Origin of the sequence: Nostoc sp. DedSLP03 (assembly GCF_034530815.1) — a bacterium.
Taxonomy (GTDB): Bacteria; Cyanobacteriota; Cyanobacteriia; order Cyanobacteriales; family Nostocaceae; genus Nostoc.
Genome location: NZ_JAVRCK010000023.1, coordinates 1,656 through 48,337 on the forward strand (window position 1 = coordinate 1,656; position 46,682 = coordinate 48,337).

At 41.3% G+C, this 46,682-nt stretch carries 33 protein-coding genes and 1 pseudogene; 21 read left to right on the top strand and 13 right to left on the bottom strand.

The features are described 5' to 3' along the window. On the top strand, positions 1-254 hold a 254-nt coding region (locus RM368_RS13365; RefSeq protein WP_322694496.1), incomplete at its 5' end, for a DUF4351 domain-containing protein. A gap of 52 nt (positions 255-306) precedes the next feature. After that, a pseudogene (locus RM368_RS13370) lies at positions 307-573 on the top strand (DUF4351 domain-containing protein); the annotation flags it as partial. Here the strand turns inward: RM368_RS13370 and RM368_RS13375 are convergent. The 5 genes from RM368_RS13375 to RM368_RS13395 all read right to left on the bottom strand — a co-directional run bounded on the left by RM368_RS13375 (position 559) and on the right by RM368_RS13395 (position 5,996). Continuing rightward, positions 559-897 carry a hypothetical protein gene (locus RM368_RS13375; RefSeq protein WP_322694497.1) on the bottom strand — a complete coding sequence of 113 codons (339 nt, stop codon included), beginning with the start codon at positions 895-897 and terminating at the stop codon, positions 559-561. The pseudogene RM368_RS13370 and the gene RM368_RS13375 overlap by 15 nt on opposite strands. 250 nt (positions 898-1,147) lie before the next feature. Beyond that, positions 1,148-3,673, bottom strand: a complete 2,526-nt coding sequence (locus tag RM368_RS13380; protein ID WP_322694498.1) for a cyclic nucleotide-binding domain-containing protein — start codon at positions 3,671-3,673, stop codon at positions 1,148-1,150. 114 nt (positions 3,674-3,787) lie between these two features. Next, positions 3,788-4,042: a hypothetical protein gene (locus RM368_RS13385; RefSeq protein WP_322694499.1), complete on the bottom strand. Its 255-nt coding sequence runs from the start codon at positions 4,040-4,042 to the stop codon at positions 3,788-3,790. 43 nt (positions 4,043-4,085) lie between these two features. Then, positions 4,086-4,733 carry a response regulator transcription factor gene (locus tag RM368_RS13390; RefSeq protein WP_322694500.1) on the bottom strand — a complete coding sequence of 216 codons (648 nt, stop codon included), beginning with the start codon at positions 4,731-4,733 and terminating at the stop codon, positions 4,086-4,088. A gap of 3 nt (positions 4,734-4,736) precedes the next feature. Beyond that, on the bottom strand, positions 4,737-5,996 hold the full coding sequence (locus RM368_RS13395; protein WP_322694501.1) for a sensor histidine kinase: 1,260 nt from the start codon (positions 5,994-5,996) through the stop codon (positions 4,737-4,739). Between the two features lie 343 nt (positions 5,997-6,339). Between RM368_RS13395 and RM368_RS13400 the strand changes: the two genes are divergently transcribed. From RM368_RS13400 to RM368_RS13435, 8 genes are all read left to right on the top strand, one after another. Beyond that, on the top strand, positions 6,340-6,723 hold the full coding sequence (locus RM368_RS13400) for a hypothetical protein (protein ID WP_322694502.1): 384 nt from the start codon (positions 6,340-6,342) through the stop codon (positions 6,721-6,723). Between the two features lie 226 nt (positions 6,724-6,949). Beyond that, the gene (locus RM368_RS13405) at positions 6,950-8,230 is read left to right on the top strand and encodes a S41 family peptidase (RefSeq protein ID WP_322694503.1); all 1,281 of its coding nucleotides are present in this window, start codon (positions 6,950-6,952) and stop codon (positions 8,228-8,230) included. Between the two features lie 125 nt (positions 8,231-8,355). Further along, complete coding sequence (locus RM368_RS13410) at positions 8,356-9,264, top strand: hypothetical protein (protein WP_322694504.1); 909 nt, start codon at positions 8,356-8,358, stop codon at positions 9,262-9,264. Positions 9,265-9,284: 20 nt separating this feature from the next. After that, on the top strand, positions 9,285-10,271 hold the full coding sequence (locus RM368_RS13415) for an RNA polymerase sigma factor, RpoD/SigA family (protein ID WP_322694505.1): 987 nt from the start codon (positions 9,285-9,287) through the stop codon (positions 10,269-10,271). 250 nt (positions 10,272-10,521) lie between these two features. Continuing rightward, the gene (locus tag RM368_RS13420; RefSeq protein WP_322694506.1) at positions 10,522-12,057 is read left to right on the top strand and encodes an efflux RND transporter periplasmic adaptor subunit; all 1,536 of its coding nucleotides are present in this window, start codon (positions 10,522-10,524) and stop codon (positions 12,055-12,057) included. Continuing rightward, positions 12,054-15,176 (top strand): efflux RND transporter permease subunit, encoded by a 3,123-nt coding sequence (locus RM368_RS13425; RefSeq protein WP_322694507.1) that lies wholly within the window; start codon positions 12,054-12,056, stop codon positions 15,174-15,176. The genes RM368_RS13420 and RM368_RS13425 overlap by 4 nt, the downstream gene beginning before the upstream one ends. A 93-nt stretch (positions 15,177-15,269) precedes the next feature. Continuing rightward, positions 15,270-15,593, top strand: coding sequence for a DUF433 domain-containing protein (locus tag RM368_RS13430; RefSeq protein WP_322694508.1), 324 nt, complete (start codon positions 15,270-15,272; stop codon positions 15,591-15,593). Positions 15,594-15,977: 384 nt separating this feature from the next. Beyond that, on the top strand, positions 15,978-19,094 hold the full coding sequence (locus RM368_RS13435) for an efflux RND transporter permease subunit (protein ID WP_322694509.1): 3,117 nt from the start codon (positions 15,978-15,980) through the stop codon (positions 19,092-19,094). Positions 19,095-19,304: 210 nt separating this feature from the next. On the opposite strand, the gene RM368_RS13440 is transcribed toward RM368_RS13435, so the two are convergent. The 3 genes from RM368_RS13440 to RM368_RS13450 form a co-directional block, all read right to left on the bottom strand. Next, positions 19,305-19,511, bottom strand: a complete 207-nt coding sequence (locus RM368_RS13440) for a hypothetical protein (RefSeq protein WP_322694510.1) — start codon at positions 19,509-19,511, stop codon at positions 19,305-19,307. Next, on the bottom strand, positions 19,490-20,563 hold the full coding sequence (gene speB / locus RM368_RS13445; RefSeq protein WP_322694511.1) for an agmatinase SpeB: 1,074 nt from the start codon (positions 20,561-20,563) through the stop codon (positions 19,490-19,492). The genes RM368_RS13440 and speB overlap by 22 nt, the downstream gene beginning before the upstream one ends. Positions 20,564-20,966: 403 nt before the next feature. Next, complete coding sequence (locus RM368_RS13450; protein ID WP_322694512.1) at positions 20,967-21,269, bottom strand: acylphosphatase; 303 nt, start codon at positions 21,267-21,269, stop codon at positions 20,967-20,969. Between the two features lie 240 nt (positions 21,270-21,509). On the opposite strand from RM368_RS13450, the gene RM368_RS13455 reads away from it, so the two are divergent. The 4 genes from RM368_RS13455 to RM368_RS13470 all read left to right on the top strand — a co-directional run bounded on the left by RM368_RS13455 (position 21,510) and on the right by RM368_RS13470 (position 28,077). After that, the gene (locus RM368_RS13455; protein WP_322694513.1) at positions 21,510-21,887 is read left to right on the top strand and encodes a DUF1823 family protein; all 378 of its coding nucleotides are present in this window, start codon (positions 21,510-21,512) and stop codon (positions 21,885-21,887) included. A 484-nt stretch (positions 21,888-22,371) separates the two neighbouring features. Further along, positions 22,372-24,030, top strand: coding sequence for an alpha-amylase family glycosyl hydrolase (locus RM368_RS13460; protein ID WP_322694514.1), 1,659 nt, complete (start codon positions 22,372-22,374; stop codon positions 24,028-24,030). Between the two features lie 198 nt (positions 24,031-24,228). Continuing rightward, positions 24,229-25,287: a 3-deoxy-7-phosphoheptulonate synthase gene (locus RM368_RS13465; protein WP_322694515.1), complete on the top strand. Its 1,059-nt coding sequence runs from the start codon at positions 24,229-24,231 to the stop codon at positions 25,285-25,287. Positions 25,288-25,881: 594 nt separating this feature from the next. After that, on the top strand, positions 25,882-28,077 hold the full coding sequence (locus RM368_RS13470; RefSeq protein WP_322694516.1) for a transglycosylase SLT domain-containing protein: 2,196 nt from the start codon (positions 25,882-25,884) through the stop codon (positions 28,075-28,077). Between the two features lie 457 nt (positions 28,078-28,534). On the opposite strand, the gene RM368_RS13475 is transcribed toward RM368_RS13470, so the two are convergent. The 4 genes from RM368_RS13475 to RM368_RS13490 form a co-directional block, all read right to left on the bottom strand. After that, complete coding sequence (locus tag RM368_RS13475; RefSeq protein WP_322694517.1) at positions 28,535-31,012, bottom strand: C1 family peptidase; 2,478 nt, start codon at positions 31,010-31,012, stop codon at positions 28,535-28,537. Positions 31,013-31,095: 83 nt separating this feature from the next. After that, positions 31,096-34,626: an AAA-like domain-containing protein gene (locus RM368_RS13480; RefSeq protein ID WP_322694518.1), complete on the bottom strand. Its 3,531-nt coding sequence runs from the start codon at positions 34,624-34,626 to the stop codon at positions 31,096-31,098. Positions 34,627-34,655: 29 nt separating this feature from the next. Beyond that, the gene (locus RM368_RS13485; protein ID WP_322694519.1) at positions 34,656-36,866 is read right to left on the bottom strand and encodes an AAA-like domain-containing protein; all 2,211 of its coding nucleotides are present in this window, start codon (positions 36,864-36,866) and stop codon (positions 34,656-34,658) included. A gap of 1 nt (position 36,867) precedes the next feature. Further along, complete coding sequence (locus RM368_RS13490) at positions 36,868-37,188, bottom strand: CU044_2847 family protein (RefSeq protein ID WP_322674678.1); 321 nt, start codon at positions 37,186-37,188, stop codon at positions 36,868-36,870. Positions 37,189-37,596: 408 nt separating this feature from the next. On the opposite strand from RM368_RS13490, the gene RM368_RS13495 reads away from it, so the two are divergent. Further along, positions 37,597-38,973: an MATE family efflux transporter gene (locus tag RM368_RS13495; RefSeq protein ID WP_322694520.1), complete on the top strand. Its 1,377-nt coding sequence runs from the start codon at positions 37,597-37,599 to the stop codon at positions 38,971-38,973. A gap of 36 nt (positions 38,974-39,009) precedes the next feature. Here the strand turns inward: RM368_RS13495 and RM368_RS13500 are convergent, their stop codons facing one another. Beyond that, positions 39,010-41,397 carry a penicillin-binding protein 1A gene (locus RM368_RS13500; RefSeq protein WP_322694561.1) on the bottom strand — a complete coding sequence of 796 codons (2,388 nt, stop codon included), beginning with the start codon at positions 41,395-41,397 and terminating at the stop codon, positions 39,010-39,012. A gap of 251 nt (positions 41,398-41,648) precedes the next feature. On the opposite strand from RM368_RS13500, the gene folK reads away from it, so the two are divergent. The 6 genes from folK to RM368_RS13530 form a co-directional block, all read left to right on the top strand. Next, complete coding sequence (gene folK, locus RM368_RS13505; protein ID WP_322694521.1) at positions 41,649-42,164, top strand: 2-amino-4-hydroxy-6-hydroxymethyldihydropteridine diphosphokinase; 516 nt, start codon at positions 41,649-41,651, stop codon at positions 42,162-42,164. Between the two features lie 68 nt (positions 42,165-42,232). Next, the gene (locus tag RM368_RS13510) at positions 42,233-42,781 is read left to right on the top strand and encodes an NUDIX hydrolase (RefSeq protein ID WP_322674675.1); all 549 of its coding nucleotides are present in this window, start codon (positions 42,233-42,235) and stop codon (positions 42,779-42,781) included. Between the two features lie 7 nt (positions 42,782-42,788). Beyond that, positions 42,789-43,634 (top strand): ADP-ribosylglycohydrolase family protein, encoded by an 846-nt coding sequence (locus RM368_RS13515; protein ID WP_322694522.1) that lies wholly within the window; start codon positions 42,789-42,791, stop codon positions 43,632-43,634. Between the two features lie 237 nt (positions 43,635-43,871). Then, complete coding sequence (locus RM368_RS13520; RefSeq protein WP_322694523.1) at positions 43,872-44,066, top strand: hypothetical protein; 195 nt, start codon at positions 43,872-43,874, stop codon at positions 44,064-44,066. Positions 44,067-44,593: 527 nt separating this feature from the next. Continuing rightward, positions 44,594-46,339, top strand: coding sequence for a potassium-transporting ATPase subunit KdpA (gene kdpA / locus RM368_RS13525; protein WP_322694524.1), 1,746 nt, complete (start codon positions 44,594-44,596; stop codon positions 46,337-46,339). A gap of 89 nt (positions 46,340-46,428) precedes the next feature. Further along, a partial coding sequence (locus tag RM368_RS13530) for a hypothetical protein (RefSeq protein WP_322694525.1) occupies positions 46,429-46,682 on the top strand: 254 nt, incomplete at its 3' end.

Here is a 46,682-nt window from a genome sequence, read left to right on the forward strand (position 1 = left end):
AGTCAGTGATTTATCAAGAAATTCTCGCTGAAGGCGAACAACGCGGCGAACAACGCGGACGGGAACAAGGACGAAAAGCAGAAGGGCAATTGCTCATTCTCCGTCAGCTGACTCGACGGGTGGGAGAATTACCCCAAGAGGTGCTAGACCGAATTGAAACTCTCTCTTTAGAACAATTAGAAAATCTCGGTGAAGCATTATTGGATTTTCAGGCGATCGCGGATTTAGAAATCTGGTTTAGTACATTAGAGTAGCAACTAATTAAATCTAGTCTCTATGTCGCTCGTCAATGTCTTTTGATAACCTCTGCAAACTACATTTCGGGAGGGTATGATGCGCGAGTCAGTGATTTATCAAGAAATTCTCGCTGAAGGCGAACAACGCGGCGAACAACGAGAACGAGCGCTGATTCTCCGTCTGCTGACTCGACGGGTGGGAGAATTACCCCAAGAGGTACTAAACCGAATTGAAACTCTCTCCTTAGAACAATTAGAAAATCTCGGTGAAGCATTGTTGGATTTTCAGGCGATTGCGGATTTAGAAGCCTGGTTTGCTACATTAGAGTTCAATTAACTTGAAGCCCCAAGGTTTGAGAGCCGCTAAAGCTATTTCTTCACTTACACCTTCATAAGCCTCCCATTCCAACGGATGCTCTTTAGGATGTCCGTCGCCAACATTACCTGCAACTTTAATTATTGGACAATTGGCGATGCGATCGCGCTCTAGCCCTTTTGGAACTACTAGTTGGATTTTGTGCCCGATAAACTTCGATGTACTCTCATTAGCTACAGATTCACGGATTAAACAAATATCACCAGCAGTCCCCCAAGTCGTTTGGTAAATGTGGAGGAATGATATATAAGTTGCTGGTTTGATGGCTTTTTTTAGAACGTGCATTATCTGTAATCCTTACACTATGAGTCAAAAATCATAAATCATATAAGTATTTTCTATCACGTTCGTAGGGAAGAATGTTCTTAACTCACATTTTCCACCTAGTAGTTCGCCAAGTGAACTTGGCGGGGTAAAGGGTTTAAATCCCTTACCCTTTTCCCTTTCCCCTTTCCCCAGTCCTCACAAGCGCATTTTTGGGTTGGCAGACTACTAGCCCAGGCGATTAAAAACCGCCTGGTGGAAGATGTAAAGCTCAAAAGACAATAATTGCCCACATACTAACGCCCAAAGCGATCGCTGTTAGGTGTTGCAGTATGAGCGATCGCACTGGTTGTTTGGCAATTTTTTGTGTTAACACCATAGTCATTAACACGGAGAAAATTATTGTTGCACCTTGCAAAAAAGCAATCACAGCAGGGTGAGCAACCAATATTGGCAATTGTTCGCCACTCAAACCAAGTGTTGCAAAGGTTACGGGTAAAATCCGTCCGCCTTCGCTTAAGCCCAAACGCAGATAGTGAGCTAAATTTCCCCCTAAAACTAATGGGAGATAGCTATATGCAAGCTCTACAAATTTTCGAGGCTTACGGTTAGCGTTGAATACTTGGAACAAGCTATAAGCCCCAAAGGTAAAAGCTGCTGGGATAATTAACGCTAGCAGCGATAATCCTAAGTGCTGCCAAAAATCAGTTAAATCCAGTTGTAAGCCTAACCAAGATTGCAATTCTGGCAAGCGATGTAAATATATACCACCCAAGAGCAAAAACAATAATGCTACTTCATAAGTACGGGGTACATGAGTTGTCCACAGTTCAATTCCAGGGGGACGCAAGTTGAATTCAACAGAACGATGGGGACAAGCTTTCAGGCAAGTCATGCACAGTACACAATCTCGGTTATCTTCTAATTGGGCTGGATGTGAGTATAAAGGACATCCATTGGTTTCCATACCTTCGCCCTTTTGCGGCCCGCCTTTATAACACTGATAAGTGGTGCAACTGGCAGAACATATCCCTTGCTGTGCCCGGAGTTCCGTCATTGAAAGTTTGGCAAATAAACCATTCATCCCGCCGATGGGACAGAGATAGCGACACCAAAACCGCCGCTCAAAAAGAGCCGAGAAAATCATCGCCCCAGCAGTAATTAATAGCAGCAAACAAGCGCTGAGGTAAGCTGTATTTTCTAAATGCCAGAGTTCTTCCCATAAGAAAATGAGGGTAAATAAACCAAAGAGGAACCATCCGCCCCATTTTTCAGCTTGTTCTCTCGGCCAGCGCTTGAGTTTTCGAGGCCACAGCCATAAAGAGAGCTTTTGGGTGATTTCTCCATAAATCATGAAGGGACAAACAGAACACCAAATACGACCCAAAAAGGGAAAGAGAAATAAGAAGAAAGGCCACCACCAAGCCCAAAATAGATTTAAGACGAAATTGCGATCGCGGGTTTGCGGCCCAATAAATAATATTGCCACAATAATCGCAAAAGCCGTTGCAGTAAAACCATAATTAATGCGATCGGGCCACCAATCACTACGTAAAAATCGCCGCAAATTAGGATAGGCATTTAACAAATTTACCCGAAATCGTTTTTTCTTAGTTTCGGCTTGCCAGAAAATTTCTTCTGTTAATTCATTTGCACCCTCAGCTTGGGCAATCGCTCTTTCTACCAGATTTTTCAATTCCCTGAGATTACCAGGAAAATCATAAGACTGGAGGCGACGCAAAGCTTCTGGGGTAATGTGCGGTTTAGAAATCCCTCTAGAGCGTGTATAAAGACTGGTATAATATTCGACCTGTGTCTGAATATCAGCTTTCCGCACCCGTAGCGGTGGCACTTTAATAATGTGACCAACAAAACGTTCAACTGTTGGCTGAGTTTTTTCTGAAACAATCAGAATTCTGGCTTGACTGGGACGAGGTTCGGGTGTTGAATCTCCAGAACGACTGACGGGGGTATATTTACCAGTTTTGAGCAACTCCGTCACCGCAGGTAATAATTCTTCGGGCAATTCTTGGATATTGTTGAGAACTAAAGTACCTTCTCCCAACCATTCCAACAGCCCTGGTTTGCCGCCAGCACGACCAAATAAATCTGCACCGCTAGTTTGGAGAATACCACAATTTACTTTAATAATTGGTTCTCGCCGTTTGGGAGAACCAAAGTGGATGAGAGCTGCTATATTGTCTTTTTCTAACCCTGGTTCTCCGAAAATATCTACTGATTTGCGATCGCCAGCTGCTTCTCGAATTTGCTCTCGCAACCGCACAGCATAGCGACTTGTACCGACAATTCCGCGTTGTGCTTTGGTAACTAAATATGGGCGCAAGGCAATAGAACGTTCTTGTTCATAGCCAAGTGCAGATGTTACCTGAGCTAATTCTTGAGCCAATTGACGCGAAAAAGCTTTAGCAATTTCGGGGTATTGAGTGACTAATTCCCGAAATTTAGCAGCAGGTACAACCCACAAGTGACATTCGGTTACTGTCGTAATTGTGAATGGAGTTGATTCATCCAACAGCAATTCTTTGAGTTCAATCACTGCACCGGGGAGAAATCCACAAGCTAAAGCTGGGTTGTTTTGATTGGTGGTATTGCTTTCGAGTTGACCTTCTACAAGAATATAAAGGGCTTCTGGAGAATTGCCTTCACTAACTAAGTCAGTTTCGGCACTTACAACTCGTTCTTCAATTACTTGAGCGATCGCATTTAATACTTCAGGCGAGAGAATTCCTAAACTTGTACGTTCTTGTAGCCATGTAACCGTTTCTGGAGATGTCATATTTAGTTCTCCCTGTAGGCTGCTGTATAACAAGAATTATCCCTGAAAGGGTATGTAAAAATATCTATATTCAGTGGTTGTGCATTAATCCACAATGTGCACTGACTTCTTGCATCAAATCTTGACCTGCAATGCCAATACATCGACCTGCAATGCCAATACATCGACTTGTAATGCCAATACATCGACTTGTAATGCTAATACATCGACTTGTAATGCCAATACATCGACTTGTAATGCCAATACATCGACTTGTAATGCCAATACATCAACTTGTAATGCCAATACATCGACTTGTAATGCCAATACATCGACTTGTAATGCCAATACATCGACCTGCAATGCCAATACATCGACCTGCAATGCCAATACATTGTCTTTTTAGCGAACCATAACCTTACCCAAGTAGAATTTACTTAAGTCCACTAAACAACGAATGGGCAAACAAAGCGGCTTGAGTGCGATCGCGTAAACTCAAGCGACTGAGAATATTAGTAACATAGTTCTTAACAGTGTTTTCTGAAAGAAACAGCGATTCGGCAATTTCTCGGTTATTGGCTCCACAAGCAATTAACCGCAATACATCTAATTCTCTGGCTGTGAGTTGCGCTAATTCTGGAGGGGGTTGCAAAGACTGGACAGGTGCAGTAAGCGGCGTGAGTGCTTTCTCAAACAATCCCGGGCCGAGTAGGGTTTGTCCTTTGTAGACGGATCGAATTGCCAACATTAATTCATCTGGTTCGGTGTCTTTGAGCAAATAGCCCTTTGCACCCAGCCGCATCGCCTGGAAAACATACTCATCATCATCGAAGGTGGTGAGGACGAGAACCTTAATTTCAGGATATTGTTGAGCGATCGCTTTTGTGGTAGCAACTCCATCCATTACGGGCATCCGAATATCCATTAGTACAATATCGGGTTTGAGTGCGGCAATAATATCGAGTGCCCGTTGTCCATTCTCCGCCTCACCGATTACCTGCATCTCTGCATTGGACTCAAGCATACTCTTAAGTCCCTGGCGAATAAGATGCTGATCGTCAACTAATAAAATCCGAATCATAAGCTAAAACACCAATAGCTTTGAGAGTGGCAAAGAAACAGAAATACAGCAACCTGTTCCTAGTTGACTGTGGAGATTTAACTGGCCGCCTAGTGCAACCGACCGTTCTCGCATCCCTTGTAATCCAAACCCGGTTGTATTTTGAGTGGGGTTAAAACCTTTTCCATTGTCTTCGATTGACAGATGAATCATCCCAGTGTGAGCCAGAAGTTTAACGGTGACACTCGTCGCCTCGGCGTGTTTGCAAATATTTGTCAGTGATTCTTGCACAATGCGGAATAAAGCCGTGTTTACTTCTGTTGGTAGGGTATGCGGGAGATCGATTTTACAAGATGGTTGAATACCTGTAGTTTGCTGAAAATCTGTCAGCAGCTTTTCAATGGCTGATTTGAGAGATTGCCCTTGCAAAGGATTTGAACGCAAAACCGAAAGCGATCGCCGAATTTCTAACAGCGCCTCAGCCCCCAGTTCTTTTGCCTGTTTGAGAAATGTTAATGCTTTGTCATTATTTGATTGCCAAAACAACAGAGTATTATTAATTTGAATGGTTTGGGCGGCGAGAGTGTGTCCCAACCCATCATGAATTTCGCGGGCAATTCGGTTGCGTTCCTGCAAGGTTGCTTGATCTTCAATCCGCAGAGCATACTGGCACAGTTGTTGATTGATGATCTCTAATTGCTGATGGGCAATTTCTAACTGCTCTCGACTTTGGCGCTCTGCAAGCAGAGCATTAATTAACAATAAAGCGAATACTAACGTTAAGCTAAACAATAATATATTACTTAATCGCCAATCCCAGGACATGAGGATCAGCTTATCTGGCAGAAAATTCTCAGGTACAATCGGTCTTGATAAAAGTAGTGTTCCATAAGCAAGCAGAGATAAAATCAAGACAGCCAACTGTCCCGATCGCTTAAATATGAGACAACTCCGCATTACCAATACCAGACACAGCAGAAAAACGGAGCGAGTCGATAAAGTATGTTGAGTTGCTGGTAGCAAAATTAAACCGAATTCCAGGGCTGTATAAATTAGTTTGCTTTCCGGCTTCACCATTGGTAGCCTCAAACCCATCAAGCTGAAAGTTGCGATCGCCATCACTCCTAGCGGTAAAGACCAAGACAACTGAAACGGCAGCAGAACTTCCATGAACACTGCCGTGGCTAATAACAGCCACTCTAGGTAAAGCAACAGACGAAAAGATGGGTAGGTCAAGCTAACCATAGAACTGTTCCAACTCAATGGTCTTTGTAACAAAACCATAGGTATTTTCACTATTTTAGAGGGAAATAGGTGCAGAAGACAGGAAGCTGAGAGATAGGTGCTGTTGAAATTAAACTCTCTTTCTATATAACGAATCTGTCTCTAGTATGGGTAGAACCGTTCCGACTAATTAATAATTTCTAAATTAGGAAAAAAGTCACAAGAATTTGAGTACTTTTTTACTGGTCAGGTTAGGAATTATAGCTCATGTGCAAACTCGTTCCAAATTTTAAGATTAGCTGGTGTAAGTAAATTAGCAACTTTTTAAACATCTGCTAAACAGTCATAAACCGAAATTGAATCAGCACAGTTCTATTACACACAACAAAAATCAGAAAAATAAATGATTAAAAAACAGATAATTTTACCAACCCTGCTACTTGCAACTATCCTAATTGCAGGAATGACAGGTTGCACCAGTTCTAAATCTCCAGATGTGTCTCAAGGGAATGATTCTGGCACAAAGGTATCTGATACTTCTACGACAAACTCTCCGGCAGCGAATACACCAGAACGCGCTCACAAACGCGAAGAAATTCGCAAGCAAGTTGAGGCAGTTCTGACCCCAGATCAGGTAAAGGAATTGTCAACGAAATTACAAAAAGGCGAAAAAATGCGTAAAGCAGTGTTTAGCCTGAATCTTACTGCTGAACAAAAGACTAAAATTCAGGATATTTTTAAGACTGCCTATCCCCACCGCAAAGGAAAATCTCAAGATAATTCGTAATTTGTCATTAGTCATTTGTCATTGGTAATTATGATTACATAATGCTTATGGACTTCTCAAATGAATGGTTTTTTTGGTGTTTTGTACAGTTTTATCAAAACATAATTCAGGAGTCATCTGTGAGAATTCAGAAGAAATTATCTGCAACTATGGGTATTCGTCCCTTGATTGATTACATTCTGAATTCTGGATTCTGAATTCTCGATTATTCTTCAAGAATTAAAGTATGTTTAAACAAAAATTGCTCGTCAAGATAGAACTGGCTGTTATAGCCACAATCTTTGTCGGAACTAGTCTCTACACTTCCAAAGCTCTAGGTAAACCGCAACCTAGCTCTCAAAAAATGGTGGATGAAGTGTGGCAAATCCTAGATAAAAATTATGTTGATGGCAGTTTTAACCATCAAGATTGGCAAGCAATTCGCCAGCAGTATCTTAGCCGTTCTTATAGTTCTAAGAAAGAGGCTTATGGGGCGATTCAAGAAATGGTGGCGAAATTAGGCGATCGCTACACCGAGTTTTTCGATCCACAAGAATTTAAAGCCCTAAATAACGATATTTCTGGCAACCTCACTGGCGTAGGGCTGGAACTGGCACAGAATGAAAAAACTAAAGCCTTAACCGTTGTCGCCCCAATTCAAGGAACCCCTGCTTTTAAAGCGGGTATTTTACCGGACGATGTAATTGTCCAAATTAACGGTCAAAAAACTCAGGGCATGAAAATTGACGATGCCGTGAAGCGGATTCTCGGCCCGGTGGGAACCAAGGTAGTACTCATGATTCAACGGGGCAATCAATCGCAAACTTTCCAACTTACCCGCGCCAATATTGCTATCCATCCTGTAACTTACAACACGCAAACAACGCCGACGGGTAAGATTGGTTACATTCGTTTGCCAGAGTTTACGCAAACTGCTCCCGCCCAGATGCATCAGGCAATTGAAGCATTAGAAAAACAACAGGTACAGGGCTACGTTTTGGATCTGCGTTCCGATCCGGGTGGACTGTTGGATGCGAGTTTGCAAATTGCCAGTATGTGGTTGAAGCAAGGAGCGATCGTGTCTTTGGTAAATCGAGACCAAGTGAAAGAGAGCTACAATGCATCGGGACATCCTCTCACAGACAAACCCTTAGTGATACTGGTTGATAAGGGATCTGCCAGCGCCAGCGAAATTCTTTCGGGAGCGCTACAAGACGACAATCGCGCCACCTTAGTAGGAACTCGTACCTTCGGGAAAGGTTTAGTTCAAGCCGTAGAGCCACTAGAGGATGGTTCGGGGCTGAAACTAACGATCGCTAAATACTACACACCAAAAGGTCGAGATATCAATCATGTCGGCATTGCTCCAGATATTAACGTGGCATTAACCGAGGCACAACAAAAAGCCTTAGTGCAAAACCAAACCTTAGCGACATTAGCCGATCCTCAGTATGCTAGCGCTGTTGCTGATCTGAGCAAATTGATTCAGTCTGGGGCCAATCATCTGAGTTTGCAGCGTGGGAAATGAAGCCGACATGGTAGGTGGTCACTGAGCGTAGTCGAAGTGACCACCTACCTACTTGCAGACTCGTTAACGCTGCACTATTTGCCTCCTGCCTTACTTTAACAAGCTAGGAACTGTATCTTTCTATCATGTCAACCCGCAAAGCTCAACGACTTCAAATTTGTGAACCAGTACCAGGTTTGCAAATCTTGGTTCAACTCAGCAACACTCCTTTAGTGCGGACAATCATAGCTATTGTTACCCGCCATCAGCTAGCGATCGTTGGGCTTGTATTTGTTGCCACCTTAATTTTTGCTATGCGGGAAAACGCCCCTTGGCTGACAGTACCTAAACAGGTAGCGATTGAATTTTTTTCTGCTGTATCCCAGTCCCTAGCTGCTTTATTGGGGGTGTTAATTGTTTTTCTTACTTTTACTAGTCAGTTGATCGCTCAAAGAAGATATGAAGATTACTATACACTTCAGATTCAAATTGACCAACTGATTCGTCTAACTCAATCTCTTCCCCCCGAACTCAGTAATTTTGATAAAACTCTGATCGCACTGATTAACTATTTAGTTCCCTTACATTTAAAAGATTTCCCAACTTGGTCAAATAGCTCTCAGGTATTATCTTGGGACAAGCTTTTAGATAATTTCAAGAATGAACATGAATTGACGCAAGTGCAGCAACAATGCTCTTTAGCTACCCATTTGCACCAACAACAAATTTTACTTGTCATCAATAATATGGAAGAAATCCTGGAAAGATTTTCTCGGCTTTATAATCGCATATTAGAGATGAGTCGGTTCATTCTCGCAATTGTCAAGCTGTCATTTCTTCTAGGAGTTTCCCTTGTATTTTTACTGCTATTTGGCATTATCGATTTGCAAAGGAAATTTCCCGATCTCAGCCTACCTGTAATTGTTTCATTAGCAATTTGGGTATTGATTGCTCTTTTGGAACTAGTACTTGATACCTGGTTTTTTTATAAAACCCTTTATGGGCCATCAAGTCACTATTTGCACTTTTTTCCCAATAAAAAATACCCCAATTAATCGGTAGAGGCTAACTCAACATGAGTAACTTAACATCATTGCCAGATACTAAAGCTACTAACACAAGCCAAGCATCTCAATATACAACTGATACGGTACGTGCTTATCTTCAAGAAATTGGGCGGATACCTCTGTTAACCCAAGAGCAAGAAGTTTTTTTTGCCCAACAAGTTCAACAAATGATAAAAATACTTGCTGAATCCGAAAAACTGACTGTTAAATTAAATCGTACCCCCACACTGTCAGAATGGGCTAATCAGATGCAGTTAAGCGAACAAGAACTACTTCAAAAGCTAAATCAAGGGAAAAAAGCCAAGCAGAAAATGATGGCGTCTAATCTTCGGCTCGTGGTGTCAATTGCCAAGCAATATCAGAGACGGAACTTAGAACTGATGGACTTAATTCAAGAAGGTACTTTGGGTTTGGAAAGAGGAATTGAAAAATTCAATCCGGCTTTAGGATACAGATTTTCAACCTACGTTTACTGGTGGATTCGTCAAGGAATTACCAGAGCGATCGCTCAACAAGGACGCGCAATTAGATTACCGATTCACATCAATGATAAGTTAAACAAAATTAAGCGCGTTCAGCGAGAGTTATCTCAAAAACTAGGTCGCGTTCCTACCACTACGGAAATTGCTTATGCACTTGCTTTGGAGCCTAATCAGATTCGACAATATCTAACTTTGGCTCGTCAAACTATCTCTCTCGATCTGCAAGTTGGTTCAGAAAAAGATGTCAAGTTAGAAGATTTAATCGAAGATTATAGATATTCTCAAAATGGTTATACTACTGAGCAATTTCTCAATCAGGAACTTGAAGACTTATTGTCAAGTTTATCTAGACAACAACAAGAAATCTTAAACTTACACTTTGGTTTACTAGATGGAAATGAACTTTCTCTAGAACAAATTGGTCAGCGTATGGGTATTAGTCGGGAACGAGTTAGACAGATAGAAAAACAAGCTCTCCACCTTCTATATCGGCAGCTAAAAAATAATAAGTAAACGCAGGTAAAAAAGTATCCCTTAAGATAATGAGATATTTTAAATATGATTACTTAAGACGTATTTATAAATATTATTTGTTTGATTTATAATAAACAAAATCATCATGATTTGACAAGGCACATCAAGCAAACCGGAAAAAACGAATTATTTAGATGTGCCGCCTCAAATGAAATTAGGATCGGCGGCAGTTGAGGTAGTAAAGGATTTCACGGTTTTTAATATTAATTAAAATGCATTGGAGGTTCTGATGAACCATGAAATTTCTAACGATTTGACTGAGAACAGCATAGAACCAGAGCTACCGCGATCGCCAAAAAAGAAAAAGATTACTTTGATAATTTTGGGCGTGCTATTACTGGCTGGACTAGGTTTTTTTAGCATTTATGCAGGTGCAGCCAAGTCAGACAAAAGTGAAAAATCTGGGCGTAATAAGCAACAAGTTACACCTGTAACTGTGGCGATGGTGACACAAAAAACGGTTCCTTTACAATTGCAGGCGATCGGTAACGTGCAAGCGGGGTCTACAGTATCGATTACGCCCCAAGCTAGCGGACGGATCGTTGGCGTTTATTTCAAGAAAGGTCAAGATGTGAAAAAGGGACAACTTTTGTTTACCCTAGATGACCGATCGCAAGCTGCTGCAATTCAGCAAGCTCAAGGTGTTGTAGCAAAAGACCAAGCCTCGGTACAACAAGCTAGAGATGCGTTAACCAGAGATTTGGGTCAGATAGACCAAGCCAGAGCCACTTTAGTCAAAGACCAAGCCTTAGTCCGACAAGCCGAAGCGAATTTAGCTAAAGATCGAGCGCAAGCAGAATTTGCTCAGGGACAGAGCGATCGCTATAGTGCGTTGTATAAGAAAGGCGCGATTAGTTTAGATCAAGCACAGCAATACGTTTCCAATAGCAAATCGGCGACAGCAACCCTACAAGCAGATCGAGAAGCGATCGCTAATGCTGAGGCAGTTTTGAAAAGCGATCGCGTGGCGTTGACTAATGCTCAGGCTGTTGTCCAAGGCGATCGAGCGGCGATCGCTAATGCTCAAGCTGTTGTCGTTTCAGACCAAGGAGCATTAGAAAATACCAAAGTGCAATTATCTTACGCCAAAATTTATGCGCCGATTGATGGTCGCGCTGGCAATATTCTCGTGACTCAGGGGAATGTGGTACAAGCCAACAGCACGACTCCACTTGTTACCATCACCCAAATTCGCCCGATTCAAGTTGCTTTTTCCATTCCTGAAACAAATCTGCCCCAAGTACAAAAGTATATGCAGAATGGCAAGCTGAAGGTAGATGTAACGTTCCCCGATAATCCATCTCATCCAATACCAGGTGCTTTGACGTTTGTCAATAATACGGTCGATAACACTACGGGGACAATTCAACTAATTGGCGACTTTGATAACACTCAGGGACACTTATTTCCCGGTCAATTTGTCAACGCAACCTTAACGCTGACTGAACAACCAAATGCAACGGTTGTTCCCTCCCAAGCCGTGCAGAATGGCCCCGATGGACAATTTGTCTTTGTAGTTAAGCCAGACATGACAGTAGAAAACGTTCCAGTTACAGTTAGCAGCACCATTCAGGGGCTAGATGTGATTCAGAAAGGGCCGCAACCAGGCGATAAAATTGTTACCGATGGTCAAGCGAACCTTGTTTCTGGCAGCAAAATCCGCATCAAAACAGCTGGCAATGACTCAAATACAGGTGGAAATTCCCCAAGAAGAGGAAGGGGAACAGGGGGAGAATCTCCTAAGTCTGGTGGAGGTGAATCATGAACCTTTCAGAACCATTTATCCGTCGCCCGATCATGACGACTCTGGTGATGGCGGCGATTTTGATCTTCGGTTTTATGAGTTATCGCTTGCTACCAATCAGCGATTTACCAAGTGTAGATTATCCCACAATTCAGGTCAGCGCTTCCCGACCGGGAGCCAGCCCCGAAACAATGGCAGCATCGGTTGCCCGTCCCCTAGAGAAGCAATTTTCTAGTATTGCTGGACTCGATTCGCTTAACTCAACTAGCACTCTGGGACAGACTCAAATTACCCTGCAATTTAACCTGAGTCGGAACATTGATGATGCAGCGCAGGATGTACAAGCTGCGATATCGGGAGCATCGGGGCAAATTGCTAACGATTTACCCAATCCTCCCACCTACAGCAAAGTTAACCCCGCAGATCAACCGATTCTCTACCTTTACTTAGACTCTCCTACTCTGCCGCTTTCCCAGGTAGACAATTATGCCGAGACTTATTTAGCGCAAAAGCTATCTACAATCAATGGGGTAGCACAGGTAGCTGTCTACGGTTCCCAAAAGTATGCGGCTCGTATTCAACTCGATCCGCAGCAATTGGCAGCGCGACAAATTGGGCTAGATCAGGTAGCGACGGCGATTCAACAAGGTAACGTTAATTTGCCTACCGGCAGTCTTTCAGGAAATCACAAGAATTTTACAGTCCAAACTAACGGTCAACTTGAGGATGCGGCTGCTTATCGTCAGTTAATAGTATCTTATAAAGATGGAATGCCCATCTATCTCAATCAACTGGGTCGGATTGTTGACAGCGTAGAAAATGACAAGGTAGCAAGCTGGTATAACAATACTCGCGCCATTATTCTCACCATTCAAAGGCAGCCCGGAACCAATACGGTGCAAGTTGTAGACACGATTAAGAAATTGCTCCCGGATTTGCGATCGCAGATTCCGGCATCAGTAGAAATTGGGATTCTCTATGATGCGTCTCAATCGATTCGAGATTCAGTAGATGATGTCAGATTCACGTTGATTTTGACGATCGCTCTAGTTATCTTAGTAATTTTCATCTTTTTACGGAACCTCTCAGCCACGGTGATTCCCAGTTTGGCATTACCCGTTTCGCTGATTGGTACTTTTGCAGTGATGTATTTGCTGCACTACTCACTAGATAACCTGTCATTGATGGCGTTGACCCTTTCAGTGGGTTTCGTTGTGGATGATGCGATCGTCATGCTAGAAAATATCGTCCGCCACATGGAAATGGGGGAACGTCCCTTAGAAGCGGCGTTGAATGGGTCGAGAGAAATTGGTTTCACAATTTTATCGATGACCCTTTCTTTGGTTGCAGTCTTCATTCCCATGTTGTTCATGAGTGAAGTACTGGGGCGATTATTTCATGAATTTGCTGTGACGATCGCAGTGGCAATTCTCGTCTCTGGTTTCGTGTCTTTGACCTTGACTCCGATGTTGTGCAGCCGTTTTCTGCGTCCTGTAGACCATGCTAATCAAAGTCGGTTATATCAAGCTTCCGAATATGTCTTCGATCGCTTCCTCGGTTTGTACGATTGGAGTCTGAAAAAAGTCTTAAAATATCACCGCACCACGATGATTTTATCTGTCGTTCTCTTGGCAGTGACAGTTGGGTTGTTGCTGGTAGTTCCCAAAGGCTTTATTCCTAGCGAAGATACCGGACAAATTACAGGTGTTACCCAAGCAGCCGAAGATGCATCTTTTGATAATCTTGTCCAGCATCAGCAGACAGTTGCTAACCTGATTCGTGAAGATCCAAATGTAGATGCAGTCAACTCTAATATTGGCGCAGGAGCCAGTGCTAATGGCAGTGGAGCAGCAGTTGCAGCCAATTCCGGTAGTTTATTTATTCGGTTAAAACCGCGATCGCAGCGTCAACTAGGGGCTGACGAAATCGTGCAAAATTTGCGAACCAAACTCGCCACTGTTCCAGGCATCCAAGTATTCTTACAAAATCCGCCAGCGATACCCATTGGCGCTCAACAAAGCACAGGACTTTATCAGGTTGCACTTCAGAGTTCTGATGTCAAACCCTTGCAGGAATATGTTCCGCAACTTGTTCTGAAGATGAAGAACTTGCCAGAACTCCAGGATGTCAACAGCGATTTACAATTTGCTTCCCAGATTCAAATTGACATTGACCGCGATAAAGCCTCAACTTATGGAATCACCGCCGAGCAAATCGAAAATACCCTTAGAAGTGCTTACGGTTCCTACCAAGTTTCAACCATCTATGCAGCAACCAATGAGTATCAGGTGATTTTGGAATTAGCACCGCAATATCAGCAAGATATTAATGCTCTGTTGACCTTATACATTAACTCCAGCACAGGAGTAGCAGTTCCTCTGAAGACATTCGCCAAACTATCTCAGGGAGTCAGCCCGTTAATGGTTAATCATAACGGTCGGATGAACGCTGCTACCATTTCCTTTAACCTCGCCCCAGGTGCGTCCTTGGGAAATGCTAATCAAAAAATTACAGAACTGATCGATCAAGTGATTCCTAAGAGCATTAGTACCAGCTTTCAGGGTGCAAGCCAAGTATTTCAAAGTTCACTGCCGAGTTTGGGTTTATTGTTAGCGATCGCCATCTTAGTAATTTATCTGATCCTGGGTATTCTCTATGAGGATTTCATTCACCCAATTACAATTCTTTCCGGTTTGCCATCAGCTGGTTTTGGGGCATTGTTAACGCTGATGATATTCCATGTTGAACTGAATGTTTATTCCTTCATCGGCATAATTCTGTTGGTGGGCATTGTCAAGAAAAACGGGATTATGATGGTGGATTTTGCCATTGAAGCCCAGCGAGAAGAATTGAAAAAACCCTCTGAGGCAATTTATCAAGCCTGTTTGGTGCGCTTCCGTCCAATTATGATGACGACAATGGCAGCATTAATGGGAACTTTGCCTATTGCGATCGGATTTGGGGCTGGTTCCGAATCCCGCCGTCCTCTAGGGATTGCAGTTGTGGGCGGGCTAGTGTTTTCTCAGATATTAACTCTGTATTTAACACCCGTGTTCTATATCTATATGGAATCATGGCGGAAGAAGCTTAATCAAGTTAAATTCCGGCGGGTATTTTCATTTTCAGGTGGGCGATCGTGATTTTCTACAAGCAATATAGTCTTACGAATTACGAATTACAAAATAGCAACACACTAAAATCTAGATACTAGCGTTTTTGGAAAAATTACGACTATGACTTTAGCAATAGAAAAAGAAATTCCTCCCTTAAATGAAGATGCAACAGGTGCAATTCGGGTAGGTAATACAAGGGTTTTGCTAGAACTGGTGATTCGTAGTTTTCAAGATGGTGCATCCCCTGAATCTATTGTTGGGCGTTATTCATCTTTGTCATTATCTGATGTATACCTAACAATTGGCTACTACCTTCGACATCGAGATGCTGTCGAATTATACCTCGAACAACGCGAACAATTAGCTGAATCTGTTTATCAACGTCTGTCAAATGTTCAACCTGATTTGAGCCTAATTCGTTCTCGCTTATTAGCCCAGCAATAACAATTCAAAATTCAAAATTCAAAATTCAAAATTAAAGATATTTACCGTAGCAGAAAAGAATTGTCCTGTATTTGCTTTTATGAAATATAAACCTAAAACAAAATAGTTAAAAATTTCTTCTCTCTGCGTCGCGCCTGTTGCTACCCTGCGGGAACGCTAAAAGCGAACAAGTCGGGAAACCGCAAGGGCACACTGGCTTCTCTACGCCTGGAGCGATAGCCTGCGACAAGCCCTCCTGCGTCGCTAACGCTGCGCTAACAGCAGTTGTTCATGGAGAAACCCCCTTTCTGCGCAATGCTTCACCGCTCCCCGTCTACGGTTCAATACAATTGCATTCATATTTAGCGATCGCATCGCTACCACATTTCTGGGAGAACAAAACTCATGAACCTTTCAGAACTCTTCATCCGTCGTCCAGTCATGACCACTTTGGTAATGATGGGTATCCTCATTTTCGGTCTCATGAGTTATCTACTGTTACCCATCAGCGCGCTACCCAACGTTGAATATCCTTTTATTTCTGTCTCTGCTAGTCTCCCAGGTGCTACCCCAGAAACAATGGCATCTTCGGTCGCCGCACCCTTAGAAAGACAGTTTACCGAAATTGCCGGACTAAATTCATTCAATTCCACCAGTTCCACAGGCAGCACTAACATCTCCTTACAATTTGACTTTAGCCGCAGAGTGGAAGATGCCGCCAAAGATGTACAGGCGGCGATTTCAGCAGCCGCCGGACAACTGCCCGCCGGAATGCCTCACCCTCCCACATACCGCAAAGTTAACCCGTCTGTCTCACCGATACTCTTCCTTTATATGTATTCGGAGACACAGCCAATCTCGACAGTAGATGAATACGCAGAGGTAACAGTTGGTCAACCAATTTCGATGATTGATGGTGTGGCTCAGGTACAAGTTTTTGGTCAACAGCAATATGCAGTCCGCGTTCAGGTTGACCCGCGAGAGTTGGCATCGCGGGGAATTGGTCTAAATCAGGTAAAAACTGCCATTCAACAGGGAAATGTCAACTTGCCAACTGGTAGTCTCTCTGATACTTACAAAAGTTATACGATTCAGGCGAACGGTCAACTCACCGATGCTGCCAGCTATCGCCAGCTAATTGTAACTTACAAAAATGGTGCGCCCGTGCGGCTCCAAGATTTGGGGCAGGTAATTGACAGCGAACAAAACGTCAAAGTCTCGAATTTGTATAGCGATCGCAAAGTAACAAATCGCCATTCTGTTGTTCTAGCTGTGCAGCCGCAACCGGGAGCCAATACGGTAAATATCGTTGATGCCATCCAAGAACTTTTACCTACACTCCGCGAACAAGTTCCCAAATCCATTGAAATGGGGATTATGTACGATCGCTCCCAAACCATCCGAGCCTCTGTAAATGATGTGAAATTTACCTTGGTTCTCTCGGTTTGTCTAGTTGTCTTAGTTATTTTCTTATTCTTGCGTGACATCACTGCGACGCTGATTCCCAGTTTGGCGCTACCTGTAGCGATCATTGGCACTTTTGCGGTGATGTATCTGTCGGGTTTCTCCCTAGACAACCTTTCACTCATGGCTTTGACCCTCTCTGTGGGCTTTGTTGTGGATGATGCGATCGTTGTATTAGAAAATATCGTCCGTTATCGAGAAATGGGCGAATCTCCCCTAAACGCGGCATTGAAGGGATCGAGGGAAATCAGCTTCACAATTTTGTCAATGACCCTTTCCCTAGTGGCGGTGTTCATCCCGATTATGTTCATGAGTGGAATAATCGGGAAATTATTTCATGAATTTGCCGTGACGATCGCAGTGGCAATTTTGGTTTCGGGTTTTGTTTCCCTCAGTCTCACCCCCATGTTATGCAGTCGCTTTCTGCGTTCACATCAACAAAGACCAAATCTGCTATATCGAGTTTCAGAACGAGCATTTGATTTACTACTGCGGGGATATGATTGGACTCTTAAGCCTGTCTTAAAATACCGCTTGATGACACTGATTGGTTCTGGCATTCTGCTGGTAATGACCGTCTATTTGTTCGTCATCGTTCCCAAAGGATTTATTCCTACAGAAGACACCGGACAACTGACGGCCAACACCAAAGGAGCGCAAGATATTTCTTTTGATGATATGCGGCGTCACCAACAAAAAGTTGTTGATATCATTCGTCAAGACCCTAACATTGAAGCCGTGGACTCAATTGTCGGTGCAAGTGGCCCGAATGCCTCGGTGAACTCTGGGCGAATTACGATTCGGCTCAAGCCACGTTCTCAACGTCAACTGAGTGCTGACCAAATCATTCAAGAGTTAACCCCTAAGTTGAGACGTGTAGTTGGGGTTAAGACATTTCTGCGTTCTCCACCAGCTATTCCCATCGGCGGACAACAAACCAACTCTACTTATCAGTTCACGTTGCAGAGTTTGAATTTACAAGACCTGCGCCAATACGTTCCTAAACTTGTAGATAAAGTCAAAACCCTACCAGGACTCCAGAACGTTGACAGCGATCTACAACTCAGCACTCCTCAAATCCAAGTCAAATTTGACCACAACAAAGCTGCAACCCTTGGCATTACGGCTCAACAAGTTGAACAAACCCTCAGCGCTGCTTATGGTTCTAGCCAGGTGTCAACTATTTATACCCCAAATGACCAATTCTATGTAATCTTAGAAGTAAAACCGGAATTTCAACGAGATCCTAGCGCTCTATCGATGCTCTATGTGCAATCAAGTACTGGAAAACTTGTTCCTTTGAGTGCGATCGCTAATATTACTCAGAGTGTCGGCCCACTCACGGTTACTCACGTTGCTCAACTCCCCTCTGCAACTATCTCTTTTGACACGCTCCCAGGAACGTCTCTAAGTCAGGCTACAGATACTATCAAGCAAGTAGCCAGTGAGGTACTACCCTCAACAATTACCCCCAGCTTTCAAGGTTCAGCCCAAACCTTCCAACAATCCTTCAACGATTTAGGCGTGCTGTTGTTGGTGTCTATTTTAGTAATCTATCTAATTCTCGGTATCCTCTATGAGGATTTTATTCACCCAATCACCATTCTTTCCGGTCTGCCTTCGGCGGGTTTTGGTGCATTATTGACGCTGCTGATTTTCCAGGTTGATTTAAATCTTTACTCTTTCATCGGTATTATCCTGTTAGTGGGCATCGTCAAGAAAAACGGCATCATGCTGGTGGATTTTGCCATAGAAGCCCAGCGAAAGGAAGGAAAAAATTCCTTTGATGCCATCTATGCCGCTTGTTTGATTCGCTTCCGTCCGATTATGATGACGACAATGGCAGCTTTAATTGGAACATTACCCATTGCTCTGGGGACAGGAGTAGGTTCAGAAGCGCGTCGTCCTTTGGGGATTGCGATCGTTGGTGGATTGGTGTTCTCTCAGATATTAACTCTCTATCTGACTCCAGTGTTTTACATTTATATGGAGACATGGCGGAAAAAGCTGAGTATGCAGAGTAGGAAAACTGAAAAGAAGCCAAGACTTACGCATTGACAAATTAAACAAAAAATGCAGTAAGAATAATCAGCAAAAAACAGGCGATCGCTAATCACTCTCGGACTGAAAAGGTGGATAATTGACGCTGTGTCTAAAGAATGTGACAAATAGACCATTTGTACAGACGCGATCGATCGCGTCTTTACTTCAAAGATGTGTTGCGATCGTTAATTGAATTGGTATTACGCGAATAATTTAGTGGGAATTTTAAAACTTTTTGTTTACGCGCAACGCTCGAATACTGGCTACTGCTGCGCTATCGCGGACTCTTGTAGAGAAGTCATGCCATTGGCGTTGCGTAGCGTGTCGCAGACAGACGCTACGCGAACGTAGAGAAGTGTCGTACAGAATTAATTCTGTTAGCGGTAGCAGGGCGTTTAGCCCATTCTGACTCACCTCGACTGCGCTAGACAACCACCTGACTCCTGAATTCTGTTTGATAAATCCATCAAATTTGCCAGCTTGTAAACTACCCGCGCTCCCACATTACCATCCCATTCCGCATCACCAACTTCGCAGATATCAAAGCCAATAATTTTTCTTCCACTATTGACCAATTCTCGGAACAGACAAAAAGTTTGCTCTAATTCCAACCCACCTGGAACAGGAGTACCCGTACTCGGACATAGTTTTGGATCTAAGCCATCGACATCAAAGCTAATATAAACATACTCAGGTAAATGACTGATAATTTCTCGGCATAAATCAATCCAAGTTGTGCCAGAGTAAAGCTTTTGCTTAATAGCGGGATCGTAATAAGCAATAATGCGACTATCAGATTGGTCAATCATTTGCACTTCATCATGACTAATATCACGCAAACCTACCTGCACTAACTTAGTAATTTGCGGTATTTTCATCGCATTAAACATAATCGACGCATGGGAAAACTCAAATCCCTCATAAGCATCGCGTAAATCTGCGTGGGCATCAATGTGCAAAATGCCATAGTTTGGATATTTAGCTGCTAATGCTTGAAAATAACCTAAAGGCGAACTGTGATCTCCACCTATGACTCCAACTCGCTTTCCATTATTAATCGCTGCCTGACAATTTTCAAACAGCCATTGATTAACCCGTTGACCAGCCTGATTAATTTCTGTGAGGACAGATGTTAAATCTGGTGTATCTGAAAGTTGTTTACCTTCGGCTAATCGCCCGATAATTTTGGCTGCCAAAGCGCGGTAGTATGTGTTCTTCTCTAAAATATCTTGGGGAATTTCTTCCATAAAAATTCCCTGTTTCCAACCATCAGGGTGATCGAAATCGAATAAATCTAATTGAGTCGAAGCATCTAGAATTCGCTGTGGGCCATTAGCAGTGCCAGCACCATAGGAAACAGTGACTTCCCACGGCACACCAAAAACAATCAAGTTTGCAGACTCATAATCGCAGGGCAAACCTAAGAGGTTGCCATTTATTTCACCTACGCCGCTGGGATTGTAGTCTTTTAATTGATTACTCATTGAGTATCTTCTGGATTTACGTGGATAGACAGCACGCCGCCTAGTGGACATCTGCATTGTAATCAAAATTTTTCACAGGCGGTATAGCGGTCTGTCAAGTTTAAATTGATGGGTAAACAAACTCGTAGTAAAGACTTTAGTCCTTATTTTTAAGCACTTCAGTGCTTACTACAAATCCTTTTACACTAGCTTAGACATTACACTGGGGTATTTATTTGTATTTAACCAATGAGCGATCGACAAGCGGTAGTTGAATGCAGTCGAAACTCATACCAATTCTGTATGAAGATGCGCCAAACTAAATAAGAAACGAACCGCAAAGAACGCAAAGAAAGAAGCCAAGAGAATTTAGCGCAGCCTCACAAAGAAATGGTATCAGTACAAGTGACCAATGACTAACTATTTACTCAACCCGCTTCACTTCAAATCCCTGTAACCCTTCCGGTTCCTCATATTCAACCACAATATCTTTAACTACAGCAGCAGGTGGCCCGGAGTGACACCAGCGAACCATGTTATCTACAACCTCTCGTACCCCTTCAAAAACTGCCTCTACTCGATTATCGGGGAGATTCCGCACCCAACCGGTTAATCCCAATTGTCTAGCTGTATCGACAGTGGAATAGCGATAACCCACTCCTTGGACTCGCCCAGAAATGAATACATGGGCGCGGATAATCTTTGGCAGTGCTGTAGAATTCTGCATAGACTGGTCTAATCTTTACGATTTCCAGTCTACCTACTTTGTGTATACACAATCTGTTTTTAACTCCAACTCGCGAAATTAATTCCAGTCTTTCTTAATATCTACTAGTTTTTATATATTTCTAGCGCTTTTCAAGTAATTAAACTAACCTACTCCTAATTTAAGTCTTAGTCTAAATACCTGAAAACTGCTGTAATTTAAACAGTAGTCAGTTATTCCACTTGAAATTTTGAATTGTTTATGTCTAACCTGCCACCACTTAATACAGAAACAATTTGGGCAATTCTTGACGATAAACTTGATGATGCCACAGTCAATCAGTTGCTATGGCATTATTTAGGCTATCGCTATGACTCATCAATTGCACAATGGGATACTAAGCAAGTTGCACCAGAATGGCATAATGAGTACCCACAACCACCAGATTTCATTGCATCTCGCCCCGCAACTGTCAAGTTAACTCGTTCCATTCCTGCTGAAAATAAACAAATGCTGAAAGAAAAACTAGGTTTCAAAGGTTACAAAATTGGAGAATTTGGGCCTCGGCAAACTCGCAGATCAACGGCAGCAAATTGGTTATTAAGTTATCTACAACAAGCTAACAATAAAAAAGAGTAATTTTGCAGTAGATATTTGGTAAAAACATCCTAAATTTTCCCAAATATCTGCTGTGTTTCAATCTCAGAAAAACAATTAGTTTTATTTAATGATTTTTTTGTAGTTACATTAATTTGTAAGTAAGGAAGGTACAAAACATAAAATTATAAATCAGATATAAAAAGTTTCTACTCTACCTTCTTTCTTCAAACCCGTAGCTTTGTACTATATTCATATAAAAGAAACCTGCTGTAGATGTAATAGTGTTAAAAACATATTATTTTTATAAATGAGATTTACTACATATTAAATCTGTATTTTAGCCAAGAAATAAATACTGTAAACAACCAAAAATCAAAAAAATATTGTTAAACTTTATAAATAATTCATAAATTATTCCTGAAGATAGAAGCACTGCCTAGCTAATTATTTCTCTAGAACGATTTGTAAATTAAATAAGTATTAGATGATACTTATATCACCCCTTGATATTACAAACACTTCTATGGCAAAGCCAATTGAATTTAATTTATTTGCACCTTATAACAAAGGAGCAGCATTAATTGGTTCTTTTTCTGATTGGCAAGAAATTCCAATGGAAAAAGGTGATGATGGTTATTTTCGTACAAGTGTTGAACTAGAAGACGGCGTTTACAAATATAAATTCCGCGTTCAATCAAATTCATGGTTTTTTGAACCAAAGCAATGGGTTGATGTTACAGATCCTTATGCAACTGATATAGATGAACAAAGTGGAAATGATGATGGTATTGTCCGGATCAAAGATGGGCAAAGGATTACCGATACTTATGTTTGGCAACATGATGATAAACCTTTACCTGCTGACCACGAATTAGTAATTTATGAATTGCATGTCGGTGACTTTTCTGGTGGCGAGGACGACCCTTATGCACGAGGCAAGTACAAACACGTAGTTGAAAAGTTAGACTATTTGTGCGAACTAGGAGTCAATGCTATTGAGTTGATGCCACTTAAAGAATATCCTGGTGATTATAGTTGGGGTTATAATCCTCGTCACTTTTTTGCAACAGAATCAAGTTATGGTTCTACTGCTGAGTTAAAAAATTTGATTGATGAGTGTCATGGTAGAGGCATTCGTGTAATTATTGACGGTATTTATAACCACTCAGAAGCATCTGCTCCTTTAACACAAATTGACCACGATTACTGGTATCATCACGAACCTCGCGATCCTGACAATAATTGGGGGCCCGAGTTTAATTACGAACATTATGATGAAAATTTAGATATTAAACCAGCCTGGAAATTTATTGGTGATACAATTCGTTTTTGGGTTGGAGAATATCATCTTGATGGTATTCGCTATGATGCGGCGCGGCAAATTGCTAACTACGACTTTATGCACTGGATTGTTCAGGAAGCCAAAAACACTGCTAGCATGAAGCCTTTTTATAATGTTGCCGAACACATTCCTGAAACTACCAGCATTACCAATGTAGATGGGCCAATGGATGGTTGCTGGCATGATAGTTTTTATCATTGCATTCTAGAACACATTTGCGGTGATACGTTTGATTTAGAGCGTCTCAAAGATGTGATTGACTGCAAGCGTCAAGGCTTTTTGGGTGCTACCAATGTGGTAAATTACCTCACCAACCACGACCATAATCATGTCATGGTTGAACTGGGAAACCGTGAGATTTTTGACGAAGAAGCATTTCGCCGGGTCAAATTAGGAGTAGCCATCCTAATGACTGCTGTTGGTGTACCTTTGATTTGGATGGGAGAAGAATTTGGCGAGTATAAACCTAAACAACCTGAATCATCCAAAATTGATTGGACGCTGTTAGGTAACGATCTAAATCGTGGTTTATTTGAATCATACAAAGGCTTAACTAATCTGCGTAAAAGCAATCACGCTCTCTATACAGAAAATATCGATTTTATCCACGAAAATCCGGAAGCAAAAGTATTAGCTTATACTCGTTGGAATGATGAAGGTTCTCGTGTAGTCGTAATTGCAAATTTCTCAGAAAATTTTCTAGGAGGCTATCAAGTTCCTGACTTTCCTAGCACTGGGACATGGCACGAGTGGACAGGCAATTATGATGTCGAATCTGGTGAAGATGGCATCGTAATTGACTTGGGATCATACGAAGCTAAAGTGTTTGTATGGCAGTAATGATATACACTACTACTAAGTCGGTAGTCCAATAAAAAAGAAAAGGGGAAATGTTTTCCCCTTTTTTAGTTATAATCTTACTCATTTACAGTCTAATTAGACATTTGTCAAGTAAAAAATTAGCTATTTTAAAATTTCATTGGTTTGTGTTACACTTTTGAGTTGAAGTGCGTCTATAGAATTGCCAAAGCATCCCCCATGCACAACAAATTCTTTAATAGTAATATCGATAACGCTAACATTGAGAATGATCGCATTTTATTAACTCCCAATGAAATAAAGTCAAAATTACCTTTAACACAATTAGCCGAACAAAGAGTTTTAGCATATAGACAGGAAATAGAAGATATCCTGGATTTTAAGGATCGTCGGAAATTTATAGTAGTTGGCCCATGCTCAATCCATGACCCGAAAGCAGCGCTCGAATATTCTAAGAGATTAAAAATATTAGCCGAGCGAGTCAAGGATAACTTGCTACTAATTATGCGAGTGTATTTTGAAAAACCCAGAACAACTGTAGGCTGGAAAGGGTTAATTAACGATCCAGATATGGATGATTCTTTTCATGTAGAGAAAGGTTTATTAATTGCACGGGAGCTACTGTTAAAAATTACAGAGTTGGGATTACCTGCTGGCACAGAAGCGCTAGATCCAATCATCCCTCAATATATCAGCGAACTGATTACATGGTCTGCCATTGGCGCACGCACAACTGAATCACAAACTCACCGCGAAATGGCCAGTGGACTTTCGATGCCTGTAGGTTTTAAAAATGGTACTGATGGCAATATTCAAGTAGCTTTGAATGCCCTACAATCTGCCGGAAACCCGCATAATTTTCTGGGAATTAATCAAAACGGTCAGGTCAGCGTCTTTCAAACTAAAGGTAATGGCTACGGTCACGTAATTTTAAGGGGTGGTAGTCAACCCAACTTCGATCCAGCAAATGTCAAACTGGTAGAAGAGAAATTAAAACAGGCAAATTTACCACCGAGAATTGTTATTGACTGTAGCCACGGTAATACCAATAAAGATTACAAATTACAAGGTGCGGTCTTAGAAAATATTATTCAACAAATAGTGGATGGCAATACATCAATTGTTGGCATGATGCTGGAATCGCATTTGTATGAAGGTAGTCAACCGATTACTGGGAAACAAGAAGAATTAAAATATGGTGTTTCTGTAACTGACAAATGTATTAGCTGGGAAGAAACCGAAAAAATTATTTTGGCTGCTCACGAAAAACTTAAATGAGAAGTTAGAAGTCAGAAGTCAGAATTCAGAATGCGATCAATGGGGATTTAGAGAAGATTTGTTAAGTATTAATGTATACTAATAAACTCTGCTCCATTCCTCTGACTGTTTCGGCAACGGTGTAGGCGCAAATTTAAAAACCTGCTCTACATTAGCTTTAATCTGCTAGGGTGCGTTAAAACTAAAGTCCATAACGCACGAAAATTTCTGACGGTGCGTTAGGCTGAGGCGATAACACACCCGACAAAACTGGAAAATACCCAAGTGGTGGCGACGTAATTTATTTATCGAGAGAAGATTTTCAGATTTGCACTGTCGTGTCAGCTTCTTACAAGGTAAGGGAATTCAGTCGTACCAAATCAGTAGAAGTCGAATCCCCAACTGAAGGGCTGCCTCCTACCATATTTTAAGATATACCCAAGATAGATGTAGTAATATCTAATATGTGGTAATTACTCAATACTACCAACTGAAGGATTGAAAATTAGGATTTTTCTACATAAAATTAAAAATCTAAAATTAAAAATTGGTAACACTGATGGTTAGGAGTGTTAGAGTTTCAAGAAATTCACCGAAACTTTTCAGCGGGTATTCATGCTGAAGAAACTACAGAAAAAGCAAATTTCGATAATTGCGGGTGCAGCACTCTTTGCCTTTTTAACTGGGGCAATGGTATCAGCACCTGAGATTGGTAAGTCTCTGGGGAAATGGCTCAAACTAAGTCAGAATCAAGCAGAGCAAAAATCGGACGGTAGTGTTGCCCAATCAGCCGTCTTTGGGCTGATATCGCAATCACTGCCAGAACGGGCGGCAAAACTAGCAGCGATCGCAGCTGAATCGCGATCGCCCGATCGGAATCGCGCTCGTTATCTTTTGGCGAGTGATTATATTGAAAGAACCCAAGGGCAAAAAGCTCTAGTTTTACTCGAAGGATTAGAGAAAGACTATCCCATCCTTGCGCCCTATGTTTTGCTCAAACAAGCTCAGGCAGAGGATTTGCTGGGCGAGGACGGCAAAGCCTCCGATCTCAGGCAAAAAGTGCTAAAACTCTATCCCAAAGAACCGGCCGCAGTCAAAGCGCTATATCTAATTGCCCAACCGAAGCAACAAGAAACTGCGATCGCTCAATTTCCTTCCAATCCTCTAACTTGGGAAATTATCCGCAAACGCTTGCAAGAAAATCCCAATCAGCCACAATTACAATTGATTTTGGCTAAATATGCCTACGATCAACCAGGCATAGTGGGCGTTTTGGATCAGCTAGCACAACAGACTACCCTCAAACCCGAAGATTGGGAACTCATTGGTACAAGCTATTGGGAAAATAGTCAATTTCCCAAAGCAGCCAATGCTTACGCCAAAGCACCCAAAACATCGCGCAACCTCTACCGGACTGCACGGGGCTTACAGGTGGAAGGCAAAGATAAAGAAAAAGCGATCGCCACCTATAAACAATTAGTGCAGCAATTTCCCAATAGCGAGGAAACTGGAACGGCACTACTGCGGTTAGCAGAAACCGCAAAAACACCTAAAGACGGCTTACCGTATCTTGACCAAGTAATTAGTAAATTCTCCAAAGAAGCTGGTACTGCACTGGCACAAAAAGCCAAAACTCTCCAAACTCTCAAGGATCAAAAGTCAGCTAGCGCAGCTTGGCAATTACTCATAAGTAAATACGGTAACTCTGACGAAGCCGCAGAGTACCGTTGGAAAATCGCCCAAGATAAAGCCAAAGCCAAAGATTACGTCGGTGCTTGGCAATGGGCAGAACCAATCGTCACCAACAACCCCAATAGTATTTTGGCTCCAAGAGCAGGCTTTTGGGTAGGTAAATGGGCGGCTGCACTGGGGAAACAGCAAGAATCTAAAACTGCTTATGAATATGTGATTAGCCAGTTTCCCTACTCTTACTATGCATGGCGAGCCGCGACAATGTTGGGGCTAAATGTCGGTAACTTTGACAACGTGCGCGTCATGAACCCGGAAGTAATCGCACCCCAGCGTCCATTACCGCCTGCTGGTTCTGAAACTTTCAAAGAATTGTATCTGCTAGGTCAAGACCGCGATGCCTGGTTACAATGGCAAACAGAATTTCAAAACAAAATTCAGCCAACGGTAGCGGAGCAATTTACTGAAGGGTTGGTGCGGCAGGCTAGGGGAGAAAATCTCATCGGAATTGATGAAATTTCTAAATTAGAAGACCGAGAAATACCAGCCGAACTTGCCCAATATCAGACTTTGAGTAAACAAATCACCTACTGGCAAGCACGTTATCCATTTCCTTATCAGCGAGAGATTGAAAAGTGGTCTATTGAGCGTAAACTTAATCCTTTGCTAGTAACTGCTTTGATGCGTCAAGAGTCACGGTTTGAACCAAAAATCAAATCTGTTGCTGATGCTACTGGTTTAATGCAACTGTTGCCGAGTACAGCTAAATGGATCGCCCCACAAATTAAGGTGGATTTCAAAACAATCAACTTAGAAAATCCCAACGATAACATCATGCTGGGTACATGGTATTTGGGTCATACCCACGATCAATATAACAATAACTCTTTGCTGGCGATCGCTAGTTACAATGCAGGTCCCGGCAATGTCTCCAAATGGTTGCAAACTCTAACTACAAAAGATCCAGATGAGTTTGTTGAAGAAATTCCCTTTGATGAAACTAAAAACTATGTGCGGCAAGTATTTGGCAACTACTGGAATTATCTCAGGCTTTACAACCCGGAAATTTCTGGCATAGTGACCAAGTACTCGACCACACACCCACAACTACCAGCGCGATAATCTGAGAAATTTATGAGTTGTGAGTGTTGAGTTCAAACAATTTTTTAATTCAAAGTTCACAACTCATAGTGATATTTGTTTAGCTAATTACTAATTCGTAATGTCGCTAGCTCAGACACTCTATTACTCAAAGAGGCTGCGCTATTGCAACGCATCACATAAGGCACTTATTCTCAAGCGGTAGCGCAATTTGCTTTTGCTTACTTTTGACTGGAGTTTAGACTAAATTCTATTTTTCAGGCTACAGCCCTTGTGTAACAAGCATTTGAAACTTGGGAATCTAAAACTTGCCTATAAATTAGGAAAGCCTTTCTGGGTAAGGGTTTGGTGGTTTGGTAAGCAAAATTAGTCTAAACTCCAATGACAAAGAATCTGCCGTTTTGTCTAAATAATTCGTCGCTCTACAGCATTGATTAAAATCTATGTTAGGCGATCGCAACTATTAAATTATCAGCATTTATGTATCTGTACTACCTGGTACTCCTTCACCACCTATACCTGAAAAACCAAAATTATTCTCGTTAAACCATTCTGATTTGAGCAACGACCACCAAGCAGAGGTTAATCCAGCTAATACATAATCGTAAGGAAGCCACCCGTAACCTTTTACACCCCATTCAGTTCCCCAAGAATTCCTTACTAAAAATGCACCTTTTGAGTATTTCTGACCATTGGCACATTTAACGAACTGAAAATCATCATAACCAACTGCTACAAGTGTATGTCCACCAACAATCTTATCTTCCTGATAATCTGGAAACGGTATATGACCTTTTTCGTTCGAGCTTTTGTAGACAGAGCTATAAAGCGTAAGTCCAAAAATGCAAGGAAATCCTGCGGACAGAACTGCTTTTATTTGAAATAAAAGAGTTTCTTCAGTAATACCAGCATAATCTAAAAGAAAATACTTTATTGTCTTGTAATTTTGAGCAAAAGCATAGCAGTATGGTGGTGGTTCTTCATCTACTTTGTTTTCATCATAAGACCAATATTCTTCTGGTGGAACGCCAAATAAGGCTAATGCTTTCATCGTTTCTCTAATTGACGAACCTACATCTCCTGTAACTTTCATTTTGTTACGTGCAGCCTTGTAGAGAAACATAGGAGACGGTTCAATTTTATCTTTAGAGTTTTTATTGGCAAAATACTCTAATAACGAAATAGCAGCAAATGCAGTACATGATTGTAAAGAACCTTGGTCTTTGACTGAAGAAAACCAATAACTTAAATCCACTACACTAGGAAGTTGAAAAAATGGTTTTTTATCTTTTTCTTCCTTTTCTTTCGGCTCTTCTAAATATTTAAGATTTTTACTGCTGAATATGGGAATATATAAATTTAAAGTTAGGAATAGTTCTTCTTGTTTCTGAGTAGAGCTTTTGGTATTTCTCTCTGTTACAATTTCAAATACTTCTTGCTTATCAAAAAGATTATAAGGAGATGAGTTGGTAACATCTGAATTGTCAATATCAGCAATTTCTTTTTCAATTTCTTCTACAGCTTCTCGTGTATACTCAAATTGATTTAAGTATTTTTTGATAAAGAAACATAGGACAAAAGAATTGATAAACTCTGTTGTAAATTTTTCATTTTTTATTTGTCTTTCTTGATTTTCTTGCTCAAGAGATTGGATTTCATAACGAAGTGTAGATATAATTTTACGAATTGAGTATTTAACTAATTCATTATTGGAGTATTCAACCTTTGGCTTTTGCTGTTCATCAAAATCTTCTTGTCTTGGTTTAATAAGATTTTCAAAGTTAGAAATTCCTTGCTCAACTAATTCTTCAAGTGTCTGGTGTCTAATTCGAGCTAACGGATAAATACTTCTGAGAGCTATTGAAATTATTGGATCGAGCAAGGGAGAATTCTTTAAAAATTCAAAATTAGCACTAATTTCAAATTGATTTTGATTAACTGTACTAATAGATTGGGTTGATTTAGTTAACCCTTCTCCTAAAACTTTTAATAACCAATTTTTATCTTTAGTAACAATATTTGAATTTAGCTCATTTGAATTTAGCTCTGCTAAAACTTTTTGAAAAAAGTCCGATTTTACCTTAATGCTATTCAGAAAATCTTCTTCAAGAAAATTTCTTATTTTTATTTCTTGTAAAATTTGCTCACTTACCTTTAAACATAAGTTGTATATAATTTTATTAAAAGCATTATCTGGTATTAATGAAGTTACTGAAAAATATCTAATTCTTTTTAATGGTCTTCTTTTAGCATCATCCTCTTTACATTTATTATCTTTATCAGCTAATTTATCTTTATTCGGGTTTAATAGATATTCATTTAATTGAATAAAAGTCTCAAGCCCAACAATTCCATCTTGCTTAATATTTGATAAACATTGAAACAATTCAACAATTTCTTTTGTGCGAAAATCATAATTTTCATCATTCATCCACTGAATTATATCCAATGGCTGTTTCATATCTAAACTATTATCAGTGCCATCACTATAATTTGTATTTATTTTTTCAGGAAGCTCTAAATATTTAGTTAATAATAAAATACCGAGATATTTCTTTAATTGAAGAACTTGTCTCGACAAAATACTATCATATTTAATTTTATTAATACTAAATTTACTAGTGGTTTCATTTATTTCCAAGCAACTTGGATATTGCAAAAGCTTATGAACTCTTACCTTTTTAAATATAACATTTCCCAATATTTTATTTCTTAGTTCATTAATTCTTAGTTCATTAATTTTACTTTTCTGACCATTTTCATTTATTACTTGAATTAATTCTCCAATAATATTTTCTATCCAACCTGTGGTTTCTTCCACTTTCAAGCGTTGCTGATTTCTCAGATCCTCATCATCTAAATTATAGTCGCGTAAATCTGGATAATCAGGCACCCAACCTAAGCCTTTACTCTTCCAATCATAGTTTTGATTACGATTTTCCGGTTGATTTAACATAAATGTATTCCTGATATAAATTTAACTTTACTACTAGCTAATCTTATTAAATGTAGACTAATTTTTTGCATTTAATCTTTATTTCATTTGCAGACATTTTTTAAATCATCTTGAGCATCATGAGTTTTTAGATAATCACTCAACCAATTACATCCACGCTCTATGTATTTGTCGAAATTCATATCTTGTACATCCCACACCAAAATTTTTTTATCAGAACTAGCGGTAGCAAGCTTTTTACTGTCAGGTGTAAATTTAACAGAGTTTACGCTACCCTTGTGACCTGTAAGAGTTGTAATCAATTTCCCATCCATAGTCCATATTTTTACAGTACGGTCATCGCTACCACTAGCAATCATTCGACCGTCGCGGCTAACATCTAATCCCCAAACCCCAGCCGTATGACTTTTCAAAGACTTGATAACACCACTATTTAGACTCAATAACTTTACAGTATTATCTTCGTTAGAAGTAATAATTGTGCTTCCATTTGGACTATATATAACTTTATAAATAGTTGTATTTAAAGTTGATTTATTAAGAGGTGATTCATCTACATTCCACGTATATAGGGGGCTTCCATTACGCTTCCAAAATTGAATTTTTCTATCTCGTCCAGCTGCGGCAATGGTCTCACCATTTCGACTAAAGTTAACACTGAAAAACTGTGTATCACCTAGCAAAGTTTTCAAAGGTTTTCCTTCTCTATTCCAAAGTTTCACAGTTCTGTCAATACTAGCAGAAGCAATAATTTCTCCATTAGGGCTAAAGCTAATACTATTAACAGATGCTTTATGTCCTACAAGTGTTGGATTTAGTTCTTGTCCTTGTAAATTGAATCTTTTAACAGTACTATCGGGGCTACTGCTAGCAATGGTGTTACCATCTGGACTAAAAGTAACGCTAGCAATACCCGATTTCTGAGCTTTAATAGTTTTTAGTGGTTCTCCTTGGAAGTTCCATAGGTTTATAACTTCATCTACGCTACCAGCCGCAATAATATCTTTCTTGGGATTAATATCAATGCTGTAAATGGCATTATGTTCATTCAAAGTTATTCGCAAAGGATTTATACGCCAAAGCCTAACTGTTTTGTCATCACCAGCAGATGCTAAAATATGTCCTTGAGGGTGGAAACTAATACCATTAACGGAACCTTTATGCCCTTCAAAAGTGTCTAGCAATTGGTAATCATGGCTACTCCATAATTTAATAGTTCCATCATCGCTAGAAGTGGCAATAGTTTTACCATCGGGGCTGAAGGCAACATTTTTCACTGGTTTTGTATGCCCTTGCAGTTGAGCTAGCTGAGTTTTCTTGTTTACATCCCAAATAATAGCTGTATTATCACTACTGGTAGAAACGAGAGTTTGACCATTAGGGCTAAAACTTACATTTAAAACTGATTTTCCTTTATGACCATTTAATGTATCAATTAAATTACCTTGGATGTCCCAAAGTTTTACTGTACCATCAGGGCTAGCGGAGGCAATCTTTTGACCATCAGGACTGAAGCTAACATTACGGACTTCTTGTGTATCTCCATTTGTATCGTCTTTTAAAGTTTTCCAAAGACTACCATCTAGCTTCCAAAGCTTGATAGTGGTGTCGCCACCTGTTGTAGCAATTAACTGACCATCCTGACTAAAGTTAATGCTCCAGAGAATATCTTCATTTTCATTTGAAGTGACAACAGTATGTTTAAAAGTTGAAATATACTTACCTTCACTATCCCAAATGTCTACAATTCCGTCTCGGCTAGCAGTAGCAATCCTGCGATTGTTAGGACTAAAGCTGACATCAACAACATGACTTTTATAGGTTTTTAATATTAAAGGTTCTTTCTCACCTAACTTCCAAAGCTTCGCAGTCTTATCATAGCTAACTGTCACAAAGCTTTTACCATCTGGACTGAACTTGATACGTCTAATTAGGTCTTGATGTTTTTCTAGACGGTTACTTTCTCTAACTCCATAAACTGCATTGCTAACTGCTTCCATCACTTGCATTTTAAGTTCAGGCGCATTTTTGACAAAGATAGAATGCTGGAGCAGCCTTGCTGCTTTTAAGGCATCTATTAATGCATCAAATGAATATTGATTTACAGTAAATTTACTTTTAGAGGAAGTTGTGAGTGCTTGAATTTGGCCTATCTCAGCTTCTCTCCACTTAAACCCAGCAAATATAGCAATTACTGCCATCAAAGCAGACGCAATCGCTAATCGAGTTCTCTGCTTTTCAACTTGAATTTTAGCTTTGTATTCTTCGACTTTGGCTGCTGCCAGTTTTTCTTGAATCTCACGTTGTTCTTGCTCTTGGCTAGCAGTCAAAAAATCATAATCCTGGTTGCTTAAACCTTTACCTTCTCTCCAATCTAAGGCATCTTCTAATGCTTTACCTCGCAAAAGGCGCGATTCATCTTGGCAATTAGAATCCAACCACGCCTGAAAAGCTTCAGAGTATGGGCGCATTTTAGCTAATTGTTCCTTTACCCATTCTTGATTAAAAATAGACTGATAAATGCGATTATAAATTTTTAAATTATTGTCGTGTTTTACTACTAATCCAGATAATCTTAATTCTATTTGCTCATCACTATCATTACCAGATAGTTCTCCTTTGTCTAAAATTTCTTGAACCAATCCTAGCAACATGCTTGCTTGAGTTTGATTGCGCATAATCCGGTCACGTACTGTACGTAAATGTTCTGGTTCATCTTGAAATTCCCAATTCTTAATGATGTTATTATTGATAACATTTTCTATCCACTCTGTAATATTTATTTCGTTTATTGATGAGCTTGAATTATACAGTAAATTAATTAAATATTTTAGGATCAGTTTGCATACTTTTTGAGTGAGAAATGGTTGTCCACCTGTCCAATCTAAAATTTCTTTTAATACCAACTGCGGATTATCTATTTTGCCTACAAATCCGATTCCTAAGGGTTTTACTTCTACTAGCGTAAAGCCGCTTAATTCAACTGCTTTGCCAATATTAAATGGTGTACGTTTTTTATCTTCAATTAAATCTGAAGGTGTTGCTACCCCTAAGAGTGTAAAAGTCAGACGGGTGTATTGCGTTTTATCAGCACGTTGGTTATAACAGTTTCGGATAAAAGCAAAAAAATCATCAGTTCCAACAATCTTCTTCAGGTTGAGGACACAATCAATTTCATCTATAAAAATGACAATGGGTTTATCAATCTCCACCAACAGTGTCTCTTCGATGAAATCACTCAACCGCTGCACTGGAGAAAGATAATCGCGATCGCGCCACCAACTCCGCAAGTTAAACTTTTCAGACAGATTAAAACTGCTGACAAGAATGCGGACAATCCCTGCATACCATTGATCTGCCGTTACTTGCTGGTTACCAATTCTAGTTAAGTCAATTACTGCACAGGCAATACCTTCCGCTTGTAATCGTTGCATTACTTGCACCCGCAAGCTAGATTTACCCATTTGGCGCGAGTTCAACACATAGCAAAACTCCCCTGCTTTCAACCCTTCATAGAGGTCTTCATCCGCTTGCCTTACTACATAAGTAGGAGCATTAATTGGCAAACTTCCTCCGACTTGATATTCGTAAGCTGGGTTTTGTTCTGCGTTCATCAATGAAATGTAGATGTATGAGATTTCGATTACAGAGAAGCCGCGCGATCGCGGAAATATTGCCGATATAAATTAAATCTAGGTATTACATAATTATTTTCCAGATCGACTAAACCCATACTTTTTAATTTAAAGGCTTCTATTGGCTCCAGCTGTATTGGTGTGTTTTTTGCAACAATTTGTTTCATTGCCCTTGCTAGCTCAGGATGTTGTTTTAGATTCCACCAATGTCGGTGCAAATGGTCACCAAAAGGCCCGGCATCTGTAGGAGCAACTTGTAATAACTGCTCCAGTGCGATCTCTTGGCGCGCAATGCGATAGAGTGCTACTCGTACCAAATAAGGATGACCTCCCACCATATTCATTAATTGTTCAATTTCTGAAGACCTCCAATTTAGCCCATGCCTACGTGCCAAATCTTGGACTTGTTCAGCATTAAACTCTGGCAACTCAATCGAAAGTCCCACATTGAATGGTGATTGATTGATATTCATTGGGATATAAACTTCTGTTGAATGCACCACTACTAATCGCAATTTCTTCCAGATATCCCGATTTTTTGCATCTTCATGCCAAGCACGCAGCAGTCCAAAAAAGTCCGCGGCAATTTCAGGGTGTTGATATACTAAATCGACTTCATCCAAACCCAATGCTAGGGGTCGATCGATTTCTGCTAGGAGATACTCCTCAAAATAAGCTGTACAGTTATCTTTGCTACCAAAAATCTCATCCCAGTAATCCGCTAACCGATTTGGTATTCGCAGTTTCCGAGTAACGCTAGCACAGAACCAGCGTAAAAATTTATCTAAGTCTGGGAACACTTTACTATCTGCAAGTTGAAAACTCAAAGATACGGCTAGAGAGTTTTGTTGTGAAGCTTGATGAAGAATCCGTGCCATTAAGGAAGTTTTACCCATCTGTCGAGGCGCTTTAATCCGAATCAGAGAACCAGGCTTCAAAATAGCTTCGTAGCAGTGTTCTTCAATAAGAGGGCGTTCTATATAAAAAGCAGAAGCCATATCTACTTGACCCTCTGGTAATTCTGGTTCTGCAACTGGCAAAGGTGGTTCTTCCAAACTTTCTATCGCAGCGGGTGTTGTCAATTCATCCTCTGTATAGTTAGCCTCATGACCTTCGGCTAGAATTGTCAAAATTTCTTGCGAAATCTTGACTGTATCAGCAGATGATTTCCATTCTCGTTGTTGAATTCTTTGTAAATAACCCCGTAAATCATAATTTAATGGCGAATCCAAAGGAAAGTTCACACGGATAGGTAAAATTATAGGTTTCTTTTCGGGATTTAAATCTTGCAACTGCTTGGCACGCCTGACTTCTTCTGTGACCATTTCACTAGTTGCAGATTTAGGAGATAAGAGCAGCAGAAAGTAATCAGACTGTTCCAATTCTCTATCTATGCGTTCCGGCCAGTTTTCGCCTAACCGTATACTCTCCCCCGCCATAAATGCTTCATGCCCAGCCGCTTTTATTGCTTCATAAAACTGCTGGGCCAACGTTAAATCTGGATCTTGGCTGCGATAGCTAATAAAAACTCTAGCACTGTCATTGGCTCGTTTCACTTTTGGCTGTTGCTGCATTTTTTCTAAAGAAAGAGCTTGCTCAACCAAGTCTGACCATGCTGTAATCAGCACTTGTGTGGGAATAATAAACGCTGCTTTAGCTGCTGTTCGCTCCATTTCCGCCGCTACTGCTATGCCTGCTACACCCTGTAACTGCTCATCCCATATCGGCGCACCACTGAAACCAGGCTCTAATGCATAACCTTGTTGTTTCACATCCTCCAGTTGTACCCAACCATTTGCAAGTCCAGCCCTGATTTGTCCAGTAGCCCAAACCCCATTGGGTTGGTTTTTTGGAAAACCCAAAACTCGGAAAGAATGCCCCCATAATTCCTCTGATGCTACCAATCGTGCTGGATGAGCCGCACCAGGAAGAGAGCTTTCTAACTCCAGCCCTGCAATATCTTCCGCAAACTCATTAGGGTTAACAGGCCGCCAGAATACTACCCTGGCAGTCAAAAACTCTTTAGCTGCCAATAAAGGAAAATCTAAACGGACTTCTGCATTGATTATTTCGGCAGTATTTCTAGCAATTCCTAAAGCATCTGCTACCACATGGGCACATGTAAGGATATATTTTGGGGTAACCAAGAAGCCAGCACCAACAACTTTGCCACTGTTTGAGTAAATCCTGACGACTGATAACTCCAGGGGTGTGGCCATCTTATGGCTCCCGTTTCCACTTCAAAGTCACTTCATAATTAACTTCGCCATTGCCAGAAGCGATGACTGCTCCAAGCTCTGCACTCATTTTGATGCCAAACTTGATTTCCACCTCATCCGCAGGCTGATTGAGACTATTTACTTTAGTCATAATGACATTTGCTATGGGCTTTACTTGTTCCAGAGCAGATTCAAAAGTTTTTTGAGCTTTTTGAATAATATCGTCTCGCAGACCAATACGATCATCAGTTAGCCCAGGCTCATCTACTTCTACAAGAATTGAGTCTCCGTTTTCGAGAGGAAATTCGACGATACGCTTCACAAGTTAATTTTCTACCTCATTTTTCAGAGAATAAAGTTATTTTACCTGTTAGCCACGAATAAACTTTATATGGGAGCAACGCGATTTTGTGAGAGTGGACAAAAAACGAGTGATTGCGCTCTCGCGCACTGCCCTTTGGGCAATCCTTAAAAACTAACTTCAGTACATTAGTAAAAGATATACATTGAAAAGAGTCTTACTACTTGCTGTTTACCAGAGCAGTATTAGTTTAGTTGGCGTAGATCTGGCGAAGCTGTCACCAAGTGCAAACTAAACAGTTTAGTTTAGAAACAGAGTATAACTATAGACATTTCTCTTTGAGTCAGGCGATCGCTAATAACTTGAGTTGATTACACCTATGGCGTTAATATATCTTAATGTATGCAGTATTGCTTTTTTAGCGCCCCAATGGAGTTAACCTCAAAAGAATTTAAGTCAGAACTGATATTAGAAGTCAAAGCCTGCCTGCTATTAGCAGTTCCTTTGGTAATTACTCAAATATTAGAAGCGGGCATTCCTTTATTGGATGGGGTGATGATGGGCTTACTTAACAGCCAAGCTTTAGCTGCGGGTGCTTTAGGTGCTGTTACCTTTTCTACCTTAGCTTCCGTTTGTCGTTCTGTTCTTTCAGCTGCGGGTATAAGTGTCGCCAATGCTTTTGGTGCAGGAAAGATAGACCAAGTGAATCGTGCTACTGGTCAAGGAATTTGGTTAGCCGTGACGATGTGCTTACCTGTAATGTTTATCATTTGGCACTTTGACAATATTCTGCTGCTAACTGGTCAAGAAGAAAGCAATGTATTATTAGCTCAAACATATTTGCGGTCTATTGTTTGGGGTTTTCCGGCCGCACTCGGTTTTTGTATCTTAAAAGAAGTTAGCTCTGCCCTCAATCGCCCCCAATTTTTAACAGTAATTACGGTAGCTGGACTATTATTAAATGCGGTTGCTAATTACGTGCTAATGTTCGGTAAATTTGGTTTCCCAGCCCTTGGTTTAGCCGGTATCGGTTGGGGAAGCACACTCATTTTTTGGCTAAATTTTATTGCTGCCGCCAGTTGGATTTGCTTTGATAACTACTTTAAAGACTATCAGCTTGATTGTGCTTTGCATCAGTTCGATAAAGATATGTTTATAGATATCTTCCAAACTGGGTGGTTTTTGGGGTTGCAGTATGGAGCAGAAATTGGAGTATTTACTGCCACTGCTTTAATGATGGGATGGTTTGGAACAGAGACGTTAGCAGCACATGAAATTACCGTCGAGACAGAAAGTTTTGTCGAAACAGTATCTATAGGTATTTCCTATGCCGTCACAATGAGAGTAGGACAGTTGAGAGGACAAAACGATCTCAAGGGTGCAAACATAGCCGGGTTAGTCTGCATTGCGCTTATTACTCCTTTTGTAAGTATTGTGGCACTAATTTTTTGGCTGTTTCCCAACTATATTGTGGCAATGTATTTGGATACCAGTAATTTAGATAATATCGAGATAATTAAAACGGCAAGTTCTTTCTTGGCTGTCGGGGCAATAGTCCAAATATTTTATTCTATTCAGACTATTGCTGCTGGTGCTTTAATCGGGTTGAAAGATACCAAAGTGCCAGTGTTAATTACTATGTTCGCTTACTGGATAGTAGGTCTAGGTGGGGGCTATCTGATGGCATTCACTTTCGGCTGGGGTGCTATAGGTTTATGGTTGGGTTTAGTACTAGGGCTACTTATGGGTGCAGTGCTTTTAACTGGGCGTTTTTATCTTTTGACTTCTGAGATTGAGTCTGATTGACTAAAAGTGCATAGTATTAACAATGCCCACTTCCGATTACTGTTGAGAAGGTCTAAGTCTATCCCGCCAAGATGGTTGTGACGATGAAGAACCAGAAGAACCAGAACTATTTTCGGGAGACGACTCTCGCCGACTTCTTCGAGGTGGGGGTGAATCAGATTCTACTCTTCTAGAGCGTCGCCGTGGAGTAGATGATTCTGAAGAGGAGTTACTAGAACTTGATTCGCTGCGATCGCGCCTTCTCCGTCTTGGGGTATAATCGCTCGATTGCTGTGTTTCTTGAGAATAGCTTCTCCTTCTTCTACGTCTCCTAGATGAACCACTATCCTCAGAATTAGAATTTCTCGCTCTTTCCCCTTCTGAGTCATCATCATCTTTAGAGGCAATAGAACGATTCAGTATTTGTTTGGGCTTGACGGACTGGGCTTTGATAGTGCCTTTGCGACCGTCTAACTTGGGTCGTTTGGGAAACTTTTCTACAGGCATCCCCTCTACCGCTTTTTCCATAAATTCGTGCCAAGTGTAAGCGGCACTACTACTACTGCCATAAGTGGGGCGGTTGTCATCGTTACCTAGCCATACCCCTGTCACCATCTGAGGAATGTAGCCAATAAACCATAAATCGCGGGCTTCGTCGGAGGTGCCGGTTTTGCCGGCAACTGGTCTATTATCTAATTGGGCAGCACCACCAGTTCCCGCTTCGACGACGTTGCGTAGCATCCAAGTCATGATGGCGGCACTGTCAGCATCCAAGGCGCGTTTTGACTTGAAATTAGCTGACCAGATGACTTTGCCTTGGCGGTTGAGGATGCGAGTAATACCATGAGGTTCTGCGTGCAATCCCTGAGTTGCAAAACTACCATAAGCGCTGGTTAACTCTAGCAGATTGACTTCATTTGAACCAAGAGCCAAGGAGTAGGTGGGTTTAAGTTCAGATTTTATCCCCATATCATGGGCAAGTTTAATGGTTGGTGTAAATCCCACATCAATCAACACCTTGACCGCAACAATATTAACAGAGCGAGTGAGGGCATCTCGGATGTTCATTGAACCCCGGAAGTTTTCACTATAGTTTTTCGGTTCATAGCCGTCTACGACAAAGGGCGCATCCTCATAGCTATCGTAGGGGCTTTTACCGGTAGCGATCGCAGTGGCATATACAAACCCTTTAAATGTCGATCCTGGCTGCCGTTGTGCTTGGGTAACTCGATTAAACTGGTTTTTACCGAAATCTTTTCCCCCCACCATTGCCTTAATTTCACCGCTACGGGGGTCAATGGCTACCATTGCAGCTTGCTTAAAGTTTTCCCAGCGTCCTTGATTTCGCAGGGTTTTGGCAACTGCCTCTTCTGCCACCTTCTGCCAGCTTGGGTTCAACGTAGTTTCTACTACTAGACCCCCACTTTTTAGGACGTTAGGAGAAACATACTTGGGCAATTCTTTTTGGATGTAGCTGGTAAAGTAGGGTGATTCTACTTGGACTCGCTTGGGTGAACTGCTTTTGAGGGTTAATGGCTCCTGGACTGCTGCCTGCCTTTGTTCTGGCGTAATTACTTTATCTTCTTGCATCCGTTGCAATACCAAGTCCCGCCGCCGTTTTGCCGCTTCGGGATTTTTGTCTGGGGCGTATAAACTAGGAGCAGGAGCTAATCCCGCAATCGTTGCCATTTCCGCAAGGGAAAGCTGGTCTGGCGTTTTACTAAAATATACCCAGGATGCATCTGCCACACCATAAGCTCCAGATCCCAAATAAACCAGATTTAGGTAACGCTCTAAAATCTGATCTTTGGTTAATTCTTGCTCCATTTTTTGGGCAAGGCGGACTTCCTTGAGTTTGCGCCAGATTGTCTGCTCTTGTTTCAAAAAGAGAATCCGCGTTAGCTGTTGGGTGATGGTGCTACCACCTTCTACCACACCTTGCGATCGCAAATTATTCAAACCCGCTCTGACAATCCCTTGTGGATCGACTCCATTGTGTTGCCTAAATCTTCTATCTTCTGAGGCGATAAAAGCTTTTTTTAAATTATCTGGTATTTGTTCTAGCTTTAGCTGTTCTCTGGCCGTTTCACCTTGTTGTTGTAATATTGTGCCATCAGCAGCTTTTATGGTCAGTGTTTGCTCTCGCAACACAGCATTCAACTCGGACTGATCTGGCAAAGTCCGATCTATTAAACTGATGCCGTAGATCGAGGCAGCTATCCCACCACCAATACTTAAACCTGCCCAAAACCAGAAGCGGCGATAGAGTGGTCTAGCGCCAGATGCCCGATTGACCCTCATCCTAGATGGTAAAATTTTCATTTTGCTCAGTAACTGCCTCGTCTGCGCCAGATGTGCTGGTGGTAAGCTCTCATTCGTTCCTCCTCGTCCAGAGTCACTCAAATTAGTTGGTCTTCGCTTGAACCAGGAGGTAAGCTTCCCCACGTCAGTTCCTCGCTCAAAGTAGTAAGCAATTATAACCACCATCAATCAACTTTGGGGTTATAGCACTACCATTGTGTTAGTATAATATCCTATAAATAATTAACTGAATTCACTAGAAAATAATGTTTTTTAAATTTGGTTAATTTAGTTTTGTAAAAAATGTTGCAGTTTTGAGAAATACTGCGAATCTAAAAACTATTGACCAGTATCCGCAAAGACAGCCCGAAAACGGCTTATTTCAGGAAAGTATAATGTCCAGATCGGGCTACGACGAAGCACAGCTAAGACGAAGCGCCGTTTCTCTTGGTAGTAATATTGGCGATTCCCAGACAATTTTATCAGCAGCTATAGAGGCTTTAGCCCAAACGCCAGGTATTGTTTTAGAAGCCAGATCCCATTGGTATCAAACCAAAGCTGTCGGGCCACCACAGCCAGATTACCTCAATGGCTGCGTTATATTGCAGGTAGAAATACTTCCCCAGCAGTTATTAGAAATTTTGTTAGGAATTGAACAACAATTTGGGCGCGTGCGTCAGGAACGCTGGGGGCCACGAACCCTAGATTTGGATTTGTTATTATATGATGACATTATTTTGGACACACCAAATCTCCAGATTCCCCATCCCCGAATGCGGGATCGCGCCTTTGTGTTAGTCCCACTGGCAGAAATTGCCCCAGATTGGATAGAACCAGTTTCCGGGTGTGTGATTAAAGAGCTGCTGAAAGAGGTAGACTGTTCTGATGTACATTTATGGATGGACAATTAAAATTACCATCCTTAAAAGCAGAAGAACACTGATTTTGCCTCTGTATTCACAGATAATCAGATTTTACTATGCCATTAGGTAGAGAATTACCACAACTGCTAAGACAACGCCTGTTTCATAAAGGACGTAAGTTTGATTTTGAAGTTAATCGCTTGCGTTTGCCGAATAAATCGGAAGGAGAATGGGAATGTATTCGTCACCCTGGCGGTGCTTTAGCTGTGCCAGTGACAGCGGAAGGTAAACTTATACTGGTGCGCCAGTATCGTTTTGCAATTCAGGGACGGATATTAGAATTTCCGGCGGGGACATTGGAAGGAAAAGAAGAGCCTTTAGAAACTATACAACGTGAAATTGCCGAAGAAACTGGCTATAGTGCCCAAAAATGGGACAAATTAGGCGAATTTTTCCTAGCTCCTGGTTATTCTGATGAAATTATCTATGCTTTTCTGGCACGAGATTTAGAAAAGCTGGAGACACCACCACCACAAGATGGAGACGAGGATATCGAAACTGTGTTTATGACTCCTGAAGAATTAGAAAAAGCTATTCTGGAGGGAGAGCCGGTAGATGCTAAATCAGTTTCTAGCTTTTTTCTGGCGCGTCCGTTTTTAATTTAATACCCTTATGCTGCTAGAGTTAGCGATTGCAGATGCCTACGGTGCAGGCTTTGAATATGCAGACGAAGCGATCGCTAACAACGATTTGAGTCGATACGTGGAACATCCACGGTTTCGACTCAATCCTGGCAGCTACACCGACGATACCCAGATGAGTATTGCCATTGCGGAAGTGATTGTCGCTCAAGCACCGTGGACGCCAGAAGTTTTAGCCGATAGTTTTGTTAGAGCTTTTAAACGCGATCAAAGAGAAGGTTATGCTCAAAGATTCTACCATTTTCTATTAGAAATTCAGGATGGGAAAGAGTTTTTAACGAAAATTAACCCTGATAGTGACAAAAGCGGGGGAGCAATGCGTGCAGCACCCATTGGCATCTATCCCACACCAGAAAAAGTCATTGAAGCGGCAACAATTCAAGCGGCAATTACCCACAATACAACCGATGGGATCAATGCTGCCGTTGCGGCTGCCTTAATGTCGCATTATTTTATCTATCGACTGGGAGCAAAACGCAAATTAGGACGGTTTCTGGAAGGTTATGTATCTGGAGAGTGGAATAAACCGTGGGAAGGTAAAGTCAAGTCCAAAGGCTGGATGAGTGTCAGAGCAGCGATTACTGCGGTGATGCGAAATGACAGCATGAGCGAACTTTTACAAAATTGTATCGCTTTTACTGGGGATGTAGATACAGTCGCTGCGATCGCCTTGGCTGCTGGTTCCTGTAGCGAAGAAATTACTCAAGACATTCCTAATCATCTTGTCACAGGGTTAGAGAATGGAGCTTACGGTAGAGATTACCTCATCGAACTGGATAAGCAGTTAATGAGTTTGGTGGGTAAAAAGATCGGTTAAATCTAATACATCAAAGTAGTTGAGTTCAGATGCTCAAAAGGCTAGTAGTCCGTCAAGCTAACTTTGCTGGGTAAATAAACGAACCGCAAAGACGCGAAGGGCGCAAAGGAAGAAGAAAACAGAGAAATTAAAAGTTGATTTACCTAGCATTGTTGACTTGATAGACTACTAGATTTTAGTGTTTAATTTTAAGTTAGATAATCAAAAGCATATTTCAAGCCAGCCAAGCCAAGATTGATGAATCATACTCTAGCTTCTACTTTAGGAGAACTACAAACAAAAATATATTGGCTCCATGATGCTGAAAAATTTGCTGAATTGGCAGAAGCAGCAACTAAAATATATATTCAACTTGGATATGACCAACAAAAAGCAGAAAATGTTGGTCGTTTAATTGGGAACGAGGAAAGTTTTATCAAGCTAGGTTTTTAGGATTTGTGTGTACACCGTAGTTCTCCCAAAGCGAGAAGCAAGTGGCGTTTGAGGAACGAAACCTAACATTTTTATCGCTTTGTTGGGTTGCGCTTTGCTTCACCCAACCTACAATTTTTCTCAACTTTTAACCTTTACCCTCTCCTGCAAAAACATATTTTTGCAAAAGGTTTATTCCCTACGTAGTCAATAAAGCTGAAAATTACTGTAATTCTCAAAGACTCAGCTAGTTTGAGTGTCGAATAGCTATTTGTTTAGTATTTCGCTGTCCTTCTATATTTGCAGATATATATCGAGATAAACACTCTTATACATAGAAACATATATTTTTTATATAGCCTAGTTTAAATATCAATTTATACCTTGTTTTCTTCAACAAAAAGCTCGATGATTGATTGAGAAAGCCCATAACTATAGGTTGGTTAGTTAATAAGTATGCCAATATACTTCATAAATATTTCCGCTTCATAACAAGAAAATATCTGATATTTATTTCAAATTTACTTAGGTTGGAGTTTGATTAACTCATGCTAGAAGGATGGATTCAAATTGTATTAACGCTATTAATTGTAGTAGCGATAACTCCCGTTTTTGGACGCTACATGGCGCGTGTCTACCTAGAACAAAGTACTTTTCTCGACCCGATTTTGAATCCAGTTGAGCGAGTGCTTTATGCTTTGGTTGGCGTTAAAAGCAAAGAGAATATGACTGGCTGGCAGTATGGGCGGGCAATCCTATACAGTAACGTCGCAATGGGGTTGCTGATTTTCTTGATTATTATGAATCAAGGATGGCTGCCATTAAACCCAACCAAGATAGATGCCCCAACTTGGGATACAGTACTGCATACGACTATTTCTTTTATTACTAACACTAACCAGCAGCACTATTCTGGTGAAACCTACATGAGCTATGGCAGCCAAATGTGGGGACTTGGTTATCATATGTTTACTTCTGCTGCTACTGGTTTGGCGGTGGGGATTGCCTTTATTCGGGGATTGACTGGTAGATCGTTAGGCAATTTTTATGTAGACCTAATTCGCTCGATTACCCGAATTTTATTGCCTATTTGTATTGTGGGCGCGATCGCTCTTATGGCAGCTGGTGTTCCCGAAACACTGGGGGGTGCGGTTGTATTCCCCACCTTGGAAGATGCGAATATTAGTCAAGCGATCGCTCGTGGCCCTGTTGCTCATTTTGAAATTATCAAGCAATTAGGGGAAAACGGCGGCGGCTTTTTCGCCATCAACTCCGCACACCCCTTTGAAAATCCTAGCGGATTTTCTAACTTGATTCAGATTGTCGCCATGCTTTCGATTCCTACATCCCTAATCTACACTTATGGGTTGTTTGCGAATAACACTAAGCAAGCTTGGTTAGTCTACGGTATGGTAGGCATTCTCTATTTAGTATTTATCATCGTCACAGCCATTGGTGAATACAACGGCAATCCGGCTGTGAATGGACTACTGGGTAGTCAGCAACCGAATTTGGAGGGCAAAGAAGTCCGGTTTGGTTGGGCGCAATCTGTGCTGTTTGCCGTAAGTACAACTGGCACGATGTGCGGCGCAGTCAACAGTTTACACGATTCTTTCATGCCCAACGGTGGTTTTATTACCCTTTCCAATATGTTCCTACAAATTATTTGGGGTGGACAGGGTACAGGAACCGCTTATTTGTTTGCTTACCTAATTCTGGCTGTGTTCGCTACAGGGTTGATGGTGGGACGTACACCAGAATTTCTCGGACGCAAGATTGAGAAGCGCGAGGTTGTACTTGCTAGTTTTTTGATTCTCCTAGTTCACCCGATCGCAATTATGATTCCCGCAGGTATCGCCTTGGCATTTCCCGATCAGCTATCAGGAATTAGCAATCCAGGATTCCACGGTTTTGCTCAAGTTATTTATGAATACGCCTCCGCTGCTGCTAACAACGGTTCTGGTTTTGAAGGCTTGGGAGATTCACAACCTTCACCTTTAGCGATCGCTACAGGTACAAAAACCACTGCAACTGCTTTGTGGTGGAACTTGAGTACCTGCTTCAGTTTAATTGCAGGACGCTATATTCCCATCATCGGTTTGCTGTTTTTAGCAGATAGTATGTCTCGTAAACAAGCTGTTCCTTATACCACTGGTACATTGCGAACGGATACCGGACTATTTACAGGCGTTACCGCAGGCGTGATTTTAATTCTGGGCGCACTTACATTCTTCCCAGTCTTAGCATTAGGCCCCATTGGTGAAGCCTTTTTTATCGCCAAAGGTATTGGGTAGGGAGTGGGGGAGCAGGGAGAGGCAGGGGGGCAGGGGAAGCAGGGGAGGCAGAGGAAGCAGGAGAGAGTTAGGACTGGATTCATCCACCTTTGAACTGGATTCATCCACCTCTGAACTCCGTTCATCCACCTCTGAACTGGATTCATCCACCTCTGAACTGGATTCATCCACCTTTGAACTCCGTTCATCCACCTTTGAACTGGATTCATCCACCTTTGAACTCCGTTCATCCACCTTTGAACTGGATTCATCCACCTTTGAACTGGATTCATCCACCTCTGAACTCCGTTCATCCACCTCTGAACTCCGTTCATCCACCTCTGAACTCCGTTCATCCACCTCT

Excerpts from the sequence above, each read along its gene's own strand:
- RM368_RS13375 (WP_322694497.1), bottom strand. The coding sequence starts at position 897 with ATGCACGTTCTAAAAAAAGCCATCAAACCAGCAACTTATATATCATTC.
- RM368_RS13380 (WP_322694498.1), bottom strand. The coding sequence starts at position 3,673 with ATGACATCTCCAGAAACGGTTACATGGCTACAAGAACGTACAAGTTTA.
- RM368_RS13390 (WP_322694500.1), bottom strand. The coding sequence starts at position 4,733 with ATGATTCGGATTTTATTAGTTGACGATCAGCATCTTATTCGCCAGGGA.
- RM368_RS13395 (WP_322694501.1), bottom strand. The coding sequence starts at position 5,996 with ATGGTTTTGTTACAAAGACCATTGAGTTGGAACAGTTCTATGGTTAGC.
- RM368_RS13400 (WP_322694502.1), top strand. The coding sequence starts at position 6,340 with ATGATTAAAAAACAGATAATTTTACCAACCCTGCTACTTGCAACTATC.
- RM368_RS13405 (WP_322694503.1), top strand. The coding sequence starts at position 6,950 with ATGTTTAAACAAAAATTGCTCGTCAAGATAGAACTGGCTGTTATAGCC.
- RM368_RS13410 (WP_322694504.1), top strand. The coding sequence starts at position 8,356 with ATGTCAACCCGCAAAGCTCAACGACTTCAAATTTGTGAACCAGTACCA.
- RM368_RS13415 (WP_322694505.1), top strand. The coding sequence starts at position 9,285 with ATGAGTAACTTAACATCATTGCCAGATACTAAAGCTACTAACACAAGC.
- RM368_RS13420 (WP_322694506.1), top strand. The coding sequence starts at position 10,522 with ATGAACCATGAAATTTCTAACGATTTGACTGAGAACAGCATAGAACCA.
- RM368_RS13425 (WP_322694507.1), top strand. The coding sequence starts at position 12,054 with ATGAACCTTTCAGAACCATTTATCCGTCGCCCGATCATGACGACTCTG.
- RM368_RS13430 (WP_322694508.1), top strand. The coding sequence starts at position 15,270 with ATGACTTTAGCAATAGAAAAAGAAATTCCTCCCTTAAATGAAGATGCA.
- RM368_RS13435 (WP_322694509.1), top strand. The coding sequence starts at position 15,978 with ATGAACCTTTCAGAACTCTTCATCCGTCGTCCAGTCATGACCACTTTG.
- speB (WP_322694511.1), bottom strand. The coding sequence starts at position 20,563 with ATGAGTAATCAATTAAAAGACTACAATCCCAGCGGCGTAGGTGAAATA.
- RM368_RS13450 (WP_322694512.1), bottom strand. The coding sequence starts at position 21,269 with ATGCAGAATTCTACAGCACTGCCAAAGATTATCCGCGCCCATGTATTC.
- RM368_RS13455 (WP_322694513.1), top strand. The coding sequence starts at position 21,510 with ATGTCTAACCTGCCACCACTTAATACAGAAACAATTTGGGCAATTCTT.
- RM368_RS13460 (WP_322694514.1), top strand. The coding sequence starts at position 22,372 with ATGGCAAAGCCAATTGAATTTAATTTATTTGCACCTTATAACAAAGGA.
- RM368_RS13465 (WP_322694515.1), top strand. The coding sequence starts at position 24,229 with ATGCACAACAAATTCTTTAATAGTAATATCGATAACGCTAACATTGAG.
- RM368_RS13470 (WP_322694516.1), top strand. The coding sequence starts at position 25,882 with ATGCTGAAGAAACTACAGAAAAAGCAAATTTCGATAATTGCGGGTGCA.
- RM368_RS13475 (WP_322694517.1), bottom strand. The coding sequence starts at position 31,012 with ATGTTAAATCAACCGGAAAATCGTAATCAAAACTATGATTGGAAGAGT.
- RM368_RS13480 (WP_322694518.1), bottom strand. The coding sequence starts at position 34,626 with ATGAACGCAGAACAAAACCCAGCTTACGAATATCAAGTCGGAGGAAGT.
- RM368_RS13485 (WP_322694519.1), bottom strand. The coding sequence starts at position 36,866 with ATGGCCACACCCCTGGAGTTATCAGTCGTCAGGATTTACTCAAACAGT.
- RM368_RS13495 (WP_322694520.1), top strand. The coding sequence starts at position 37,597 with ATGGAGTTAACCTCAAAAGAATTTAAGTCAGAACTGATATTAGAAGTC.
- folK (WP_322694521.1), top strand. The coding sequence starts at position 41,649 with ATGTCCAGATCGGGCTACGACGAAGCACAGCTAAGACGAAGCGCCGTT.
- RM368_RS13510 (WP_322674675.1), top strand. The coding sequence starts at position 42,233 with ATGCCATTAGGTAGAGAATTACCACAACTGCTAAGACAACGCCTGTTT.
- RM368_RS13515 (WP_322694522.1), top strand. The coding sequence starts at position 42,789 with ATGCTGCTAGAGTTAGCGATTGCAGATGCCTACGGTGCAGGCTTTGAA.
- RM368_RS13520 (WP_322694523.1), top strand. The coding sequence starts at position 43,872 with ATGAATCATACTCTAGCTTCTACTTTAGGAGAACTACAAACAAAAATA.
- kdpA (WP_322694524.1), top strand. The coding sequence starts at position 44,594 with ATGCTAGAAGGATGGATTCAAATTGTATTAACGCTATTAATTGTAGTA.